54 protein-coding genes, 1 pseudogene and 2 riboswitches (2 of these 57 only partly in view) are annotated in these 57,671 nt (G+C 47.5%); of the genes and pseudogenes, 31 read left to right on the top strand and 24 right to left on the bottom strand.

All coding sequences use genetic code 11. From position 1 onward, the window contains the following. Positions 1-29 carry the 3' portion of a tRNA (guanosine(46)-N7)-methyltransferase TrmB gene (trmB, locus tag A8708_RS19490; protein ID WP_068666430.1) on the top strand. It extends 736 nt beyond the left edge of the window, so only the last 29 of its 765 coding nucleotides appear in the window; the start codon falls outside the window, past its left edge; the stop codon is at positions 27-29. A gap of 63 nt (positions 30-92) precedes the next feature. Here the strand turns inward: trmB and A8708_RS19485 are convergent, their stop codons facing one another. Together A8708_RS19485 and A8708_RS19480 are read right to left on the bottom strand one after the other, a co-directional pair. Further along, positions 93-1,220 (bottom strand): MGDG synthase family glycosyltransferase, encoded by a 1,128-nt coding sequence (locus A8708_RS19485; protein ID WP_068666428.1) that lies wholly within the window; start codon positions 1,218-1,220, stop codon positions 93-95. Positions 1,221-1,223: 3 nt separating this feature from the next. Continuing rightward, positions 1,224-1,757, bottom strand: a complete 534-nt coding sequence (locus A8708_RS19480; RefSeq protein ID WP_068666426.1) for a phosphatase PAP2 family protein — start codon at positions 1,755-1,757, stop codon at positions 1,224-1,226. Positions 1,758-2,446: 689 nt separating this feature from the next. Here A8708_RS19480 and A8708_RS19475 point away from each other — a divergent pair. The 4 genes from A8708_RS19475 to rplT all read left to right on the top strand — a co-directional run bounded on the left by A8708_RS19475 (position 2,447) and on the right by rplT (position 5,061). Then, positions 2,447-3,682 (top strand): glycosyltransferase family 2 protein, encoded by a 1,236-nt coding sequence (locus A8708_RS19475; protein ID WP_068666424.1) that lies wholly within the window; start codon positions 2,447-2,449, stop codon positions 3,680-3,682. Positions 3,683-3,909: 227 nt separating this feature from the next. Further along, positions 3,910-4,410: a translation initiation factor IF-3 gene (infC, locus tag A8708_RS19470; protein WP_056609101.1), complete on the top strand. Its 501-nt coding sequence runs from the start codon at positions 3,910-3,912 to the stop codon at positions 4,408-4,410. A gap of 31 nt (positions 4,411-4,441) precedes the next feature. Next, positions 4,442-4,645 carry a 50S ribosomal protein L35 gene (gene rpmI / locus A8708_RS19465; protein ID WP_068666422.1) on the top strand — a complete coding sequence of 68 codons (204 nt, stop codon included), beginning with the start codon at positions 4,442-4,444 and terminating at the stop codon, positions 4,643-4,645. A 56-nt stretch (positions 4,646-4,701) separates the two neighbouring features. Then, the gene (gene rplT, locus A8708_RS19460; protein WP_028553998.1) at positions 4,702-5,061 is read left to right on the top strand and encodes a 50S ribosomal protein L20; all 360 of its coding nucleotides are present in this window, start codon (positions 4,702-4,704) and stop codon (positions 5,059-5,061) included. An 84-nt stretch (positions 5,062-5,145) separates the two neighbouring features. On the opposite strand, the gene A8708_RS19455 is transcribed toward rplT, so the two are convergent. From A8708_RS19455 to A8708_RS19445, 3 genes are read right to left on the bottom strand one after another with little or no spacing between them, the layout of a single operon-like run. Continuing rightward, positions 5,146-6,249 carry a GerAB/ArcD/ProY family transporter gene (locus A8708_RS19455; protein WP_068666420.1) on the bottom strand — a complete coding sequence of 368 codons (1,104 nt, stop codon included), beginning with the start codon at positions 6,247-6,249 and terminating at the stop codon, positions 5,146-5,148. 28 nt (positions 6,250-6,277) lie between these two features. Then, entirely contained in the window at positions 6,278-7,510 is a 1,233-nt protein-coding gene (locus tag A8708_RS19450; protein WP_167355905.1) for a Ger(x)C family spore germination protein, read from the bottom strand. 24 nt (positions 7,511-7,534) lie between these two features. Next, on the bottom strand, positions 7,535-9,064 hold the full coding sequence (locus A8708_RS19445) for a spore germination protein (RefSeq protein WP_068666416.1): 1,530 nt from the start codon (positions 9,062-9,064) through the stop codon (positions 7,535-7,537). A 521-nt stretch (positions 9,065-9,585) separates the two neighbouring features. Here A8708_RS19445 and ilvB point away from each other — a divergent pair. The 5 genes from ilvB (at position 9,586) to A8708_RS19420 (ending at position 15,951) form a co-directional block, all read left to right on the top strand. Then, positions 9,586-11,331, top strand: coding sequence for a biosynthetic-type acetolactate synthase large subunit (gene ilvB, locus A8708_RS19440; RefSeq protein ID WP_068666414.1), 1,746 nt, complete (start codon positions 9,586-9,588; stop codon positions 11,329-11,331). Further along, the gene (gene ilvN / locus A8708_RS19435; RefSeq protein ID WP_056609108.1) at positions 11,328-11,816 is read left to right on the top strand and encodes an acetolactate synthase small subunit; all 489 of its coding nucleotides are present in this window, start codon (positions 11,328-11,330) and stop codon (positions 11,814-11,816) included. The genes ilvB and ilvN overlap by 4 nt, the downstream gene beginning before the upstream one ends. Positions 11,817-11,963: 147 nt before the next feature. Next, entirely contained in the window at positions 11,964-12,956 is a 993-nt protein-coding gene (gene ilvC / locus A8708_RS19430; RefSeq protein WP_068666412.1) for a ketol-acid reductoisomerase, read from the top strand. 158 nt (positions 12,957-13,114) lie between these two features. After that, entirely contained in the window at positions 13,115-14,662 is a 1,548-nt protein-coding gene (locus A8708_RS19425; RefSeq protein WP_068666722.1) for a 2-isopropylmalate synthase, read from the top strand. Between the two features lie 92 nt (positions 14,663-14,754). Further along, entirely contained in the window at positions 14,755-15,951 is a 1,197-nt protein-coding gene (locus A8708_RS19420) for an aminotransferase-like domain-containing protein (protein WP_068666410.1), read from the top strand. A gap of 1,018 nt (positions 15,952-16,969) precedes the next feature. On the opposite strand, the gene A8708_RS19415 is transcribed toward A8708_RS19420, so the two are convergent. Beyond that, a complete protein-coding gene (locus A8708_RS19415; RefSeq protein WP_239696774.1) occupies positions 16,970-17,656 on the bottom strand; it encodes a DUF559 domain-containing protein in 687 nt (228 codons plus the stop codon). Between the two features lie 232 nt (positions 17,657-17,888). Here A8708_RS19415 and A8708_RS19410 point away from each other — a divergent pair, with 232 nt between their 5' ends. Next, positions 17,889-18,716 (top strand): VanW family protein, encoded by an 828-nt coding sequence (locus tag A8708_RS19410; RefSeq protein ID WP_068666720.1) that lies wholly within the window; start codon positions 17,889-17,891, stop codon positions 18,714-18,716. Between the two features lie 168 nt (positions 18,717-18,884). After that, on the top strand, positions 18,885-19,964 hold the full coding sequence (gene leuB, locus A8708_RS19405) for a 3-isopropylmalate dehydrogenase (protein WP_068666406.1): 1,080 nt from the start codon (positions 18,885-18,887) through the stop codon (positions 19,962-19,964). Positions 19,965-20,047: 83 nt separating this feature from the next. Here the strand turns inward: leuB and A8708_RS19400 are convergent, their stop codons facing one another. Both A8708_RS19400 and A8708_RS19395 read right to left on the bottom strand, forming a co-directional pair. Beyond that, on the bottom strand, positions 20,048-20,782 hold the full coding sequence (locus tag A8708_RS19400) for an SDR family oxidoreductase (RefSeq protein WP_068666404.1): 735 nt from the start codon (positions 20,780-20,782) through the stop codon (positions 20,048-20,050). Positions 20,783-20,865: 83 nt separating this feature from the next. Beyond that, complete coding sequence (locus tag A8708_RS19395; protein WP_068666402.1) at positions 20,866-21,462, bottom strand: Crp/Fnr family transcriptional regulator; 597 nt, start codon at positions 21,460-21,462, stop codon at positions 20,866-20,868. A gap of 135 nt (positions 21,463-21,597) precedes the next feature. Here A8708_RS19395 and A8708_RS19390 point away from each other — a divergent pair, with 135 nt between their 5' ends. Continuing rightward, positions 21,598-22,146, top strand: coding sequence for a peroxiredoxin (locus tag A8708_RS19390; protein ID WP_028554012.1), 549 nt, complete (start codon positions 21,598-21,600; stop codon positions 22,144-22,146). Between the two features lie 444 nt (positions 22,147-22,590). Continuing rightward, complete coding sequence (locus A8708_RS19385) at positions 22,591-22,926, top strand: glycine cleavage system H family protein (RefSeq protein ID WP_068666400.1); 336 nt, start codon at positions 22,591-22,593, stop codon at positions 22,924-22,926. Here the strand turns inward: A8708_RS19385 and A8708_RS36195 are convergent. The 7 genes and pseudogenes from A8708_RS36195 to A8708_RS19360 form a co-directional block, all read right to left on the bottom strand. Then, a complete protein-coding gene (locus A8708_RS36195) occupies positions 22,907-23,068 on the bottom strand; it encodes a hypothetical protein (RefSeq protein ID WP_204787598.1) in 162 nt (53 codons plus the stop codon). The two genes, A8708_RS19385 and A8708_RS36195, sit on opposite strands and share 20 nt — an antisense overlap. Before the next feature lie 247 nt (positions 23,069-23,315). Next, positions 23,316-25,280: a glycoside hydrolase family 15 protein gene (locus tag A8708_RS19375; RefSeq protein ID WP_068666718.1), complete on the bottom strand. Its 1,965-nt coding sequence runs from the start codon at positions 25,278-25,280 to the stop codon at positions 23,316-23,318. Positions 25,281-25,459: 179 nt separating this feature from the next. Then, on the bottom strand, positions 25,460-27,613 hold the full coding sequence (locus A8708_RS19370) for a 1,4-alpha-glucan branching protein domain-containing protein (protein ID WP_239696773.1): 2,154 nt from the start codon (positions 27,611-27,613) through the stop codon (positions 25,460-25,462). Further along, positions 27,610-27,897: a hypothetical protein gene (locus tag A8708_RS36540; RefSeq protein WP_239696772.1), complete on the bottom strand. Its 288-nt coding sequence runs from the start codon at positions 27,895-27,897 to the stop codon at positions 27,610-27,612. Before A8708_RS36540 ends, A8708_RS19370 begins: the two co-directional genes overlap by 4 nt. 13 nt (positions 27,898-27,910) lie before the next feature. Continuing rightward, positions 27,911-28,528, bottom strand: a pseudogene (locus A8708_RS37110) (1,4-alpha-glucan branching protein domain-containing protein); the annotation flags it as partial. Between the two features lie 32 nt (positions 28,529-28,560). Beyond that, positions 28,561-29,112, bottom strand: coding sequence for a DUF4912 domain-containing protein (locus A8708_RS19365; protein ID WP_068666394.1), 552 nt, complete (start codon positions 29,110-29,112; stop codon positions 28,561-28,563). 190 nt (positions 29,113-29,302) lie between these two features. Then, positions 29,303-29,515, bottom strand: coding sequence for a KTSC domain-containing protein (locus A8708_RS19360; RefSeq protein WP_236291977.1), 213 nt, complete (start codon positions 29,513-29,515; stop codon positions 29,303-29,305). A 233-nt stretch (positions 29,516-29,748) separates the two neighbouring features. Here A8708_RS19360 and A8708_RS19355 point away from each other — a divergent pair, with 233 nt between their 5' ends. Continuing rightward, positions 29,749-30,171, top strand: a complete 423-nt coding sequence (locus tag A8708_RS19355; RefSeq protein WP_068666390.1) for a hypothetical protein — start codon at positions 29,749-29,751, stop codon at positions 30,169-30,171. A 121-nt stretch (positions 30,172-30,292) separates the two neighbouring features. Here the strand turns inward: A8708_RS19355 and A8708_RS19350 are convergent, their stop codons facing one another. Continuing rightward, complete coding sequence (locus A8708_RS19350) at positions 30,293-31,066, bottom strand: LytR/AlgR family response regulator transcription factor (protein WP_068666388.1); 774 nt, start codon at positions 31,064-31,066, stop codon at positions 30,293-30,295. A gap of 172 nt (positions 31,067-31,238) precedes the next feature. Between A8708_RS19350 and A8708_RS19345 the strand changes: the two genes are divergently transcribed. Beyond that, on the top strand, positions 31,239-31,883 hold the full coding sequence (locus tag A8708_RS19345; protein WP_204787597.1) for a hypothetical protein: 645 nt from the start codon (positions 31,239-31,241) through the stop codon (positions 31,881-31,883). Here A8708_RS19345 and A8708_RS19340 read toward each other — a convergent pair. Then, positions 31,854-32,495, bottom strand: a complete 642-nt coding sequence (locus A8708_RS19340) for a helix-turn-helix domain-containing protein (protein WP_068666717.1) — start codon at positions 32,493-32,495, stop codon at positions 31,854-31,856. The two genes, A8708_RS19345 and A8708_RS19340, sit on opposite strands and share 30 nt — an antisense overlap. A gap of 252 nt (positions 32,496-32,747) precedes the next feature. Here A8708_RS19340 and sigI point away from each other — a divergent pair, with 252 nt between their 5' ends. The 4 genes from sigI to A8708_RS19320 all read left to right on the top strand — a co-directional run bounded on the left by sigI (position 32,748) and on the right by A8708_RS19320 (position 38,220). After that, the gene (sigI, locus tag A8708_RS19335) at positions 32,748-33,536 is read left to right on the top strand and encodes an RNA polymerase sigma factor SigI (protein ID WP_068666384.1); all 789 of its coding nucleotides are present in this window, start codon (positions 32,748-32,750) and stop codon (positions 33,534-33,536) included. Between the two features lie 19 nt (positions 33,537-33,555). Further along, the gene (locus A8708_RS19330) at positions 33,556-34,995 is read left to right on the top strand and encodes an anti-sigma-I factor RsgI family protein (RefSeq protein WP_068666382.1); all 1,440 of its coding nucleotides are present in this window, start codon (positions 33,556-33,558) and stop codon (positions 34,993-34,995) included. 254 nt (positions 34,996-35,249) lie between these two features. Then, positions 35,250-36,263 carry an aldo/keto reductase gene (locus A8708_RS19325; protein WP_068666380.1) on the top strand — a complete coding sequence of 338 codons (1,014 nt, stop codon included), beginning with the start codon at positions 35,250-35,252 and terminating at the stop codon, positions 36,261-36,263. Positions 36,264-36,711: 448 nt separating this feature from the next. Continuing rightward, entirely contained in the window at positions 36,712-38,220 is a 1,509-nt protein-coding gene (locus A8708_RS19320; protein ID WP_068666378.1) for a leucyl aminopeptidase, read from the top strand. Between the two features lie 99 nt (positions 38,221-38,319). On the opposite strand, the gene A8708_RS19315 is transcribed toward A8708_RS19320, so the two are convergent. Beyond that, positions 38,320-38,874 carry a hypothetical protein gene (locus tag A8708_RS19315; protein WP_068666376.1) on the bottom strand — a complete coding sequence of 185 codons (555 nt, stop codon included), beginning with the start codon at positions 38,872-38,874 and terminating at the stop codon, positions 38,320-38,322. A 129-nt stretch (positions 38,875-39,003) separates the two neighbouring features. On the opposite strand from A8708_RS19315, the gene A8708_RS19310 reads away from it, so the two are divergent. Beyond that, positions 39,004-40,281 carry an MFS transporter gene (locus A8708_RS19310; protein WP_068666374.1) on the top strand — a complete coding sequence of 426 codons (1,278 nt, stop codon included), beginning with the start codon at positions 39,004-39,006 and terminating at the stop codon, positions 40,279-40,281. Between the two features lies 1 nt (position 40,282). Beyond that, a complete protein-coding gene (locus A8708_RS19305; RefSeq protein ID WP_068666372.1) occupies positions 40,283-41,206 on the top strand; it encodes a Gfo/Idh/MocA family protein in 924 nt (307 codons plus the stop codon). Positions 41,207-41,662: 456 nt separating this feature from the next. Here A8708_RS19305 and gcvPB read toward each other — a convergent pair whose 3' ends face one another. The 3 genes from gcvPB to gcvT are packed head-to-tail and all read right to left on the bottom strand — an operon-like array spanning position 41,663 to position 45,602. Then, positions 41,663-43,120, bottom strand: a complete 1,458-nt coding sequence (gcvPB, locus tag A8708_RS19300; RefSeq protein ID WP_068666370.1) for an aminomethyl-transferring glycine dehydrogenase subunit GcvPB — start codon at positions 43,118-43,120, stop codon at positions 41,663-41,665. Continuing rightward, positions 43,117-44,472 carry an aminomethyl-transferring glycine dehydrogenase subunit GcvPA gene (gene gcvPA / locus A8708_RS19295; protein ID WP_068666368.1) on the bottom strand — a complete coding sequence of 452 codons (1,356 nt, stop codon included), beginning with the start codon at positions 44,470-44,472 and terminating at the stop codon, positions 43,117-43,119. Before gcvPA ends, gcvPB begins: the two co-directional genes overlap by 4 nt. 35 nt (positions 44,473-44,507) lie before the next feature. After that, positions 44,508-45,602 carry a glycine cleavage system aminomethyltransferase GcvT gene (gene gcvT, locus A8708_RS19290; protein WP_157264889.1) on the bottom strand — a complete coding sequence of 365 codons (1,095 nt, stop codon included), beginning with the start codon at positions 45,600-45,602 and terminating at the stop codon, positions 44,508-44,510. 90 nt (positions 45,603-45,692) lie between these two features. Next, a riboswitch (glycine riboswitch) is annotated at positions 45,693-45,812 on the bottom strand. 1 nt (position 45,813) lies between these two features. Then, positions 45,814-45,910, bottom strand: a riboswitch (glycine riboswitch). 197 nt (positions 45,911-46,107) lie between these two features. On the opposite strand from gcvT, the gene gcvH reads away from it, so the two are divergent. Then, positions 46,108-46,497, top strand: coding sequence for a glycine cleavage system protein GcvH (gene gcvH / locus A8708_RS19285; RefSeq protein ID WP_068666366.1), 390 nt, complete (start codon positions 46,108-46,110; stop codon positions 46,495-46,497). 43 nt (positions 46,498-46,540) lie between these two features. Continuing rightward, positions 46,541-47,137: a sulfite oxidase-like oxidoreductase gene (locus A8708_RS19280; RefSeq protein ID WP_068666364.1), complete on the top strand. Its 597-nt coding sequence runs from the start codon at positions 46,541-46,543 to the stop codon at positions 47,135-47,137. A gap of 371 nt (positions 47,138-47,508) precedes the next feature. On the opposite strand, the gene A8708_RS19275 is transcribed toward A8708_RS19280, so the two are convergent. Beyond that, positions 47,509-48,348 (bottom strand): AraC family transcriptional regulator, encoded by an 840-nt coding sequence (locus A8708_RS19275; protein ID WP_082927636.1) that lies wholly within the window; start codon positions 48,346-48,348, stop codon positions 47,509-47,511. A 112-nt stretch (positions 48,349-48,460) separates the two neighbouring features. Between A8708_RS19275 and A8708_RS19270 the strand changes: the two genes are divergently transcribed. The 5 genes from A8708_RS19270 (at position 48,461) to A8708_RS19250 (ending at position 53,786) form a co-directional block, all read left to right on the top strand. Next, complete coding sequence (locus A8708_RS19270) at positions 48,461-49,384, top strand: aldo/keto reductase (protein WP_068666360.1); 924 nt, start codon at positions 48,461-48,463, stop codon at positions 49,382-49,384. After that, entirely contained in the window at positions 49,381-51,333 is a 1,953-nt protein-coding gene (locus A8708_RS19265) for a hypothetical protein (protein WP_068666358.1), read from the top strand. The genes A8708_RS19270 and A8708_RS19265 overlap by 4 nt, the downstream gene beginning before the upstream one ends. Then, entirely contained in the window at positions 51,324-52,157 is an 834-nt protein-coding gene (locus A8708_RS19260) for an amidohydrolase family protein (RefSeq protein WP_068666356.1), read from the top strand. The genes A8708_RS19265 and A8708_RS19260 overlap by 10 nt, the downstream gene beginning before the upstream one ends. 8 nt (positions 52,158-52,165) lie before the next feature. After that, positions 52,166-52,795, top strand: coding sequence for a hypothetical protein (locus A8708_RS19255; RefSeq protein WP_157264887.1), 630 nt, complete (start codon positions 52,166-52,168; stop codon positions 52,793-52,795). A 328-nt stretch (positions 52,796-53,123) separates the two neighbouring features. Beyond that, entirely contained in the window at positions 53,124-53,786 is a 663-nt protein-coding gene (locus A8708_RS19250) for a FusB/FusC family EF-G-binding protein (protein ID WP_068666352.1), read from the top strand. A 103-nt stretch (positions 53,787-53,889) separates the two neighbouring features. On the opposite strand, the gene A8708_RS19245 is transcribed toward A8708_RS19250, so the two are convergent. Continuing rightward, the gene (locus A8708_RS19245) at positions 53,890-54,540 is read right to left on the bottom strand and encodes a hypothetical protein (protein WP_068666350.1); all 651 of its coding nucleotides are present in this window, start codon (positions 54,538-54,540) and stop codon (positions 53,890-53,892) included. 418 nt (positions 54,541-54,958) lie between these two features. Here A8708_RS19245 and A8708_RS19240 point away from each other — a divergent pair, with 418 nt between their 5' ends. Then, a complete protein-coding gene (locus A8708_RS19240) occupies positions 54,959-55,573 on the top strand; it encodes an undecaprenyl-diphosphatase (protein ID WP_068666348.1) in 615 nt (204 codons plus the stop codon). 485 nt (positions 55,574-56,058) lie between these two features. Here A8708_RS19240 and A8708_RS19235 read toward each other — a convergent pair whose 3' ends face one another. Continuing rightward, positions 56,059-57,000 (bottom strand): alpha/beta hydrolase, encoded by a 942-nt coding sequence (locus tag A8708_RS19235; RefSeq protein WP_204787596.1) that lies wholly within the window; start codon positions 56,998-57,000, stop codon positions 56,059-56,061. A 314-nt stretch (positions 57,001-57,314) separates the two neighbouring features. Between A8708_RS19235 and A8708_RS19230 the strand changes: the two genes are divergently transcribed. Then, positions 57,315-57,671, top strand: the 5' portion of a protein-coding gene (locus A8708_RS19230; RefSeq protein ID WP_068666713.1) for a TetR/AcrR family transcriptional regulator. Its footprint extends 189 nt past the window's final position; the window shows 357 of its 546 coding nt (coding positions 1-357); it begins with the start codon at positions 57,315-57,317; its stop codon lies off the right edge, out of view.

Below are 57,671 nucleotides of genomic sequence, written 5' to 3'. Positions count from 1 at the left end.
CTGCTGAAGCCAAAGAATCAGCCGAATAAGCATGAATAAAAACAGACGAATCGCTGTTGCTCAGGAGCAGCAAGGATTCGTCTGTTTTTATTTTAACCTAATAGTTGGAGAATGACTTCCGATCCATCACCCGCAGGCAAGTGACTCTTCCTTTGCTGATTGGAAAGGCGCTTGGCCTGCACATCCCCATAACGACTAGCCAGCATGGTCAGCCAGTGAGAGATGGTATCCGCGGATCGAATCGATTCTCCGAACCCATGTTTAGTGAAATAATCCACGTTCTCTTCCTCTTGGCCTGGGATAGGATCATAAAATAACATGGGAATCGATTTGGCTAGACCTTCTGAACATGTCATCCCGCCTGGTTTCGTTACGAGCAGGTCGGAGACTTCCATCAACTTGCCAATCTCTTGTGTAAATCCAAGGAGATGAATATGAGGATGTTGATACCGCGGGTCTGCAGCGAGTTTGGAGATGGCTTTGTGGTTATGTCCTAAACAGAAAATAAACTGAATTCGTTCTCTCCAAGCCAATAAATGTTCACTCAATGAATCTCCGCCGATGAGTCCCCAACCTCCACCCATTACCAATACAGTAGGCTTCGATGAAAGATTGAATTGCTGTCGAATTAAAGCTCGATCATGGACTTCTCTGAAGCTAGGATGCACTGGAATCCCCGTAATTTCGACATGCGCGGCCGCGATGCCATGGACAATAAGTTTATGTTTCACATCTTCGGAAGATACCATGTATTTATTCACCTCAGGGCTGACCCAAGTCCCGTGAACATCGTAGTCGGTGATTACGGTGCAGAGAGGGATATGCAAGCCAGCTCTTTTCAATCGCGAAACAACGACGCTGGGAAAAGGATGCGTACAGACGATGGCTTGCGGTGCCCAATGTGTAATCATAGCTGCTGTTTGCGCATAGAAAATGCGATGAAGGGCGAGCTGCGTCAAGGGATTCAATGATTTCTGATATTGAGCTCGGTACAGGCGACCATACCATTTGGGCTGTGCAGCAATAGTTTTCTTATAAGCGCCGAGAATCCAAGGTGCCAGCGTAGGATGGAGGAAAGAGCCGAGTTCCACAACACGGGTTTCAATGGTAGAGCAGCGCTGTTCTAAGCTGCTGGCCAGTGCGAAAGCAGCTTGCGTATGGCCGGCACCGAAGCCCTCAGATAAGATAAGCACTCTTCTTTTGCGCGATACATGTTCCATGTTTTACCCCCAGAATGCGACTGTCACTATGGATACCGTTGTTCCAATCATGCAACCTACGATACAATCCGATGGATAATGAAGTCCCAAGTATATCCGCGATACCCCGACAACGAGGGCAATAGGGATTAGTGCGAGTCCAAGCAGAGGGAGAGCATATACACAAGGTATAATAACGGAGAAAATAGCGGTGGTATGCCCAGAAGGGAAAGAATGATCGGTTAGTGGGTTTTTATGTGTAATGGTTTGAGGATGGACAAGATAAGGGCGAAGTCTAGGATATCTCTTTTTCATAATGGCAACAGGGATATGGCTAATGGTTAAAGCCAGCAGTGCTTGTAGTCCAGCTATACGCAGCGATCCTTGCCCGAAACAGGCTAAGCATGAAGCGATCATAATGGATGCTGTGGCACCGCCCAAATGGGTGATTCTTGTAAAGAATTGATCAAGTAATTGATGTTGGATACGTTGATTGACGAAGTGGAATAGACGTGTTTCATGATCTTGAAGCCAATGGACAACTTTGCTGTTGCTCATGAGGAACCGCCTCCTTCAAACTTAGAAATACTCGCTAACTATATTGTACGAAGGGTTTATTAGTGGAGGATTAACTGGATGATAAATATACATAAAAGTATTTTAATGTGGCACTAATCTGGCGTTAACATTTGTATGCTAGGATGGCATTTATCTGCGATCAGGCTCAGGTAAGTTCCTACTATATGTCTTCTAGTGTTTCCGAAATTTGGGGTGAATATCCCGTATCGACTGGGGGGGGGTTATGTCCTATTTGCGAACGACGGACTATTAGAGACTGTGTAATGCGAATGTTGTTATGGTGGTTAGAGCTATCCATTTACAGGGGATTTGAGCAAAAGTTGTCAGCGAATAGCGGAGTAATTTATAATAAAGACGTCACCACACAGAAAAGGCAGTGTTCGTCTAAATGGTGAACTTTTGGTACACAATATATGAAAAACGATGAAAACAAGACATTTTCGACCCGATTTCAAGCTCATGCTCTATTCGGTGTGTGCGAACCTCCCAAATTTCAAAGAACTGACGCTTTTTCGAAGTTTGCAGACTTTGACAAACTGGAGGAAAGAGAGGAGAATCAGAAACGATTGTTTCACCGTTAGTCTGTTAACATGAATGACTTGTACATAAAAGCGCCAGGCATACAAAAAGATAGCTGACGTGCACAAAAAAAAGGGGGACTTTGCTTCATGCTAGACAAGATTATGCTTACCGTTCAGGTTTTCTTGGCATTGATCGGTGCGTATCAGTTGTTTTTAACGTTTTTTGGTTGGTATCGTCCCAAGAACAAAAAGATGTTTGCTCCACAGAAATCGTTTGCTGTATTGGTTGCTGCTCATAATGAGGAACAGGTTGTCGGGGCTTTGATTGAGAATCTGAAGACGTTGGATTATCCGAGAGAGATGTATGACATCTTCGTGATTTGCGATAACTGTACGGATAACACGGCTGACATTGCTAGGCACCACGGGGTGTATGCGATGGAACGGCATAACCCGAACCTGAGAGGTAAAGGGTATGCGATTGAATGGATGCTCAAAGAGTTATGGAAGCGTGAGCGTCAGTACGATGGAATCGTGATGTTTGATGCGGATAACCTCGTTAGTCCAGATTATTTGATTCACATGAACAATGATCTGTGTTCAGGTTCACGCGTGATTCAAGCTTATCTAGATACCAAAAATCCGAATGATTCATGGATCACAGGTTCGTTTGCGATCTCGTTCTTCTATGCGAACCGTTTTGTCCAAACGCCGCGTTCCAATCTAGGGCTTGCCAATTACCTTGGCGGGACGGGCATGTGCTTTGACTCCGCGCTGTTAAAGCAAGTTGGCTGGCGGGCTACAAGCTTGGTTGAGGATCTTGAATTCTCCATGATGTGTGTGCAAATGGGGATTAAACCTACGTATAACTACGATACGCGTGTCTATGATGAAAAACCGTTAACGTTCAGTGCTTCTGCTAAGCAGCGTCTGCGTTGGATGCAAGGTCACTTTGAAGTGGCGAAGCGTTTCTTCTTCCCATTGCTGTGGCAAGGCATTAAGACGGGCAGCTGGGTGAAAATTGACGCGGCGATCTATTCGGCGAATGTATACAACTTCTTCTTCGGTGCCATCCTAACGGTTATGCTGTGGATTCAATCCATGACTGATCACGGCACAGCTAATTCAGCACTGGTTCATGTCAACCCTGTGCTGATCAATTCAATCAGCTTGGCGATCTATGTGCTGCTTCCGATGGCGATGTTAGTTGAAAAGGCAAACAAAAAGACTTATAAGTACTTGCTGCTTTACCCGATTTTCATGCTGTCTTGGTGGCCAATTACGTTCTATGCGTTCTTCACGCAAAACAACAAGCAATGGAGCCACACAGAACATACACGTGTTATTCGATTGGATGAAATGAAAAGTAAACAAGTGAGTTGACTTTTCTAGAATGAGATGATATTATATTTCGAGTAAAGCAGAAGCGCCCGCTTCTCACCTGACTAACGTTGGCGTTGGCTGGTTTGAATGAATCATCATGTACATTCAATAGGTTTGTCTTAAACCTGTTATTGATGAAGATGTGGGCCCACTGTGCCCGCATCTTTTTTATATTTGGAAGAGAGTTACATACTTTATGGAGGTGGAACACGATTAGCAAAGACCATATGATTAATGACGAGATTCGTGTGAAGGAAGTACGCCTTATCGGGGCGGATGGAGAACAACTTGGTATTACACCAATTCGCGAAGCTCTTCAAATTGCACTTGACGCGAACCTTGATTTAGTAAACGTTGCACCGACGGCGAAGCCGCCTGTCTGCCGCATTATGGATTACGGCAAGTTCCGTTATGAAACACAGAAGAAAGAAAAAGAAGCTCGTAAGAATCAGAAGATTGTGGATATCAAGGAAATTCGCCTGAGTGCGACGATTGATGAACATGACTTCCAAACGAAGCTTCGCAACGCAGTTAAGTTTCTTGGTGAAGGCGATAAAGTCAAAGCTAGCGTTCGTTTCCGTGGTCGTGAGATTGCGCATTCGGAGATTGGTCGCAAAGTGCTTGAGCGCCTTGCTACAGAGACTGCTGAAATCTCCTCACAGGAGCGTGCTCCTAAGCTTGAGGGAAGAAGCATGATCATGATCTTAACGCCAAAAGCGACAACTTAGGCGAGTATACTAAATTAGGAGGAACAACAACATGCCGAAAATGAAAACACACAGCAGCCTGAAAGGCCGTTTCAAAATCACTGGCACAGGCAAAGTGATGAGATACAAACAAGGTAAGAACCACTTGCTTTCTGGTAAATCATCCAAGCAAAAACGCGTATTGTCCACGAACCCAGTCATGGCTCCTGGCGATGTACGTCGTCTGCAACAACAATTGTCCCTTATCAAAGGTTAATCGTTATTCAGCTTAAACACGGAACATCATTTATATATCCCAGGAGGTAGTTCACAATGGCAAGAGTCAAGGGCGGATTTATTCGCGCTCACCGTCGTAAGAAAATTTTGAAATTAGCAAAAGGTTATTTCGGTTCCAAACACCGTTTATTTAAAACAGCTAAAGAGCAAGTAATGAAGTCATTGGTATATGCATACCGTGACCGTCGTCAAACAAAACGTAACTTCCGTAGACTTTGGATTACTCGTATCAATGCAGGCGCTCGTCAAAACGGCTTGAGCTACAGCAAATTGATGCACGGCCTTAAATTGGCTGGTATCGAAGTTAACCGTAAAATCTTGGCTGACCTAGCTGTGAATGATTCCAAAGCGTTCAACGATTTGGCAACAGCTGCAAAAGCGAAAGTAAACGCGTAAGCGATACGATACGTTTAAGAGCTTGTCCCCATTAGGGGGCAGGCTCTTTTTGTTGTATCATGCGGAATTGCCGTAGGAACGAGCTCAGATGTCTGATGAAGCTTGAGGAGACGGGAGTTTCCGAAATCGTATCACGATGAACATGAAGAGGGGGATGACCACTTGAAAAAGTGGGTATAGCTTCACACTAAACTTAAGCCCTAGCCAAACGTGTACCGAGTAGTTAGGTTCAAGAAATGAAGAGGCAAAGATCAAGCTGCCCACGATAACGAGCCAGGTGGCTTTTCGCAAGGAAGGGAAAATATGAGCGAAAGCATAAACAGCTCCCCAGAAAAAGGTTGTCATTTTGACGAATAAGCCTAGAAAGAGCAGTAACGTGACGAGAACATCTAGCCGCTCGAAGATATCGCCAACCTCAATAAGCTGGACAGTTTGCAGGAAGGGTAGCGTGCTGTTATCAGCTAGTGTAGTACCGAGTACGGTAATGTTGATGCTATTCATGATGATTAAGAAGAGAGAGACGATGGTGTATGCCGTAAGACTCAGTTTTTTTACCTTTTTTTGCTCAGGCAGCATATGCCAAATCATGAAGAAAATAATGGTTTGTCCGAAAGGGAAAGAGACCATATCTGGAAAAGCTGCACGAAGGACGGGTTTAAAGCCATTCTCTAGGATGGGCAACAAATTATCGAAGTGGATTAAATCAGCGATACATATGAGGAAAATAAGCAAACCATAACTGATCGCGATGACTGGCAGCAGCGCTTCTGTTACCCGAAATAAGGTATCGACTCCCATCAAGATGGCATAGGAAGCTAATAATAGGATGATGAACATGGTAATGTATTTTGGCGTGGTGTTCAGTAGGGTTAAGTTCGTGATTTCTCCGAAATCACGGACGTTTCTCATGGACTCATAGGCAAAATAAATTGCAAAGAGAACCCCGAGGATGCTGCCGGCAATTTTGCCAAAACAGATCCGAAGGAGCCCGATCAAGTCCTGCTCTGGAACACGTCGTTGTAGGGTTACGCACATGAGCAATAAGAAGAATCCAGCTAAAGCTGCTGCCAACATGGCAAGCCAAGAATCCTGCTTCGCACCGCCCCCTAGTGCGAACAGGGGGGTGCTCCCGATTTCGAAAAGGATGATCATAACAACGAGTTGATAGTTCGTAATGCGATCTTCCATGTCCCTCGGTTCCTCCTCATATAACGGATTACTCAGCTGAATCTTTGGTCATTTCCGTGAAGGATTTGCCGCTCATGCCGATTCTTGCGATTTTTACCTTTACGTGTGATTCGAATTGCAGTTGTGCGAAGTGCTCGTCCCAATTCGGTTTTATCTGTTTCCAATAGGTAGGATCATGCTTATGAATGGTGTCTGCGAAATGAAACACATCAAGATTTTTTTTCACAGCTGCCTGAAAGGATTCCGTCATAAGACGTGTAATTTCCGCACCTGCTACTTGCTCAAAAGCATGCAGGTCTTTCGGTTGTGTAAGGTCATTCGAGCAGGCATTCTCATTAATGGTACCGACAGTATTTACGTCGACATGCATAATCAAGCGCCCGTCGGTAGTACGAATAGGTTTCATTTTGGTTGTGCTGCGATCGACTCTCAGGGCTGCTTTGACGTCCATACTGCCTGGCGTACAGCCAAAATACAAAGTTGTCCGTTTGATTGTATTTCGAATCCAACTCATGCCATATTCTTCATGGGGAGTGAACCATCCCGCTAGTTTATCCTTTTTGAATACAGCACTCCTGCCTAGTCTAAGCTTATTGCTAAAGAACGTTTTTTTGAGCGTAGCAATCGTATTGTTCTCGCCTTCACCTGAAATGACAATTTCCGGTACTATTGTGTAGGGAGCATCACTAGCAATCCCCATCATCAGTTGATATATGGAAACTTGTTTGAAATTCGAGCCGTTCATATCCTCGTTATGGATCATGTTCTTAATGGCGGCGCCTGGTACTTTCTCTAGAGGAACAATTTGCTCAAGAATCTTTCTTCCTTCACCGCTCGTAATCAATAAACCAACAGTTTCCCGTGAATCTGAATTGCGCAAATAAACATCTAAGAGCTGGGATATGCCTTCTTTAGCGGCATTTTCTCCGATCACGATCACACGATTGTGCGCAAAAAAAAGCGATCTTGGCATCTCTAAGCTCGATTGCTGGACAGCCCCTCGGATCGAACTGCCGCTTGTAGAGAAGACCATGACGGGCGCTTGCTGCCCAGGGCTCCCTCCCGTGTTCGGGTTAGCGATGGATTGTGGGATAACAACCTGATAAGACACGGTCCACACCTTCCCGTCCCAATCGATGGCGGTCGCTGAGGTAATAGCCAGTTGATTCAGTTCTTTTCGATCCCAGCAGCCTGTTAGCAGCAGACAGCATAAACTGAGGATCATCAGACATGGTACGTGGCGATTGAACTTCTGATTCAAGTTGATATCCTCCGAGAGCATGTCTTAGAAGCGATCTTTATTAGGCGGAGAGGGTTTGTCATAGGGCTTTGTTCTCGTTGTGTTCGAGCGAGTAAACGGACGTAAGCCTATTAACCAACGCGGAACCCGTAACAAGGTATCTTTGAATGAGCTTACTGCGAGTGGTGCCAGAGGTGTCAAATAAGGAACACCAAAGGAACGCAGCGAAGCCAAGTGAATTAAAATGGCCATACAACCAGTCAAGATGCCGAATAATCCAAAGGAGCCCGCCAACAACATTAACCCGAAACGAATTAATCGTGCGGCAACAGCCATATTCAGTGCTGGTGTGACGAAGTTGGATATCGCTGTAAAGGATACGATGATAACCATGGCGGCAGACACTAACCCGGCTTGCACAGAAGCTTGTCCAAGTACAAGTGCTCCTACAATTGAAATGGCGGATCCGATTACCCTGGGCATACGTACGCCTGCTTCACGTAGCACTTCGAAGGTGACTTCCATGAGCAGCGCTTCTAGCAAGGCTGGGAAAGGAACACCTTCACGCTGTGCGGCCAAGGAGATGAGCAACGTCGTTGGCAGCATTTCTTGATGAAACGTCGTGATTGCGATATAGAGCGACGGAAGCAGCATCGAGACGACAAAGGAAATATAGCGAATAGCCCGAATGAACGTTGCGATATCAAAGCGTTGATAGTAATCCTCACTCGATTTTAAAAAGCTAAAGAAAGTAACGGGCGCTTGTAAAACGAAAGGCGTGCCATCGACAAGGATCGCAATCTGACCTTCGAGGATACCTGCGGCCACCGCATCAGGACGTTCTGAATTCATGATCGTAGGAAACGGGGAGTAGGTCACATCCTCGATATATTCCTCAATAAATCCGCTTTCTAGAATACTGTCCGTATCAATTCGTTCTAATCGCGATGTTGCTTCAAGAAGGACCCTTTCATCGGCAATGCCTTCCAAATAACAAATGATAACTTCTGTTTGGGTATATCGGCCAATGAACAAGGAGATGAATCGAAGATCAGGAGATCTAATTTTTCTCCGAATTAAAGAGGTATTCGTGCGAATATCCTCCGTGAAGCTTTCCTTGGGACCGCGTACGACGGTTTGGGTTTGTGGTTCTTCAATGGCTCTCTTATCCCACCCTGAAGTGCCGGCGATGATAACCTCGTCATAGCCATCCGCAATCAGGATGGTATTGCCCCCTAGAAGGGCAGTGAGGACAGCGGTTCCTTCCTTGCTCAAGGTTAGTTCACTGATGGTAATCGCCTGGCACAACAAATCATGGAAGCAGATATCCTGCTGCCAATAGGAGGCATTCTCATGAGCGCTAAGGAGCGGTTTTGAAACGTGTTCATTCAGAATATCATTTTGGACAAGTCCATCGATGTAAAATAAACCAACGCTATTCGTATCAGGATATACGCCAATTTCTAGTTGTCGATAGTACACATCTGAACTTTTGCCTAATCGATCTTGAAGCCATTTGACGTTATCTTGCAGCGATGTTGTCATGGGGAAAGGGACTTGCAGAGACGTCTTCATTGTTGGCCTCCTCAGAACTTTCCATAGAATTGGTATTATCTTCTCTCACTTTCCATTGTTTTATTCGATCTACCTATTGACTATTGGCTTTGGGATGCATATAATAATCTTTAATCATATTTGATATGGTGAAGCATACGAATGAATCGCTATGAAGAGGAAGAAGTAATAAGGGCACTTATGCGCAGAGAGCGTTGGACTTGCTGAAACCATCGCCTTAATCCCTTACGTACGAAGTCACCTCGGAGCTGTTTTCCTGAAACATGCGGATTGCCTGCACGCAGTAGGGAGAACCGGAAGAGCACACGTTATCGTGCTGAGGGCAATGTTCGTTCATGAACGTTCCTGCTAAGGTTATGTGCTGTGAAGCATATAGCAAATTTGGGTGGTACCACGGAAGCTTAAACCCCTTTCGTCCCGTTGAACACGTGTAATGCGTGTCCGGGATGAACGGGGTTTTTCTTATTTTCATGGCATGGTAAGACTTAGACACGAATTGACTTTTCGAGAGGAGGATCACAATGAATGTTCAAACTGAACCAAAACGCTCTAAAGAAGAACTAATTGAGAAGCTAACGCAGCCAGACCTGATTACAGGCTCCGAGATTTTGCTAAGAAGCTTATTGCTGGAGGGTGTGGACTGCGTCTTTGGATATCCAGGCGGCGCTGTATTGTACATCTATGATGCAATGCATGGTTTTGATGATTTCAATCACTTATTGACTAGACATGAGCAAGGCGCTATTCATGCAGCTGATGGCTACGCTCGTTCAACTGGCAAAGTTGGCGTATGTATCGCAACTTCCGGACCGGGGGCTACGAATTTAGTCACAGGTATTGCTACAGCATATATGGATTCTGTTCCTCTAGTTGTTATTACAGGTAACGTGGCAACGAACTTCATCGGTACGGATGCTTTCCAAGAGGCTGATATTACAGGTATTACAATGCCGATCACGAAGCACAGCTATTTGGTAAGAGACGTTAATGACCTGCCGCGTATCATTCACGAAGCATTCCATATTGCGAACTCAGGACGTAAGGGCCCGGTTCTCATTGACATACCAAAGGATGTCTCCGCTCATAAAACGATATTTAAACCTGCAAAGGATGTAAGCATTCGTGGTTACAACCCTACGGTACAACCGAATAAGCTGCAAGTTGATAAGCTGATCAAAGCCATCGAAGAGGCTGAACGTCCAGTCATCATTGCAGGGGGCGGCGTTGTTTATGCGGATGCTTCCAAAGAATTAATTGAATTTGTTAATAAAACACAGATCCCTGTGGCAACAACGTTGCTCGGTTTAAGCGGCTTCCCAAGTGCACACGAGCTTTGGCTCGGTATGCCAGGGATGCACGGAACGTATACCGCAAATACAGCGATCCAGAATGCAGATCTATTGATTTCGATCGGTTCCCGTTTCGATGATCGGGTGACGATGAATTTGAATGGTTTTGCTCCAAAAGTAAAAGTGATCGCTCATATCGACGTAGATCCGGCTGAAATCGGCAAGAACGTGAAGACGGATATTCCATGTGTTGGTGATGTGAAAGCCGTTCTAGAGTATGCCAATACGAAAGCGAAACCTGCGAACAACGCAGCATGGATCGCTGAGCTGCAAGAGAATAAAGTGAAATTCCCGCTTAAATACGGCGAAACCGAAACAGAACTTAAGCCGCAATTCGTTGTTGAAATGATCAGCGAAACAACCAATGGTGAAGCGATCATTACGACAGACGTTGGTCAGCATCAAATGTGGGCCGCGCAATTCTATAAATTCAAAAACCCACGCTCTCTAGTAACATCAGGCGGACTAGGGACAATGGGCTTCGGATTCCCATCCGCGATCGGTGCACAAATGGGGAACCCAGATAAACTAGTTGTTTCCATCAATGGAGACGGCGGCGTTCAGATGTGTGCGCAAGAGCTTGCGATCTGTGCGATCAATAACATTCCGGTTAAAGTTGTTATTATCAACAACCAAGTGCTTGGAATGGTTCGTCAATGGCAAGAGATTATTTATGAGAATCGCTATAGTCACATTGACTTGGCAGGAAGCCCTGACTTCGTTAAGCTTGCAGAAGCTTACGGCGTAAAAGGTTTGCGTGCAACGACGAAAGAAGAAGCGAGAAGAGCATGGCAGGAAGCACTCGATACACCGGGGCCTGTCGTTATTGATTTCGTCGTACCGAAGGGCGAGAACGTGTTCCCAATGGTTAAGGCCGGCGATACAATCAGTGACATGTTAATGGGGGATTCGGAATGACAACAAAACATACAGTTTCCGTACTCGTAAACAATCAGCCTGGTGTCCTGCAACGTGTTTCTGGTTTGTTTGGGCGCCGCGGCTTTAACATTGAAAGCATCACCGTAGGAGAGTCCGAGGAAAACGGACTTTCCCGGATGGTTATCGTAACCACGGGTGATGACAATACATTGGAGCAAATCTCCAAACAATTGTACAAGTTGATTGATGTAATCAAGGTAGTAGATCTGAGCTCCAACCCAATGGTAGCCAGAGAACTCGCACTTATTAAAGTTAATGCTGAACCAATTATGCGTCCAGAAATTCTTGGCATCGTTGAAACGTTCCGCGCAGCGGTCGTTGATATTGGCCCAGCTTCATTAATCGTGCAAGTTGTCGGAGATTCAGATAAAATAGATGCTATGGTCGAATTACTTCGTCCTTATGGCATTCGTGAGCTTTCCCGTACGGGTGTTACCGCGATGATTCGCGGTTCGGTTAAATAATTTTTTACTAACAAAAAACCAAGTGTTCTACCAGCAATAACTTCTCCTTGAGTGGGGGTTTCAGCGATGTACCACGGTAAATCGTTGAAACACCCACTCAAGGGGTAGACAAAACGGATTCATCATATCAAAGGAGGATTTATTCGAATGGCAGTTACTACTTACTATGAAAAAGATGCAGACTTAGCGGTACTTAAAGGTAAAACGATTGCGGTTGTTGGTTATGGTTCCCAAGGGCACGCACAAGCACAAAACTTGCGTGACAGCGGGTTGAACGTTATTATCGGACTTCGTGAAGGCCGTTCATGGAACTCAGCTAAAAACGATGGTTTCGAAGTTGTATCCGTAGAAGAAGCAGCACGTCGTGCTGATGTTATCCAAATTCTAATGCCGGATGAAACACAAGCTCGCGTATACAAAGAGTCGATTCTTCCTAACATGAAACAAGGCGCAGCTATTATGTTCTCCCACGGATTTAACATCCATTTCGGACAAATCATTGCTCCTGAAGGTACAGATGTATTCTTGGTAGCTCCTAAATCCCCTGGTCACATGGTACGTCGTACGTACGTTGAAGGCTTTGGTGTACCTGGTCTAATCGCAATCGAGAAAGATGCGACTGGCAATGCAAAAGCAATCGGTCTTGCTTATGCAAAAGGTATCGGTTGTACGCGTGCAGGCGTTATCGAAACTACGTTCAAAGAAGAAACAGAAACAGACTTGTTCGGTGAGCAAGCAGTTCTTTGTGGCGGTGCTTCTGAACTGGTTAAAGCTGGTTTCGAAACATTGGTTGAAGCGGGCTATGCACCAGAAATGGCTTATTTCGAGTGCTTGCACGAATTGAAATTGATTGTTGATATGATGTATGAAGGTGGACTTGCTTCCATGCGTAGTTCCATCTCCAACACAGCTGAGTACGGTGACTATGTAACGGGTCCTCGCATTATCACAGCTGAAACGAAAAAAGCGATGAAAGATGTTCTTTCCGACATCCAACAAGGTAAATTCGCTCGCGACTTCATCTTGGAAAACCAATCCAACTTTGCTTTCATGAACGCAACGCGTCGTAACGAAGCTCAACACCCAATCGAGGTTGTTGGCGGACAATTGCGTGAAATGATGCACTGGATCAAAAAATAATTTTAGGCATTATTGAATCTTATAGGCTGTACATTCCACAGGGAGTGATTGAGGAGAATTTCCCAATTGCTCCCTGTGAATACTATAACGACTTGGAAAAAATGCAGAGCAAAGCTTACGAAGTAAGTTTTCTATGAAAACTTTTAGGAGGTGACATGGTGCGTAAAATTTACATTTTTGATACAACCCTTCGTGATGGTGAGCAGTCACCAGGTGTGAACCTGAATACACAGGAGAAGGTTGAGATCGCCTTGCAGCTAGAGAAGCTTGGTGTGGATCGTATGGAGGCAGGTTTTCCTGCGGCATCTCCAGGGGACTTGGCTGGTGTGAATGCGGTCGCTAGAGCGATTAAGAACGCTTCAGTTATCGGCTTGTCTCGTTCTCGCGAGCAGGACATCGAGGCTGTGCGTGAAGCCCTTCAAGGTGCACAGGATCCATGCATCCATTTATTCCTTGCGACTTCACCTATTCACCGTCAGCACAAACTGCGGATGGAGAAGCACCAAGTGTTAGAAACAGCTGAAGCGGCAATTAAATATGCGAAGAAGTATTTCAGCAAAATCGAGTTCTCGCTCGAGGATGCAGGACGTACGGAGCTGGATTTCATCGCTGAAGTGACAAGCATGGCGATTCGTGCTGGCGCTTCTGTCGTAAATATTCCAGATACAGTCGGTTATATGACACCGTATGATTACGGTAATATCTTCAGAATGCTGAAGGAAACAGTTCCCGGCATAGAGAAAATTCAATTGAGTGCGCATTGCCATGACGACTTAGGCATGGCGACAGCGAACGCGCTCGCTGCAGTTCTGAACGGTGCCGATCAAATAGAAGGCACGATCAATGGGATTGGCGAGCGAGCAGGGAACACCTCGATCGAGGAAGTCGTTATGGCGCTGGAAACACGCCAAGACTTCTACCAAGCGAAGAGTTCGCTTGTGTTGAACGAGATCTACCGCACCAGCCGTCTAGTCAGCAAGCTTACAGGCATGGTGGTTCCAGGCAATAAGGCGATTGTTGGCGCTAACGCCTTCGCGCATGAGTCCGGCATTCATCAGGATGGTATGCTCAAAGAGAAAACGACCTACGAGATTATGTCTCCCGAAACGATCGGCGTGAAGGAAAGTAAGCTCGTGATGGGCAAACACTCCGGACGCCATGCGTTCCGTGAGAAACTCATTGATCTTGGATACGAGCTCGGTGACGAGCAAGTGAACGTGGCTTTCGGCAAGTTCAAGGATTTGGCGGATCGCAAGAAGCAAGTAGAAGACGAGGATATTCGTGCCCTAATCGAAGAGAAATTGATTGAGACACCGGAAATTTTCGCGCTTGGCACACTTCAAGTCGCCTACGGCAATCAAATGACACCAACGGCAACAGTTCATGTTCGCTTCCAAGATGGCAGCGAAGTGGCTGAAAGCGCGGTAGGTAACGGTTCTGTTGACGCGATTTACAACGCGATTGATAAAGCGACGAAGGAAAACGTCGAGCTTGACGACTACTCCATCAAATCCGTTTCACACGGGAAAGATGCGCTTGGCGAAGTTCACGTTGTCCTGAAACAAGATACCCTTTCTGTACAAGGTCGTGGTATTTCGACGGATATTCTGGAAGCTAGCGCGAAGGCTTACCTAGACGCTGTGAACAGACTGATCGATAAGCGCAAAAACCCAACAAGCAACAGAAGCAACGTTACGTTAATATAAGCTCTTAGCCTTCATGGCAATTCGGATAAGCACCTCACCTCCACGATTCGAGGAGGGGTGCTTTCTACAAATGCGAAAGGATGCGTCCCTGTATGAAATATCGATTTTCTAAATCGTTGGAAGGCTTCTCATCGTCAGCAGTAAGAGAAATTCTTAAGCTGACACAAGGAAGCTCGATTATTTCTTTTGCTGGCGGACTGCCTGCTGAAGAGTTTTTTCCATTAGATGCAGTTAGTGAAGCGTTCACAAGAGTTGTTGGCGGCGGCAAGTCTGCGTTGCAATATGGGCTAACAGAAGGTTATAAGCCTTTGCGCGAATCCTTATGTAAGCGGATGGCAGCGAAGAACATGATCGTTACGCCAGATGAGATGTTGCTCACGACAGGTTCGCAGCAAGCGATCGATCTTTTGACACGTGTATACATTGATGAAGGCGATGTTATTCTCGTCGAACGTCCAACCTATTTGGCAGCAATCCAAGTGTATCAAGCCAAAGGGGCAAAAATCGTTTCCGTCGATAGCGACAACGACGGCATGATTCTTTCGGATTTGGCAGCCAAAATCGCGCAGTATAATCCGAAAATGGTCTATGTTATTCCGACATTCTCGAACCCTGCGGGTCGTGCATGGAGTTTGGAACGCCGTCAAGGCTTGCTGGATATTTGCCGCGGCGCTGATGTGCTCATTCTGGAAGATGACCCCTATGGGGAAATCCAGTTTAACGAAAGCGAAAGCTATCCGACGATCTACTCGCTTGGCGGTAAAGCTGAGGGTGGCAATGTCGTGTATACGAGCACTTTCTCCAAAACCGTTGCGCCTGCTTTCCGTACAGGTTGGATTATGGGCGACGAGTCGGTTATTCGTCAGGTTGCACGTTTCAAGCAATCCGCAGATCTGCACTCGAGCACCATCGATCAGCAAACGTTGTATCATCTGCTTGAGCACTTTGATCTGGACGCTCATATTTCCTTAATCCGTGAACAGTATATGGATCGGATGAAGTTCATGTCAGGACTGCTCGCAGAGCTGAACTGGCCGGGTCTGAAATGGGAAGAGCCAAAAGGCGGCATGTTCATATGGGTCGAGCTTCCTGAGCAAATTAACGCAGCGGATTTGTTGAAAATCGCTGTCCAAGAAGGCGTTGCCTTTGTTCCAGGTGCTACGTTCTACGCGGAGAATCCGCAGTACAACACGATGCGTTTGAACTATACGCACACGGATAAAGAAACTACCGTGCTGGGTATGAAGAAGCTTGCGAAAGCCATGGAATCGTATTTGCAAAACGCTTAAAAAAGAAGGAGCACCCAGGGCCGTTGGCTTTGGGTGCTTTTTGGTAGCGGCGGCTGTGGCGGGCGCCGAAAGGGCGGGGGAGTTAACGGCCCGAATGGGCGTTAACTGGGCGGACCTGGCGCCGTGGGCGCAGTTAAGGCCCGAAAGGGGCCTTAACGTGTCGCGCTGCGCCGCCGCCGATCAAGAGCACTGAGTTAACGGCCCAAATGGGCGTTAACTGGGCTAGCCTGGCGCCGTGGGCGCAGTTAAGGCCCGAAAAGGGCCTTAACGTGTCGCGCCGCGACGCCGCCGATCAAGAGCACTGAGTTAACGGCCCAAATGGGCGTTAACTGGGCGGACCTGGTGCCGTGAGAGCAGTTAAGGCCCGAAAAGGGCCTTAACGTGTCGCGCCGCGACGCCGCCGATCAAGAGCACTGAGTTAACGGCCCAAATGGGCGTTAACTGGGCGGACCTGGTGCCGTGAGAGCAGTTAAGGCCCGAAAAGGGCCTTAACGTGTCGCGCCGCGACGCCGCCGATCAAGAGCACTGAGTTAACGGCCCAAATGGGCGTTAACTGGGCGGACCTGGCGCCGTGAGAGCAGTTAAGGCCCGAAAAGGGCCTTAACGCGTCGCGTCGCGACGTCGCCGATCAAGAGCACTGAGTTAACGGCCCAAATGGGCGTTAACTGGGTGGACCTGGCGCCGAGAGAGCAGTTAAGGCCCGAAAAGGGCCTTAACGTGTCGCGCCGCGACGCCGCCGATCAAGAGCACTGAGTTAACGGCCCAAATGGGCGTTAACTGGGCGGACCTGGCGCCGTGCGCGCAGTTAAGGCCCGAAAAGGGCCTTAACGTGTCGCGCCGCGACGCCGCCGATCAAGAGCACTGAGTTAACGGCCCAAATGGGCGTTAACTGGGCGGACCTGGCGCCGTGGGCGCAGTTAAGGCCCGAAAGGGGCCTTAACGTGTCGCGCCGCGACGCCGCCGATCAAGAGCACTGAGTTAACGGCCCAAATGGGCGTTAACTGGGCGGACCTGGCGCTCACCGTACCATCCGCGCCGCAACAGCCGGATGCAGCCGATAGTATCGTATTCGCTGCTGCCCCACGCCTGCAGAAAGAAGTAGTTCTTTCTCCATCATCTCATGGAGAATGTTCCTCGATTTCTTAATCCCGAATTGGAAATATTCAGATACATATCGAGGAGAGATCGCTTTTTCATATGAGAGTGCTAGTCGGCAAATTGTTTGTTCAATGATACTTAGCTCTCCAATTTGTTCCTGCCCCCCGTGCTGGTCGCTGAAATATTTCCCAATAAATTGCAGAATTATCTGCTCGCACATACGAGGGTGGTTTTTTATATCATCATAGGAAAAACGCAAGACTTTCCATCCATCGATTATCAGATGATTTTGACGGGTAAGTGAATCTGAGAATTGTGTACGGCTAATTTGGCTAGCGTGTGTGCTGTACCCATCAATTTCGATAGCGAGCTTCAGCCCTTGTCGAATGTAGGCAAAATCGATAAAACGAGTGCCGTCACGGAAATCTTTGACTTCAAACTCGGGATGCAAGTATAAAAAGTCGCCTAACGCTCTCCACCATACTTGTTTCAAAAATAAACGTTCGGCATGCCCATGCCCTTCAAGTAATCTCCGCAATCGTTCACCTTTACGTTTCTTCGTGTGCTCCTGCATGAATGCCTCATACGATTTATCGAATACTGACAAACGCCATCTCGCCCCTTTTTCTGGAAATAAAAAAGCCGCTCTCTAGCGTCAGCAAAAGCTGAACGAAAGAAGCGGCGTGTACTTCACTACCATTTTTTAGTATTTTATCATAGGTGTATGGAAATGATCAAGTAGTCGACAAATTGGAATGCAAGGCAGGTATGAGCAATTGACTTGGGATTATTTTGAAATTAAGATGGGAAGAGGATGTGAGAAAGGGGACGTTCAAAAGATGAGTAAACCCTTAAAACCGATCCACCGCAGTCGCGCTAGAATATTTCTAGGGATCAAAGCGTATCGGTTGAAACGATATGTAGCTTGGTTTTTTGATGGCAGGAAGTATGCGTCCCATAAACAGACTGAGATACTTCCTCACCTCGCGTCTACGCACCGAACTCCTCTGTTAAGACAATTGAAAGACGTAGATATGTGGCTTCAGCATAACAAGATCATTAACTTGAGGCTCGCTACCAAGCAGTTGAATGGCGTGATGATCCAGCCTGGCGAGACGTTTTCCTATTGGCGATTAATTGGAAAAACAACCCGTAGAAAAGGGTATATCGATGGTATGGTGCTTTTTCACGGAAAAGTGAAGACGGGTGTTGGCGGTGGTTTATGCCAACTTTCTAATTTAATTTATTGGATGACGCTGCATACGCCGCTTACGGTAACGGAAAGGTATCGCCACAGCTACGATGTATTTCCCGATGCGGGGAGATCTCAACCTTTTGGAAGCGGAGCAACGTGTTATTATAATTACTTGGATTTGCAAATTGGGAACGAGACACAAGATGCATATCAGTTGGTGATCTATGTTTCGGATACCCATTTGATAGGGGAATGGCGTGCACTTACGCCCACCCTTCATAGCTACGAAATGTACGAGAAGAACCACAGAATTACACGAGAGTACTGGGGTGGATATGTACGGCATAATGAGATTCACCGCAGGGTGAGGAATCGAGAAGGGCAGCTTGTACGGGATGAATGGGTGACCGATAACCATGCAATTATGATGTATGAACCTTTACTGAGGGCTGGAGATAGCGATAATAGCTAATGAAATGGACAATGGAAAATTTTCTATGCATGGTTATAGGAATAAACTATCAAAGCAATAGCTTTTATATCTAAAGTAGCGTGCTATCTTATGGTACAATGGGGTCAGGATATAACGATAGGAATGCTAACAAACTAGGTTTGCTACAATAAGGAGTGAATGATTGTCATGGCTGATGTAAAAAAAATCGCGGTAATCGCTGGGGACGGTATTGGTCCAGAAGTTGTTGCTGAAGCAGAAAAAGTATTGAAACGTACCGAAGAATTATTCGGATATCAATTTGAAACAGAACACGCGCTTTTCGGTGGTATCGCGATCGATGAGAAAGGTACACCACTTCCGGAAGAAACATTGAAAGTTTGTCAATCCGCTGATGCTGTCCTTCTTGGAGCAGTTGGTGGTCCGAAATGGGACAACAATTCCAAAGAGCTTCGCCCAGAAACAGGTCTTCTAGGTATTCGTAAAGCGCTTGGTTTGTTCTCCAACATCCGTCCTGCGTTCATCTTTGATTGCTTGAAAGAAGCTTCCACGTTGAAGCCTGAAGTTCTTGAAGGCACAGATTTGATCGTTGTTCGTGAGTTGACTGGCGGTATTTACTTCGGTGAGAAATTCCGTCGCGAAACAGCTAACGGTCAAGAAGCGGTTGATACATGTGCTTACTCCGAGCATGAAATCGAGCGTATCGCGCGTCAAGCGTTTGACATCGCACGCACACGTCGCAAGAAGCTTGCTTCTGTTGATAAAGCGAACGTTCTTGAAACATCCCGCCTATGGCGTGAAGTCGTCATCCGTGTATCGGCTGACTACCCAGATGTTGAGCTTGAGCACGTATTGGTTGATAACTGTGCGATGCAATTGCTTCGCCGTCCGTCTTCCTTCGACGTTATCGTAACAGAGAACATGTTCGGCGACATCTTGAGTGACGAAGCAGCGATGCTGACAGGCTCCATCGGGATGCTAGCATCCGCTTCTCTTGGCGAAGGTGCATTCGGCTTGTACGAGCCGGTACACGGTTCTGCGCCTGATATCGCAGGTCAAGGTATCTCCAACCCAATCGCTACGATCCTTTCCGTTGCATTGATGTTCCGTTTGACTTTCGGTTACCACGAAGCTGCGGATTCCATCGAGCGCGCAGTGAAAGAAGTCTTGGATGCTGGTCACCGTACAGGCGACATCGCAGTGGATAAGAGCACAGCGATCGGTACGCTTGCTATGGGTCAATTGATTGTTGACGCAATGCGCAAATAATGATACCAATAAGCTCGCATTTTCGAAGCCGTTTAGCTTCGGGATTGCGAGCTTTTTTCATAGCAGGATGACTTGGAAAGCGTTTAACCATTCTTTAGAATCTTATCTGCTAATGAGGGGGAGATCCGCTGGAGAAGGCTAAGCAGCTTGGTTTTGCCAATCAGCATTTCATAACGATCTCTCTCAAAGCCCTGTATGAATTCGGAAGCAAGCTGATCAGGTGAAATCTTCCCTTTGCCCCGATGGGCAGTCATTTCAGTATCTACAAGTGGCGGTATGATTTCGAATACCTTCACATTCGTTGCTTCCAATTGATAGCGCAAGCTCTTGGTGAAGAGATGTACGGCCGCTTTGGTCGCACAATACACGGGAGCTGATTTCTTGGGAACGAGCCCGAGTCCAGAGGACACATTGACGATAGCTGCATTAGGCTTCGTGGTCAGATGTGCCAAAAAGTTGCTGCATAACTGAATCGTAGACGTCAGATTGATCTGGATTTCACGGTAGATTTGGTTCCGTACATCCGTTTCTTGGAGGAAATCATAGTTGAATTGGATTCCGGCGTTGTTAATGAGGATATCTAGATCTGGGTGTGCCTGAACCATTGTTCGAGCGAATTCATCAATGCCATCAGGATTATGCAAATCACACGGATACGCAATGAGCGCGGGACAAGCCTGTACGGCTTGATGCAGGCGATGGATGTTACTGCTGGCAATGATTACTGTATTGCCTTTCTCTACAAGCCGCTTGGCGAGCGAGAGGCCGATACCGGCAGAACCTCCTGTAATGAGTATACAATGGCCAGTTAGTTTCATCTGAACGACATCCTTTCGAAGGAGATATCATCAGCATAAATGGAATGGCTACGAATTTCATTAACCTAGGTTAATTGTAAAAATTAGGGGTATACTTGCGTATTTCGCCATTTTGCGCGAATTCGGCTTAGAGCAACAGGCGTAATGCCTAAATAAGAGGCGATATAATATTGGGGAATCTCATTCTCCAAGGTGCCGAACTCCTCCAAAAAGCAGCGATATCGATCCTCTGCAGAAAGGGTTAGCAGTTGCATTTCGCGTCGTTCCTTTTTCAAATACAAGCCTTCTGACATCCGCCTTGCGAGACGCTCCCAGATGGGGTCTTCAGCTGTTAAAGCCATGAAGTCAGGGTAATAAATACGAAGCAGTGTTGCAGGCTGCAGCGCTTGTATAGAAAATTGGGAAGGACTGCTCGTCAGCAGTGAGCTATAGGATGTGATGAATTCATGAGTCGCACAGAAGGATTTGATGCGCTCTTTACCTTCATAAGTACTGTAATACATGCGAAAGCAGCCGGATAAGCTGAAATATAAATAGGACATCTGCTCGCCCGAGCGCAGTAAGTGTTCACCTTTGTCCAATGATGTGGGTGTAAGTAGGCTTGTGAAACGGCTTGTCTGATCTTCAGTGAGGGGGAGCGTCCTATCTAAAAACGTAAGCAGAGGCGTGAACAAGTGCATCAGTAGTTACCTCCATGGATTAAAATAATTATTATCTAGTATACGATCTAATTATTGACTTTCAGGTAGGGGAATGATACCATTTTATACGGATAATATAGAAATTTAGATAGATTTTGAGGAGGAATTATACCCATGGCAGAGCGTTTAGTTGGTAAACAAGCTCCTGATTTTACAATGGAGACAGCTACAGGTGACGGTACAGCATTTGGTAAAGCATCTTTGTCCGATTACAAAGGAAAATGGTTAGTTCTTTTCTTCTACCCATTGGACTTCACATTCGTATGTCCGACTGAAATCACAGCACTTAGCTATGCTGCTGATCAATTCAAAGCTTTGGACACTGAAATTCTTGGTGTTTCCATCGACAGCATCCACACGCACAAAGCGTGGATCAACACACCGGTTAACGATAATGGTCTTGGCAAATTGGCATTCCCACTTGCTGCTGACATTACGAAATCCGTTGCACGTGACTACGGCGTTCTAATCGAAGAAGAAGGTATCGCACTTCGCGGTCTATTCATCATCGATCCAGAAGGCGAATTGAAATACGAAGTTGTTAATCACAACGACGTAGGCCGCAGCGTAGAAGAAACACTTCGTGTGCTTCAAGCGCTTCAATCCGGCGGATTGTGCCCAATGAACTGGAAACCAGGCGACAAAAACTTGGTTGTTAAATAAGGTATACTTACATAGAAAGGCCCCTCGGTTAGCATGCGAATGCGGGCGGAGGGGCCTTTCTTTCATTAAAGGTGATTATGTTGGCATCCTAGCAAGCAAATGAACCGAACCAATACCCAGTAACCAGTAAGCGAATAACTGGATTTTATGCAGCTAATTCAAGCGAAATCACAGCATTTTGCATATTAACTGGATTTCCTCCCGTTATTTCAGCCTAATTTCGTCAAACTGAAGCTATTAAGTAAAATTAGATGTAGGAAATCCAGTTAAACTCTCGAAAGGCTAGTTTTATTCGGAAATAGATGTAGGAAATCCAGTTAATCCCCAAAGATACCCTGCATGGGTACGCCAATAGAAATCCAATGCTTAGCAAGTAGAACAGTCCAAGAAGGATAGCCTAGACGTTATTCTTATGGTGATGCACAGTAGAAAGGTGGATAAGGATTGAAAGATCATGAAGAAACAATAGAAGAATCAGTAGAACTAGAAAGTGACGCTATGTACTGGATTCGCGATGAAGGTACGCACGCTGTCATTGGATTGACAGAAGCGGCGCTAGAACGATGGGGGATGATCCTGTTCATCGAACTCCCCGAAGTTGGTGTGATATTAACAGAAGGCGAGTATATGGGACTTGTCGAGACGGCTGAAAGGGAAATTGATGTATTCGCCCCTATGTCCGGCAAGGTATCATCGGTGAATCTACTGCTAGAGCGCTCGACTGAGCTCTTATACATGTCCCCAACTGGGAAGGGCTGGCTCATTCGAGTAGAAAAATAAAAGGACTAGTCCGAGTCTCCGCCAGAATCCCCTCCGGAATCTCCGGAATCGCTAGAGTCGCCGCAATCGTCATCTCCGTTGTCACCGTGGTGATGACCATGGTGGCTGCTTCTGCTCCCGGAAGTACTCGGACTATAATCATAACTATCTGTGTTATGCCGATTATGTGAAGCGCTTGCAATAGCTCCTTTTCTACTAGACTTTCCAAGCTGCGGAATGTCTGATTTCTTCGTTTTCATTCTCTTCCGGGTACGAGAGACCATAAGATAAAGCAAATACAGAATGATGATACATAAGATATAGAAATTCAAATTCCCCAAAACCAGATCCCCCTATGGTCGAATATGAAAGGAGGACAAGATTTACTCCTGTCCTCCGTGTACGATCGTTTACTTCCCTAGAAGCTGTTTGTATTTGTTGAGGTATTTGACAACAGTTAGTACATAAGTCGCATGGGACCAAGTAAGAGGAGCAACAGACACCGGCTCGCCGGAGAATGGATCCAACTGCTCGGATAAGACGCCACTTTCCATGGCATGCTTGACGACCCACTCGAGAGTTCGGCGCGGAGCCTCCAGCTCTTCAACTGTTTTGGCGTATTCAATTTCCCATTCTGCGATCCAGAGGGTACAGATAATCCAAGGATTGCCCGGTACTTTCTCAATATCGGTGGAGCGTTGGAAGTAATAATCATGATGATAACGGGCGGAACCACCGACTTCGGTTTTGATCATAAGACCTTCTTTGTTTGCTAGCATCGTGCTGACCACACGTGGATCGTCAGCAGGCAGTACGCCAAATTCAAAAATACCGTATACGGAGCTTTCCAACGTCATGTCTTTCACCCATTGGCCATCTTCCATATACAAACCGCGAACGAATCGTTGTTCACCTTCGTCCCACAAATGTTTGAGGATACCGGATTTGATTTTCTCCGCGGTATGCTTGTAACGATTGCTGCGCTCCTCGTCGCCAAACAAGTTGCTGAAGTTCGAAGCAGCAATTAATCCCCCATACACAGCAGATGCCGTGAAGGTATAGATCCCATAGCGTTCTTCCCATAGATCGTAGCTCGGCTTCGGTAGATTCAGTTCTTGATCAATGTAAGTGGACATGAATCTTGCCGCTCTGCGAATGAGATTGCGATAGAGAGACTGAGCAAATTCAAGGCTTCCATTTTTCTGGAAATCTTGCCAGAGAGCAAACAAGACAAGAGCCGTTTCATCTTCCTGAATCGGAAGCTGTACGCGTCCCGAATGGATGTAGGGATGCCAACTGGAGCCTACGGTACCATCCGGATTGTACTTGTGATGCAAGTAACCCTCTGGTGAGAGCACATTCGCACAGAAGTTAAAGAAGGGAATAATCATGCCTTGGTAGCCCGCCATAGACATGGAATAAGCGATTAACGCGCCATCACGCGGCCACATGTAGCTGTAATGATCTCGGTTGCTCTGCATAATGTCAGAGTCATTCGCCGCAATAATTGCCCCGTTCACATCGGTTTGCGTGCGGACAAGGAGCAAGCTTTGCTTGAATAGACGCTGCACTTCAGGTGTGAGGTCGAAGTAGTCACGATCGATTTTGTTCGCCCAACGCTGCCAATATACCGTTACACGGTCAAGCAGCTTGCCTGGGTGGCTGTCTTTGACGTAGGAATCGAGTTTCTTCACTTCTTCCAAATTCTTGCCTGCGCCCATCCAATAGTAGAGCGTTTGGTTGCCGTTCGGAGGGACGAATAGTCGGAAAGAGATCGTACTATCGACGGATCCTTGGGCAATGGCATTGCCCATCAGATGACCATCTTCCGCATCGCGCCATGTGCCTTCGGCGTTATAGAACCTTTTGACACCGGTAGAATATTGAAAAATCCCCTCCGTGCCAGTACTTCCGTTAAACATAAAGTAACGATCTTTCTTATAATGAAAAACGGTATTCGTAGAAGGGTAGTAAGCGGCTGTATCACCAACCTCAGTCTCATTAATGAGCAAGTCTTGGTTGAAGAACATACGCACTTCACGAACCGTATTCGTGTGATTGGTGATATGAATTCGTTTCAGATAAATATCCTCACGCTGGTGAACACCGTCATTCATAAGCAGAGTAACACCGAGGCCGGGATGCGTAGCTGTCACTTCTGTGACGAGAGAATCCTCCACATACGCAAGCTTGAATTGCCACTCAGGGGCATTCAGCCAAGCGAAGTCGCCATCTACCCATACACCAACACGGCACTGATAACCGCCAATATGGTTAAGCTGGCCTACGAAAGGATAGTACAGATCTCGCATGTAGGAATGCTGATCGAGGTTAATAAGGAATTTTCCATTTCCGATGACCAGATGTCTTGGCAATACAATCACTTCCCCACTCTTTTGTTTGATCGCGCATTCAGATCCCACCACGAGGACTGAACGATGGAGCACAAGTCTTGCAACTAGGTTACCTAATTCTGACATAGGAATCAATGTTTCTTTGAAAAAATTCTGAAAATTCTTACTGGTCACGCTTTCATTTGGTGTGAATTACCAAATTATTTGATAATTTCCTTTTGAATCGGAGAGTGACGGGTAGACGATTTCAGATTGGAAGTTACCGCATCGTAAACTTGGGTTGTCATAGAACCGATTTTCTTCCAGTTATATTCGCTGTGAACGGTACGTAAGGCGTTAGCAGCAAGTTGAGAAGCATACTCCGGTTGTTCCAATAGCTGAATAATTTGTGCGGCTAACGCGTCTGCATCGCCTGGAGGACATGTACATCCGTTCACCCCATGGCTGACAATCTCGGCAAGGCCTCCTGTATCTGAAACAATAAGCGGCGTCCCGTTGGCCATTGCTTCCAATGCGACTAATCCGAAAGGTTCGTAGAGGCTTGGGAAAATACAAATCTCTGCCGATTGTAAAAGCAAGTTTTTGTCAGCTTCACCTAGAAAGCCAGCGAAGCTTACCTGATCTCCAAGGCTAAGCGCGAGTTCTTCTAACCGATCCTGTTCAGGGCCGACTCCAGCGATGACGAGTTTGGCATCCGGGTATTGCGCGAGTACTTGCGGCATCGCGGCAAGAAGAATGTGCACGCCTTTTTCATACACAAGACGGCCTAGAAAAGCAAGAACGCGCTGCGGCTTTCCGCCATGGGAAACAGCGTCAGCAAGCAATGAATTCAAGGTGAATAGGGTTGAATCAGGCTTGAGCAAGGGAGAAACACTGTTTGGAATTACCGTTATTTGGTGAATAGGAATATGAAAGAGCGCCTTGATTTCTTGGCCCATGGCATGACTGCAAACGATGAGATGGTCGGCTGCTTCTGTTAATTTACCTTCTAGGGTATGAATCCGCTTCTGCAGCGGTGACTCGAGCTTTCCAAGATTGCGTCCTGTTTCCGTCGCGTGAATCGTGGCTAGAAGCGGGAGATGCGCTTGTTGCTTGGCAACGTGTGCGGTGTAGTACACAAGCCAATCATGCGCATGCACGAGATCGAACGCAATGCCCTGACGTATGAGGCTCAACATGAGATCTGCGAACGCCAAATTCATTTGAAAGACGCGATCTAGGAAGTGTAGGGAATCTGTTGTTGGGAGTACTTCTGCGCGATGAATATGAACTCCCTCGGAAACTTCATAGGGAAGACAACCTGGGGACTGACAGGTGATGACATGAACGGAATGTCCGTCAGCAGCAAGTCCTTTGGAAAGATCGCAAACGGCTCTAGCCAGACCGCCAATTACATGCGGTGGGTATTCCCAAGCGAGCATGAGAATACGCAGTTTAGAGGGCTGGATCTGTTGATTAGCCCCTTGGTTCGAAGCAGCAACTTCGTTTATAGGTAAGGCGGTATCTACAAAGGTTGATGAGCGTAGCAAGGCATATGTAGAGGCAGATGGTTGAAAAAGTCGATAATGAAGCTCCGGTAAGAAAGGGCTCTTCCGCTCGAGTGCATGAACCAGTGCAGCTAACTCTTTGTCAGATCCGCTCTTGTCTAATGTATTCATCAGGTTATGAAAATGGGATAAATGCGTTTCGATGCGCTTCGTCGCGTAGGACGTGACCGTATCCGCGTCCAGAATAAACGTCCAATCGCTGCTCTGCGCGAGCATCAGCTCCCGCGCCGCTTGATTCAGCGCCCGCAACTGCAAGCTGCTAAGCGCTGCGGGATCCTGGTGCTGCTGCGCAGCCAGCACCATACGGTCCTCCGCCGCGTGCAGCCGCGGCGTAACCCACTGGCTGCGCGGCTGCAGCCAGACCTCGGCATAGCCGCCGCGGCCCCAACTCGACACCGGTAGCTCAGCTACCGTGGTCGGCGCATGGGCGGCGGCGTAGCCGCCAAGCGTAGTCGTCTGCACGACTACGCTGTCATCGCTGCGCGCGGCAAGGCCGCGCAGCACGGCTTCGAGCCACTGGTGGCCTTCATACCACCAGTGCCCAAGCAGTTCGGCATCGTACGGGCATACGATGACGTAGGGCTCTTGCGGCGCAGATGCAGCGCCTGCGCCTGATGCGAGGCGCCGCTCTGCGAGGCGGCGCACCTGCGCCACCCGGCTAGCGATGAAATGCTCAGCGTGGAGCTGAGCTTTCTGAGCGGCCCGCGCCGGGTCGTAGGGCACTTTGGCGTCACCAGGGCCGGTGACGCTGTAGTACTTGAAGCCCGTATTGATGCGTGCGCCGTCAGGCAGCACGTAGGGCTTCAAGTACGCCCACTCGGCGCCGCCTTCGCGGCCGAGGTCATGCCCGATATCGCGATAATATTCGCGATAGTCGGAGTCGCCGGGGTATCCCGCCTCGGCGCTCCAGACATGGGCGCCGGCTTCGGGATCCCTGGCGAAAGCACAGGCGCCGCCTGGCGTGCGCAGCGGCAGACCTGCGATGCTGGTGTCCTTGTCGTTGACCTTGTCGTTGACCTTGTCGTTGACCTTGTTGTTGTCTCTGTCGTTGACCATGTCGCCGGTAATGTCGGTATCGTCAGAACTACCATCGCGACGGGCTAAGGTGTGGGCATGCGTGTCTACGATGAAGTAGCGCAGACCCAACGCTTGCAAGTGTGGCTCAAGCGCAGGCGTATAACCGCACTCTGGCAGCCAGATGCCCGCGGGAGCTACCCCGAAGTGCCGGCGGAATTCCTGCACCGCCGCCTCGAGCTGCGCACGCAGCGTGCTATCGTTCTTAACCAAAGGGAGGAACGCATGTGTCGCGGCGCAAGTAATTAATTCTAAGCAGCCTGTGGAGCTAAGGCTGCGGAACTTGGCTATGAGATCGCCGTGGAGGCGATCGTATAAGAGGCTGAGCCGGTGGTACCGATCCGCGTACAGCTTAGCCAAGGGGCCGAACGCTTCATCGCCCCATAGGCGAATGACTTCACGCTGCCCCAACTCGCAAAGCGAGGAGAGGTGCTTGCGAAGGCGTAGATGCATGCGAGAATCCTCCAGCATAGCAAGCAGGGGTGGAGACAAAGACAATGTAAAACGGAAGGGTACCCTATCTTCCATGAGCTTTTCCATCATGTCGATGAGAGGCAGATACGTATCAACAACCGCTTCTAAAAACCATCGTTCTTCTAACGTGATTTCGGATTCGTTGTGGCGAACATAGGGGATATGGGCATGCAAGAGCAGGGCAACAAAGCCTTGTACGTTAGTGCTCAATCAGTATCGCCTCCAGATTCCATATCAACAAGGTAAGTGTTCTTCGGGACATACACCGAATAGGCCGAGAAATACGCATGTTCATCAGGCGTTACTTGCGGTAAAAGAACAGATGTTAGCTGGTAAATGAACGGATGCTCAGGTTCGGCTGGGTGATGATCGCTAGACAGGCTTATCGCTGGGATTTGAATGATATTGGAATGTAGAAGTGGAAGGAAAGACCCTTGCTCATTCCGGATACCTAGTGTTGCCAAATACGATTGGCCGGAGGCTAGCCCGCTGAGAAAGCAGGAATCTCCAGGGGGGAGCAGAAGCTCTGAGACCCCGTTCGCGGAGGACTGCAGCCTGCTGTAAGACGTGCTAGGAGGTGAATCGACGACTTCGTGAAACCGTAGTGTTGGAGATAATGAGCGCCAGTCCTTCTCGTAATGCTCCTTAAGGAGCATTTGCTTACTGGAGGAAAGCTGCCAATAAATAAACTGCACGGTAGGAGATTGCGCCAGTAAGTAAAGCGAATCACGATCAAGGGCAAAGTGGCGTGCTTGCATAGCGATCAGACTCACCTTTTCTGCTTGCTTATGTTATAAGAAGAAGTAATTGCACTAATCCTATGTTTTATTGTAGCATATGCGCCATATAAACCAAAAATCTCCACCCCTTACGAAAGGGCGGAGATTGCTTGTGTACCTCTTGCGGTTGCTCATCCTGTTTGACCGAGGGGAAAGGTGATTCTGTGAATTACTTGGTAGAAATGTTTTCTTCCATGTACCTACTCTCCGTAAGTCTCATGAGAGAATCATATCGATTCGCCGACGTGAATAGCAAGAGATACTCATCTTGTTTTACATTGGTGTAGGAAGCTCTGAATCCGGTATGATACTGGACTGTCATGCTGGAGGATTGATCGTCGTACTGCACAAAAGCTATCTGCCTGGAAACACTCGGAATCATGTTCACGCCGCTCTCCCCTTCATCTTAAGAATTCGGAAAACACGTATTGGATCAGTCAATACTATAATTATGCTTATTCAAACACATTTAGAATGATTTGACATCCCGGAGTTCTCTTATGAAAAAGGAATTTCACACATTTGTAACGAATATATTAAAGAAATCCGGGTTTGACGAAGCGTATGCTTACGAGGAGAGTTTTGCTAAGGCAAAACTTTAAGGAGGGAATTCCCATGAGTTTTTGCTGTGGAGCCAGTATGATTGGAACAAAAGGTACTTTAAAGCACATACGTACACAAATTCACAATGTGCCCATCCTCTTCTGCCCGGTATGTCACCATATTGAGGTTCACTACTTGGTGGAGAATGAATATGAAATCCTCGCCGAATACGCCCATGGAGATGGCGCTGCTGAAGTCGATTTCATTGAATACGTCGATGGCAAAGATCATCTGTTGCACGATAATTGTGTGAATCACGAAGGTGAGGAACCGCTTGATATCGTTCGCTGCCAAATTGATATGGCGTTAGATCTGCTAGGATTCGCCAAAACGATTGAGGACCAGGAATGGGAAGAACAACTCATGAAGCGACTAAAGATGCTTAGCGCTCGCCGCGACAAGCTGAAAAATAAAAAGACCTCTAAGAATTCTTAGAGGTAGTTACGGAAAGAAAACCTCCCGTTACTTTTCTGGTTTTTGCTAATTGCAGCAAAGACAGAGGGTAGCTGGAGGTTTTCCTGTTATGAAATGAGCCGCGTTGTACATGCAATGGGCTTTATTTGACTTCCTGCAGCAACTTTGCGAATTCCTTTTGCAAATCACGGCTAAGGGGAATCTTGACGGAGGTATGTCGCAAGTGAATGACAAACCTCCGAGAAGTGGGGAACCCGCTCTCTTTGACGAATGAAACGACATGCCGCAGATTCACAAGATAACCCTTGAAGGGACTAAACATATGGGGTGTGCTTTGCGCTAGAATGTCCGATAAATTCGAACTGGATTCCATTTGGGCACCGTTCACCAAGTGAATTCTGGAGAGCCGCTTGTCTTCCTTTTCCACAAAGAGAATGGCATCTTCGGAAATAGGGAGCTGTGATTTCTGATTTTTAACGGTAATCCACTTCGCTGAACCAGGCTGAGGTTCTTCCGAAGTACGACTTCGCTCTAATTGAATTTCTGCAATCGTTTTACGAATGGCCGCTTGGAATTTGGGCAGCATGACAGGTTTGGAAAGAAAGTAGACAGAATCAAGTTCATGAAAGGCAGTCAAGATATGCTCGGTATTCGTAGTTCCACTAACCATAATGACCTTCATTTGGTATCCGGAGAGGCGTAATGCTTGAACAACGGAGATGCCGTCTAATTTACCCTCAAGGCCAATATCCATGAGAAGAATATCAGGTTGCAGCTGATCGTAATCCCGTAGAAATTGTTCCCCGTCCGATACAATCGAAATGACCTGTAATCCACACTGCTGACAATAGTTTTCTAATAATTGACCTACCCAGTAATTATCTTCTACGATGGCGACTGTAAAGCCATGCTTCATGTACGGATCTCACTCCAATCCTTTCTAGACAATCGCAGAATTTTTGTCATCTTATACGCTATAACAGCCAACTTAGTCCACTTCGAATGCAAAAGTACGAATATCTTGTATACTTTTATATGTAAAGATAAAAATTGTCAAGTTGCTTATCGTATGATTTCTTCGCTTAGAAATGGGGAAAGCGCAATTGTTCACATGGGTAAAATTTATACTAGCCATTATTCATTTTGTTCCCATGGTCTTATTCTCCTTGTTGCTATTTCGCATTCGAATAAAGCCATATTGGAAACAAATATCGGTTGCCGTGCTGGTTGGCGCACTGCTCTCAGTAATTAATAATTCCCCTTTAATATCGGTTTGCATCATAAGTATTCTACTTATGTGTGTATGGAAATATCGGTTTGTACCTGCTTTACTTATAGCACTTTCGGGCTACATTATGCCAGTTCTCATATCAACGACAGTCATCGTTTGCATCAGTTTAACACAAGACGAAGTTTATAACGTGATGAAAAATGATAGTGCCATTTTTTATGTAACGCGACTCTTTATTTTGCTGGGGGTAGTCACATTCCTGATGACGTTATATAAGCGGAGATTAGGATTTACTTTTCTTTCGCATTATACGAGAATTCCGTTCAATCGAGAAAATGTCGGGGCCTATTTATACATGATCGTTGTTATTATCGGCATGGTTTACCGTCATGCTTTTAGTGATAATGTATTCAGTGTCGTGATGCCCATTCAGTTATTGAGTATGGCAACAATTCTATTCTTCTACGTCATGTTAAGTAAAGAACTTGGCATTCAAAGATGAGGGACATGAATGACCCATTGATTCCAAGGCGTGTCCATTATTAAATGCGACATAATCAAGAATAGTCTGATGATACTTCTTCTGTGGGATTGCTGCTGCAATGATGAAGGGTGCATTTTCATATGTATCAAAATAAAGTTTGCCTTCTGCTGAGGCATACTTTTTTATTTTGTTCAAATTTACGAAAAGATGCATATCCATTTTCACAAAATGGTGCTCTGTTAATGTTTCAATAAAGTGTGTGAATGCCACGAGAGATTCGACCTGTTCTTCGCGCATGCCTTCTTCTGAATAGTAGATAATAGATTGAATTCCAAATTCAACATACCAGATCGTATCTAAATCAGCTTGCCCTGGCTTCGACCACGTGGAAGTTTCTTCTAAATATCCTGCCTTTTTAAGTAAATCCGTATACGGGTATTGATAAGCTTGTGCCAACTTTCTCAAGGTCTCTGGAGATGGTTTAATAACATCATTGGTCGTACGATTACGACCCAATTCCAAATCTCTAATATATGCATGAGATAGGCCGCTTTTGTTAGCTGCTTTACGCAAAGAAGCTTTGCCCCTTAATGTTTCAAGAAACTTTCCAAAGTTATTGCTTGCTTCCAAATAAAACACCTCCCTGTCGTACCTCCTCTATTCAACATGGCTCATCTGAGACGGCACCCTGATAGAGGTTTTCTTAATATTATAAAGGATTGATAAAGCAATTGAAACCGTAAACAAGGGTTTATTTGCCAGTAGGTGCTCATTTAAAGATCTATGTTATAATGAATCAGCAAATTATTTATAAATTTCATCATACGTACCCCCCGAATTGATATATACAAGGACGAAACTACTATACTGTGAGGTGGAAAGGTGCTACTGGTACTATTCAAAAAGTTTCTGGGAAAGAATGAGTCCCATGGAAAAAATGAACCGCAAGCCTCTTCACTTGAGGTAACTATACATCAGATACAAAAAGGAGACCTACGACTAAGGAATCAATTTATTGCAGATTATCAGCCCTATGTAGCGAAAGTAACGAGTAGGTTCTGCAAAAGATTCATTGATCCCGCAAGGGATGATGAGTTTAGCATCGCCTTAGCAGCTTTTAATGAAGCTATTAATCAATATTCTTCGGTGATGGGAAGATCATTTCTTGGTTTTGCAGAAACGGTTATCCGGCGAAGGCTCATTGACTTTATTCGTAAGGAGCAACGATTTAAAGGACAAATCCCTTATAGCTCGTTTGATCAAGAAGATGATGAAGACAACTTAATGAATCCAATTGAGGTTCATCAAGCCATTGAAGCCTATGAGAAGCAGAAGGGTTTAGAAGAAAGGCGAAGTGAGATTATTGATTTTAATCGCTGCTTAAGTGATTTTGACATTAATTTCTCAGAATTAACAGATGCCTCCCCCAAGCATGACGACTCAAGGCAGATGCTATTCGGTATCGGCCGCACGCTTGCACTGGATTCAGAGCTTATGCGCACTCTGTTGACGAAACGACAGCTGCCAATTAAAGAGCTGCTCGAGCAAGTTCAAGTATCTAGAAAAACTTTGGAACGAAATCGTAAGTACATCATTGCCATTGCACTTATTTTTAACGGACCATACCCGTATTTACGGGATTACTTACATATTCGTGATGAAGAAAGTTGAATGAAAGGAAGAACAGCGCATGAACAAGGGGATCGTAATGGAATTAAGCGAAAGCTCCATTATTGTGATGAATTCAAAGGGGCATTTTGATAAGTTACCAAGGGGTACGCGCAGCTGCGAGTTAGGTGAAGAGATTCTCTACTCACCTCTGAAGCGTCGGTTACAAGTACCGCAAATGGCTATCGTTTCCGCATTGGCTGCTGCCATAGTTGTATGCTTCGTTCTGGTTACAACTTTGTCAGGCGGCATGCCCGGCAACAGCGTAGTTGCGTATGTAAGTATCGATATTAATCCAAGTGTTGAAATTGGCATTGATAATCAGGAGATTGTTCGTGACCTGCGTGGATTGAATACTGACGGAGAGGATCTGATTCAAGCCCTAGTGTTTGAAGGTAAATCCTTAGCGGATGTGACGTCTGATATTCTCGATAAGGCCGAGCAAGGGGCATTGGCGAAAGGTGAAGGAGATATTATTATTTCCTCCACAGTTGTAGGCGCCAAAACCACAGTCGACGACGAAGCTATTGCGACGAAACTGAAAGCTCAGGTTAATAAACACATCGAAGAGAGTCATCCGGATCAAGTTAAGAATTATGAAGTGCAAGCCTTCGCTGCGCCACAAGAAGTCAGACAGGAAGCCAAAGCTAGTGGTATATCCGCAGGGAAATACGCGATCTACCTCAATGCCATTGATAATGGTGCGAAAGTATCGCTGGATGACATCAAAACAACTTCCATTCATCAACTTGCGAAGGACAACGGTGGTATTCAAACGTTTGTTAAACCTGACAAGCCGATTGATAAGTCTTCTTTGCAAAGGTTACTTGCTGACGAAAAGTCCGGTAAACTGAGTGAACGGGCTGCTCAAACTTCCGTTGCCAAATCTGGGTCTAATTCATCTTCGAAAGATGATGATAAGAACAGCAAAAATAACAACGGTAAAGGTAACAGCACAGGAAACAATACTCCAGGCAAAGTGACGAAGAAACCGACACCGACACCGACACCAACATCGAAGAACGATAGAGACCAGAATGACAATAACGGAAGAAATAATAACAACAATAGCAATAACAATAATAATAGTAACACTGGTAAGAACAACGGAAATGATAAAAATAACGGCAACGATAAGAATGATAACGACAAGAATGATGATCGCAAACCGACCCCAAAGCCGGATCATAGAGATGATGACGATGATGGGAAGAAACCTACGGTAACGAAGAAACCAACTGTGACACCGAAGGCTACACCTACACCAAAGGTTACGACAACGCCTAAAGCGACAGCGACGCCCAAGGCAACAGCGAAGCCTACAGTGAAACCAACCAGTTCAAGTAAACCTACGGTAAACCCATTCTCTAAGGATGACAACGGGAAATTCCCAGGAATCAACTGGGGCTGGGGAAACAATGATCGGGATGACAATGAGAATCAAAATGACGGAAGAAGATAAAGGAAGAGCACCTGAGGCAATTGTCTCAGGTGTTTTTGCATGTAAGGGACCTCGTGGAGCATGGAAAGTAGAAGTGACTTGTATTACAATATTGAAGTGAAGAAGGAAAGCTCTTGCGGGAGAGCGTGAGGAAGAAATAGTAGAAGTAGAAGAGCAACAAGCGTAACAAGAGCGAAGAAGTAAGTATGAAGAAAAGAACGAGGATGAGTAAGTTAATCTGGTTATGGACCAGCAAACCTGAGGGGGAATAGGGCTTGAGATATTCAACATTTGGGAAGTCAGGTTATAAAGTGTCGTCATTAGGGTTTGGCGCCATGAATTTGCCTAGCGTTCCTTTGGAACAAGCGAGAGAAGCGCTTAATTATGCTTTGGACCATGGCATTAATTACATAGATACTGCGGCAGCATATAGGAATAGTGAAGAAATTATAGGGGAGTGCATCTCACATCGAAGACAGGAATTTTTCTTGGCAACGAAAACGGGAGCACGCGATTATGCTACAGCGAAAGCGGAAATCGAGCGAAGCCTAGTACGCATGAAGACCGATTATGTTGATTTACTACAAATTCACTATGTGAATAACGTAACTGAATATAAGAAAGCGATGGAAGTCGGCGGCGCCTATGAGGCGGCATTAGAGGCTCAACGCGAGGGCAAAGTCCGCTTTATCGGCATTTCCGGACATCGTCCCGATTTACTAGTCAAATGGATTGCTAACGAGCAGTTCTCGCAAATTCTATTTCATCTGAACTTGGCACAGCCCTTCGCCTTAGATGAGCTAATTCCCAAAGCTGCTGAGATGGGTTTGATGCGCGTCGCGATGAAGCCGTTGTCAGGTGGATTCATTCAACCAGTGGAACAGGCGATCCGCTATCCGTATAGCCAAGATGTGCATGTAACCATTTCAGGAATGGTCAGCGTTAAGGAAGTTCAAGAAAATTTGGATGCGCAACAGAAAGAAGTTGGCCCAGAGGAGCGCCGTGAACTAGAGCAGCTTGCAATTGAACTAGGCGAGCACGATTGCAGACGGTGCAATTATTGCTCGTGTCCACTGGAAATCCCGATCCCTGATGTGATGATCGCGAGCAAGTTCAGGGAGAAATTCGGTTTGCTGCCGAAGGGCAATGGATTTTTCCAGCGGCATCAGGAGAAAATAACTAGCTGTGCAGACCACGATCCTTGCAAGGTAGTTCCACTGTGTGAAGCGAAGTGTCCGTACCAATTGCCGATGTCCTCGGTTGTACAGAAGGCAGCTTCGTTTTATTAGGGGAACGAGGGAGTAGTCGAGCAAGTAGGTAGGCGATAGTGGAGCAGGGTTCGACTTCGACACCTCAAGCAAATAAATGGAAAAAGTACAGCTAATTTGGACTAATCCGATGAATTTAGAGGAATAGATGGATTTTATGTAGTTAATTTGCCTAGATCGGTTTGAAAACGGCAATTAGGTAGAAAATAACTGTAGTTTTTCCAGTTAAATGGATGATTTGGCTAGAAAGTAAGGAATTAACGGGAGTTTTTCCAGTTAATTGGCGGGGAGTTCGGCTAGGGAAGCAAGTTAGGGCAACGTGGTTAGGAAGAATGGTTGATTAGGATGATAGGGTGCAAGGTAAAGAATAAATTAGGGTAGCAGGTTGAGTGTCAGGTAGAGTAGCTTGACTAGATAGCAAAATAAGAAGCAAGTATTGAAATTTGGATGAGAGTAGGGATCATTTCCTATGTTTGCGAAAATAACTGACATCACAACGCGTGTGTACACCTCGTTGTTGGATAATACAGAAGGGGCAGACGCGATTCTCGTCTGCCTCACGGAATCGGAGCTGCGCCAGGACGGTGTCCTCGGCCAGCCGCAGCTCGACCAGGCCCTTGAGCGCATGCGCGCGAAGGGCCTATTCACGGGCGTCTCAGGCGAGCTCGAGGCGCTGCCGACCCACGGGCTGCTGCCGTACGCGTACGTGCTGGTAGCGGGGCTCGGCCCCGCTGCCACGCGCGATACGCTGCGCGCAGCCGCTGTCTTCGCAGCGCGCAAGATGCTCGCGCTGCAGTTCGAACGCTTGGCGCTGAAGCTGCCAAGCGGCTTCGACACCCGGTCAGGCGCCTCGGCGCTGACCGAAGGGCTGCTCCTCGGTACGTACCGCATCGCGGCGTACCGCAAGAACGAGCCTGTGCGCGCGGAGCTGCGCCAGGCGGTGTTGCTCACAGAAGCGGCTGCGGATGCAGCGCTTCTGGCAAGTGCAGTCGCAGCCGCCGAGGCGGTTGCGGAAGGCACGAACTATGCCCGGGATCTCACGAACCTCCCGGGCAACAAGCTTGTGCCGGCTTCCCTCGCAGAGGAAGCCATCAAACTAGCCCAGCACTATGGCTTCGCCATAGAAGTGCTGGATGAGCACGAAATCGCCGCCCGCGGGATGGGCGGCCTCATAGCGGTGGGCGGGGGCAGCGTCCACCCGCCCCGTATGATCACCCTGCGTTACACGGGTGATCCGGATAGCGCCAACGTGCTGGGCCTCGTCGGCAAGGGCGTGACCTTCGATACCGGGGGTATCTCGATGAAAAAGCCCGACGGCATGGAAGAAATGATCAGTGACATGGGCGGAGCCGCCACACTGCTAGGAGCTCTTCACGTCGTCGGTCAATTGAAACCGAAGGTGAATATGGTTGTGGTCATTCCCGCCGCTGAGAATATGACGTCGGGTACGGCATACCGTCCTGGGGATATCGTCACGATGCTCAGCGGGCATTCCGTGGAGGTCTTGAATACCGATGCGGAGGGCCGCATTATTCTGGCAGAGGGAATCACTTACGCGAAAGCGCAAGGGGCGAACCGCCTCATCGACGTAGCGACATTAACGGGCGCGATTTTGGTCTCATTGGCAGACATCGCAACAGGGGCCGTTACGAATGATGATGAATTCATAAAACCTTTACTACAAGCAGCAGCAAATGCTGGTGAGAAAGTGTGGCAGCTTCCCAACTATCCTGAATATCGTGCGATGCTAAAAAGCGATGTAGCGGATATCAAAAACGCGACCTCCTCCGACCGCTGGGCAGGGGCGATTACGGCAGGTCTATTCATTGGATACTTTGCCGAAGAAACCCCATGGATCCATTTGGATACCGGTGGTACAGCTTGGTTATGGTCGGCCAAAGGCATCGAACCCAAAGGGGCAACAGGTGTAATGGTTCGTACGTTAGCGGCGTATTTGTGCGACGAGCTCCTTACTTAATCTTTTTAAAATAAAAATCACCCGCGATTGAGATTCCTCAAACCTAGTTGTTACTTAGGCTGAGATCTCAAGCGTTGGGTGATTTTTGTTTGGTGCCCCTTAAGCGCCAACTTGTTGGCCTACCGAGGCAGGTTGTTTAAAGTTGGTTTGCAGCAATTCTTCAATATCCGAAGTACGTATAATAAGTCGGTTAACTTCATTGGTTGTATAAGAGAGCTGTTCGGTGCGCTGCTGAAGTTGGGATAAGGAAATGCCAATCCAATGTTTCTTACGGCGATGCTTGAACAGATCATATTTGAGTACAGTAAGCGTTGCCGCAAATGGATCTGGCTTTACATACACATCTTTCATATTATCGGAGAGATTGAAGAAAAGTTTGCCGCCATTCCATTTGACATAACCCGGTTCAAAAAGAATGACGAGAAAATCAGTATCGCCGCCATCTTTGTTTTCCATTGAAATGAGGCGTACAGCGCCGTTTCCTTTGGGCTTAATATATTGATTTGAGCGAATATCAGGTAAAAAGGGCACCACAAGAATCGGGCAAACACTAGCGACATACAAATAAGTAGTTGACTCAAATTTCAGAGAGAGTACAATGAAAATCAAAAAGAGCAACAAAGTTGCCAGCAAACCCCAATATTTAGGTTTCATAAGGTTTCGATGATCCCGCCTGACATGATAGATTAGGTAGTCTTTCCTATTTTAACATAAGCAACCCATAGGTTGTAAACTATTAGATCCTGCTAACCTTGCTAGACCGACAAAAGGAGTTTAATACCTATGAAACTATTCGATCCGAATGCGCGTAAGCCGAAGAGAAAAATGTCCACCTACCGTAAAAGTCTACTCGTCGCAACATTTGAGGGCTTTCCTGCTGTTATTATTTTTCAACTGCTTGGGGGGCCATTCCTAACCGGTTACTTGATTTACTTAGGGGCAAGCTCGACGGAAATTGGACTTATACTAGCGATCACGACGGTCGTGAACATTGTGCAAATCGGGATGGCTGTTGTTATGCAGAAATTCCAAAATCGGAAGCGCATGCTGATTATTTTCGGATCTACCCATCGTGTATTATGGGCTTGTGTAGGTTTAATTCCTTTTGTCTTACCGCAAGAGTATTGGGTAATCACGTATATGATTCTGTACACGGCTGCCCATCTGGGGAATGCGGCGGGGGGCATTGTGTGGACATCACTGATCAGTGATGCGGTACCTGGACCGATTCGTGGTCGATATTTTGGACTGCGTAATACCATTCTAGGTGGTGTGAGCTCGCTGGCGCTATTCGTAGGCGGTCAGATTCTCGATAAGTACCCCGGTGAACAGGGTTTCAATTACCTTTTTATGATCGTAAGTGTATGTGTGGTTCTTAACGTAATTGCTTACTTTTTGTATCCGAATCCGCCATTCGAGCCTTCAACAGCCTCCAATCCAGTCGGGATGATCCGGAAGCCACTGATGGACCGCGCGTTTCTCAAAGCGATTATTTTCCTGGCCGCCTTCCTCTTCGTGCAAGGATTAACGGTGCCACTTTTCTCCTACGTCATGCTGAAGTTAATGAACGTATCCTATGGAACGGTTTCCTATATTACCGTGGTACATACGTTAGTCATGATGGCTAGCTATTATGTATGGGGAAATTTGAATGCGCGATTCTCAGCTCAAACTTTGCTGCTATGGTCGCTTCCGATCATTGCATTGGCTTGTTTATTATGGGGAGCTATCGCCTTCATTCCAGCTGTGGTTGTACTGTTCTTAGTTCATATCGTGCTAGGAATTGGCTTGGGCGGCTTCAATCAGATGGTTTTTGCTTTTACGATTGGCGATACGCCGAAGAGCGAACGTCCGATGTATATTGCTACGTACTCAGCCATTACTGGCTTTGCGGCATTTTTGGGGCCAGTTGCAGGAGGGAAGATTTACGCCTTGATCACGGATCAACCGATGTGGGTGCAAATATATGGCGTATCTACGTTGGTTGGTGCTATTTTGCTCATACTAGGGTTATGGGTAGGACGTTATGTGTTGCGAACAGAGATAAGGAGTGGCGTTTAACATGTCAAAAAAAAGAATTGGCCTTATTGGCTTAGGCGATATTGCGCAAAAAGTATACTTACCGCTGCTCTCCGTCAATGAACGGGTGGATCTCGTAGGGATTATGAGCTCCACGCCAGCGACCGTTGAACGGATGAAAGTGAAGTACAGAGTCCCGTTCGGGACGACACATTTGGATGAATTATTAGCGCTTGGGTTGGATGCTGTTTTCGTGCATAGCCCGACGTCCACGCATTATGATATTGCGATGAAGTGCATGACGCATGGTGTGGCCGTTTATGTAGATAAGCCGCTTTCGTATGCATGGGGGGAGTCCGTGGAAATGGCTTCCTATGCTGAGAGCAAAGGCGTGCTGCTTGCAGCGGGCTTCAATCGTCGCTATGCGCCGCTGTATATGGAAGCGAAGAACTGGTTGCAGGAAGCGGGCGGATTCGATGTGGCATCTGCTGTCAAACATCGTACGAAGCTGCAAGGGCATAGCGCGAAGGAAACGCTCTATGACGACTTGATTCACATGTTGGATACGCTGCTTTGGTTGGGTGAGGGCTCATATGAGGTGAGAGCCTCGCACCAACAAGTAGATAAGAGTGGCAAGCTGCTGCATGCTTCGGGCACGCTGGGTTTTGGTTCTGCGATAGGCAACTATAGTATGGTCAGACTCGCTGGCGTTGATTTGGAAAAGGTAGAGCTGCACGGCAGCGGAAGATCTGTCGAGGTGACGAATTTGGAGTCAGCGGTCTTCTATGATAGGAATGCCGCTCCGCGCCTGCGTACTTTCGGCAGCTGGGACACGGTGCTGGAGCGCAGAGGCTTCGCCGGAGTCGTCCAGCATTTCTTGGACTCGCTGGAGGATCCGAATGCATGCGGCATTCGGGCGGATCGAGTGCTGGCTTCTCACCAGCTGGTGGAAAAGTTGTCGGTGTGAAGGAGCGCTCTGCGGAGGGGTGAAGCCAGGAATAGCGGCCGAAAAGGGCGATGCAGTGCCGCGAGGCGCGGAGTGGCCGGATTAAGGCCCATTTCGGGCCTTAGAGCCCTGCTAGCCCGCGCAGCGGAGGGGTGAAGCGAGCAATAGCGGCCGAAAAGGGCGCTATAGTAGTGCCGCGAGGCGCGGAGTGGCCGGATAAGGCCCATTTCGGGCCTTAAAGCCCTGCTAGCTCGCGCAGCTGAGGGGCAAAGCTAGCGATAGCGGCCGAAAAGGGCGCTATAGCATCGCAGCGAGGCGAGGAGTGGCCGGATAAGGCCCATTTCGGGCCTTAAAGCCCTGCTAGCCCGCGCAGCCGCCTGTTTGCGCACCAACCACCCGCCACAAACACAAAAGGCTGATCCCCAAAGTAGCACTCAGCCTTTTCACGTATAGTCGCGTTAATCACAGGTGCACATTTTACCCGCACGTACAGTTCAGAACCGGCTTACGCGCGGCCAATGCTTCATCCATTCGACTGACGACGGTGGTGTATGGGGCATTTTTAACCAACTCGGGAGTCTCTTCTGCTTCTTTGGCGATGGCGATCATCGTATCGATGAAGCTATCCAAGGTTTGTTTGCTTTCTGTTTCCGTTGGCTCGATCATGATGCACTCTTCCACGCTAAGCGGGAAGTAGATCGTTGGCGGGTGGTAGCCGAAGTCGAGTAATCTTTTGGCAATATCGAGTGTACGGACGCCCAGTTTCTTCTGACGATTCCCAGACAGCACGAATTCGTGCTTGCAGAAACGGGGATGCGGAACATCGAAATAAGGTGTTAACCGGGCTAGCATGTAGTTCGCGTTCAGCACGGCATACTCAGATACTTTGCGCAAGCCTTCCGGACCAAGTGTACGAATGTAGGTGTAAGCACGAACTAGGATACCGAAGTTGCCGTAGTAGCCTTTGACGCGGCCGATGGACTGTGGATAGTTGTAGTCAAAATAGAAATGATTATCCTCGCGCTTGGCGACAAGCGGTGTCGGAAGAAAAGGGATCAGCCGCTCTTTGACGCCGACCGGTCCTGCCCCTGGTCCGCCTCCGCCGTGTGGGGTGCTCATAGTTTTGTGCAGGTTGAGATGGACGACATCGAAGCCCATGTCTCCTGGGCGTGTAATGCCCATAATGGCATTCGCGTTGGCGCCATCATAGTAGAGCAAGCCGCCTGCCCCATGCACGATTTCGGCGATTTCGACGATTTGTTCTTCGAACAAACCGAGCGTGTTCGGGTTCGTGAGCATGAGCGCAGCGGTATCGGAGCCGACGGCGCGGCGCAGCTCGTCGAGGTTCACGAGGCCGCGTTCATCGGATGGGATGGTCACAGTTTGGAAGCCAGCAACGGTGGCACTGGCTGGATTGGTGCCATGTGCGGAATCGGGGCAAATGACCTTGGTGCGGTGCTCGCCGCGACTTTCGTGATAAGCACGAATCATCATGAGCCCCGTCCATTCGCCATGGGCACCAGCCGCAGGCTGCAAGGTTACGCGATCCATGCCTGTGATGGCTTCGAGATCATGCTGGAGATTGTACAGCAGCTCCAGGGCCCCTTGTATCGACTCCTCCGGCTGATACGGGTGGATATGAGCAAAACCGGGGAAACGGGCGACATCTTCGTTGATTTTGGGATTATATTTCATCGTACACGAGCCGAGCGGATAGAAGCCATTATCTACGCCGAAGTTGCGCCTGGAAAGCGCAGTGTAATGGCGAATGACATCGACTTCATACACTTCGGGTAGGTCTGGTTCTTGCTTCCGGCGAAACTTGGCAGGCAGAAGTTCGTCGATACTCACGTCTGGGACATCCGAGTCGGGTAAGGAATAGGCGACGCGTCCAGGATGACTCATTTCGAAAATAAGCGCTTTTTCGTTGTTCATACGAGTTCCTCCAATGCGGCTGCGAAGGCATCTATATCTTCGCGAGTTCGTTGCTCGGTGACGGCGATTAACAGATGGCCGGCTAGCTCGGGGTAATCGCGGCCGAGATCGTAGCCGCCGATGAAGCCCTTGTGAAGGAGCTGACGATTCAGCTCCTCGATGTTCGTGCCGTCCGGCAGCTTGACGGCAAATTCATTGAAGTAGCTGCCTGTGAACGGCAGCTCCAGCCCTGACGCGGTGAGTCGATTCGCCGCGTAGTGAGCTTTGCGGACGTTCAGCGTGCCAACGTCTTGGATGCCCTGCTTGCCCATCGTGGACAAGTACACGGATGCGCAAAGCGCGAGAAGCGCCTGATTGGAGCAAATATTCGACGTGGCTTTCTCACGTCTGATATGCTGCTCCCGCGCTTGCAGTGTAAGCACGAAACCGCGCTTGCCATCGCGGTCCACGGTTTGTCCCACGATGCGCCCCGGCATGCGGCGCATCCAGCTCTCCGCGACGGCGAAGTAGCCGCAGCTCGGCCCTCCCAGCGCAGCTGGGATGCCGAGCGGCTGGCAATCGCCGACGACGATGTCAGCGCCGAGCTTGCCCGGCGCTTCGAGCAGCCCGAGCGTGAGCGGATTCGCGCTCACGACGAGCAGTGCGCCCGCGCCGTGCGCGAGCGGTTCCGCAGCCGCGATATCCTCCAAGCAGCCGAAGAAATTCGGCGATTGGAGGATGACAGCGGCTGTGTCGTCGCTTGCGACCTTGGACGCGAGGTCGTCTAGATCGGTGACTCCTTCGGATGTCACCCTAATCTCGACGACGTCCAAGTTCAGACCGCGGGCGGTCGTGCGCAACACAGCACGCGCCTCCGGGTGCACCGCGCGCGACACGAGCAGACGGCTGCGCTTCGTCGCGCCGCTGGCTAGGGCGCCGGCTTCGGCCAGCGCCGTTGCGCCATCGTACATCGAAGCGTTCGCCACGGCCATGCCGGTGAGCTCACAGATGTACGACTGAAATTCAAAAATCGCCTGCAATTCTCCCTGGCTAATCTCCGGTTGATAAGGCGTATACGCGGTGTAGAATTCAGACCGCGAGATCACATGATTGATCACCACCGGAAGGTGATGATCGTAAATGCCAGCGCCGAGGAAGCTGGCGTAGCGCTGGAAATCCGCATTGCGCCCCGCTAACTCGCGCATATATCGGAGTAGTCCCTGTTCACTGAGCGCATTCCCCACTTGCAGTTCACCCTGAAACCGTACCCCCTGCGGGATATCGCTAAACATCTCTTCCATCGAAGAGATGCCGATCGTTTCCAGCATTTCCTTTTGATCCTGCTCCGTGATAGGTAAATAACGATGTTTCATAACCGAAGATGCTCCTTCCGACCCGGATTCGGGGATTATTTCTTCTTGTGAAAAGGGGTAGAGACGACCGTTGCTTTCACTTGGGCGCCTCTAATTTCAACAAAGACTTCCGTGCCTAGAGTGCTATATGCGGAATCGATCAGGGCTAACCCTACATTCGTTTTGTACGTTGGCGACTGCGTCCCCGTTGTTACTTCACCTATCTGTTTACCTTCGGCGTATACCGCATAATGAGGCCGCGGAATGCCGCGTTCTTGCATTTCAATGCCGACGAGTTTACGGGGCACACCGTTTGTTTTTTGCTCGAGGAGGGCATCGCGCCCTATGAATTCACCTTTATCCAACTTTACAAAAAAGGAAAGTCCCGCCTCCAGCGGCGAAATCTCCGAGGATAGTTCTTGTCCGTATAGGGGAAGCCGTGCTTCGAAGCGCAGCGTATCCCGAGCCCCTAAACCTGTCGGAATGAGCCCATGCTCCTCACCAGCCTCAAGCAGTTTCCGCCACAAAGTAACGGCATCCTTTTGATCCACATATAACTCGAACCCATCTTCACCTGTATACCCTGTGCGGGATACCAACGTGGTTACACCGCCTACTGTCACATCTGCAAGGAAATGGAACGGCTTCAAGGCTTGAATCGGAGGGTCAGTCAATTTGGCTACAATGGCTACGGCCCTTGGCCCTTGCAGCGCCAGCAGGGCAGTTTCTTCAGAAACATTAGCCAGTTCGACTTCACCTGTCAGGTGCTGCTGCAGCCAAGCGATATCTTTCTCAATATTGGAGGCGTTGATAACTAGCATATAGTCGTCATCTTTCAGCTTGTAAACGAGTAGATCATCGACCACACCACCGTCAGGGTAGCAGAGGAGGCTGTACTGGCACTGCCCTGCCACCAGCTTAGACACATCATTCGTCGTAACGTGCTGTAAAAATGCCAAAGCATCCACGCCATGTATGCGTACTTCCCCCATATGCGACACATCAAAAAGCCCTGCTTGCCCCCTGACAGCGTCATGCTCCTTTTGAATGCCAGTGAACTGAACGGGCAGTTCCCAGCCGCCAAAATCGATGATTCTCGCGCCATGCTCCGCATATATCGGGAAAAGCGGTGTTCGTTTCAACATGCGTATAACCTCACCTTCAATCGACTATTATCCGATGGTAGTATTGCCGGAAATGCCAAAAAAGAGCAAAAAGTATGCAACACAAACATACCTTTTGCCCCTGTCCTTTATACCTGAGAGTTGCCTAGAACGGATGAGCTTATAGGCTCAATCGTTAAGTTTCCCCTTGGGTGTTCGATTCCTCGTGATTAACGAGTTTCGAAGCTCTCCAGAGTCGCGTCCGATACAGGTCCTTTTGCCTGAGAGATTCACCACAACGGGCTTACTCCTTCGGCGCCGCCATCATGCTCGGCAGTCTCTCCCTATATCCTCATTCGCCAATATTTAATTGTCTTATCTTATTCATTATGTGCCTAAATTGGTGTAGATTGTCAACAGTAACTTTTGTGCATGTGAGTCAGTTGTGGGGCTGCATGCTCGTTTCACTGCATCTTAGAGGTCCATCTTGACTTTGATGTTCCCAGTAGATTAAGCTAAAAGCAAAATTTGTAAGTAAGTGAGGCGTGGACTGATGAGCAACGTACAAGCCAATTTGTTATACACCAAAGAGCACGAATGGGTAGAGAAACTATCGGATACGGTGGTTCGCATAGGAATTACCGATTTTGCACAAGATCAATTGGGTGATATTGTATTCGTCGAGCTTCCGAAAGTTGGCACTTCTGTTACAGCGAATGAAAGCATTGGGAGCGTGGAATCGGTCAAAACGGTTTCAGATATTTTCTGCCCAGTATCAGGCAAAGTAACAGCTGTGAACAGCACATTAGAAGGCTCGCCAGAGCTTGTTAACACTGCGTCCTTCGGTGAAGGTTGGATGGTTGAGGTAGAAATTTCAGGACCGGAAGCATTAGAAGGTCTATTGAGCGCTGCGGAATACAGCTCCTATATCGGTAACGACTAGTTGTTCCGATTCCTAGGGAAGTAGAACAGATGGAGGTTTTTCCATGCAATTTGGGCAAAAGCTGCCGCAGGATCCGAATGATCGTGTTCCTCCTGGGCAAACGCTGACACAAGGCTGGCCTGTGCTGCACTATGGGTCCGTGCCCTACTACAACGATATGAGCAAATGGGACTTGCGTTTGTTCGGTTTGGTGGAGGATGAGTTCACCATCTCTTACAAGGATTTTATGGCACTTCCGCGCAAGGAATTTGCAAACGATATTCACTGTGTGACCACATGGTCCAAGCTGGACAATGTGTGGGAAGGCATCGCTGTGTCGGAGCTGATGAGCAAAGTAAAGCTGAAGCCGGAAGCAACCCATGTTATGCTGCATGCGGAGCATGGTTGGACGACGAATCTTCCATTGGAAGATTTCCTCTTGGAGACATCTTTTCTGGGCATCCGACATAATGGCGTGCTGCTAACACCTGACCACGGAGCACCTGTTCGAATGGTCGTACCGCATCTGTATTTTTGGAAAAGCGCCAAATGGCTGCGCGGTATCGAGTTCATGGCGAAGGATAAGCCGGGATTCTGGGAGCGGAATGGGTATCATATGCATGGAGATCCCTGGAAAGAGGAACGTTACGATTTTGAATAATGGTTCAAAAACGTATGTGGCTATTAATAATTATTTGCGGGTATGAATAGAGTATGTTAGAGTAAATATAACAAAGAGACGGATTCGCGGTCCGTCTCCTGCACAACACTTGGATGGAGACAGTCCGAGTGACATACCGGAAATGAATAACCCCTACCCTATGGCGCTAACCTGAGTGGGGTTATTTTCTTTTTACATAGGTTAAAAGTGCGAGAATAAACATCCCGAACAGCATTAACTCATGAAATGAAAATGACATAGGCATTACCTCCTTTCCGGAGGATGCCGACCACCCAAGTTCAGTTGTACGAGAGTTATTATACCAATTAAAGCCTATCCTCGATAGGCCTATTTTTCATTTTTGGAAATAATCAGGAAGTTTCATAGGATGTAGTTCCGCTCTCCAATCTGGCCTTCTCCCTGTATGCCGATGGGGATACACCAATTGTCCGTTTGAACATGCGCGAAAACATGAGAGGGTCTTGGTAACCCACGGACTGGGCTATTTCGGCGATCCCGAGAAGCTGCCTGCGGAGAAGGCGGCAAGCTTTTCTCATCCGAACATCGGTTAGATATCGGTAAGGGGACATGGACAGGCGCTGCTGAAAGAGACGGCACAAGTACTTGGTGTCCAGCCCCACATGCTCAGCGATTTCGTGGAGACCAATGCGATCGGCATAGTGGGCGTTCATATAGGAAACGGCATTGCGGACGTGATGTCCAACATCCGCCCTAAGTGGCGGTGCATCGTCCGGTATGGCCAGTGTTCCGAATATTTGGTACAGCAGAGCGGTCAGAAGGAGCTCTTTGGCCGGTTCATTTCGCAGGCGCATTAAATTGCTAAATAGAGATTCAACGGGGAGTGACGATTCAGTCCCACGAACGGGTGACAGGACTGTAAATCCAGCCAGTTCGACTAGTCTGGCGGCTAGCGTCCCCACAAAGCCGAACCAGGAGTAGCTCCAGGGATCTTCCGAACCGGCACAATACGTGTGGACGGTGTCCGGCGTCACAAGGAACAATTCCCCAGGACCGATGAGTTCTGTTCGCCCCCCCGTCGAGTAAGTGCCATACCCGCTGTGAATGTAATGAAGAATGTACATATCTCTTACGCTGGGCCCGAATGACATGTCAGGCAGGCAACTTTGCGTACCAACTTCAAGCACGGCTAGATCGGTTAAACCGATCGGTTCTGTATAAATAAATTCCACGTGTGCCTTCACCTCTTCCTCAAATAGAGAAGATATGCCATAAGATGGGGAACTCTAGCTATTTTGATTATAAAGGATGAACACTACAATTTACAGTAGGAGGGATACAGAAATGGAGTATACAACATTCGGCCGCACGGGACTTCGTGTATCGAAACTCGGGCTTGGCGGTGCACCCCTTGGCGGGGTTTTTGGACCTACAGATGAACGCGACATCGAGAAGATGATCCATGAGGCGTTGGAAAGCGGCATTAATTTCATTGATACAGCACCGAGCTACGGTAGAGGCGAGTCAGAACGTCGAATCGGCAGTGCGCTGAAAGGCGGCAGAAGAAACGAAGCTGTGTTGGCATCGAAGGCAGTAGGACCGGGACAATCGTTCGATTATGCGACGACGATTCGGTCCGTTGAAGATAGTTTGGAACGGCTTCAAACCGATTGGATTGATCTACTGCAAATTCATGATGTTGAGCAAGTGCCCTATGAAACGATTGTGAACGAGACACTTCCTGCCCTCGAGAAATTGCGGGAAGACGGAAAGATTCGCTATATCGGCGTATCAACAAGAATTCTGTCACTTCTGGAGAGGTATATGGGGCTAAATCGGTTTGACAGCATCCAGTTTTATGCGAGATATATGCTGATTGATCATACCGCAAAGGATATAGTGCTCCCGCTCGCAGCAGAGAAGGAGATCGGGGTTATCAACGGAAGTGTGCTCGGACTTGGCCTGCTTGCTGATACACCAGCGCCGTTTCTGCGACCGAATCTCATCGACGAAGCGACGAAGCGGATGGAGCAGCTGGAGTTCCTGCGCAAAACAGCACCACACGGTCTCGTTGAGCCAGCTATGCGTTTCAGTCTGTCGCAACCAGCCATACATGTGACCTTAACGGGAGCTGCGACGACGGATGTGCTGCGTAAGAACTTGGCATTTTGCGAGGGGCAGGGTCTGGATCCTGAGGAGCTGCAACGGGTATATGGGTTATTTCAGGGCAGAAGTTTATTTCCAGCTGAAAAGGAGGAAGACAAGTGAACATACAAGGGGGCATATTGCCGAGGATTGTAGCGGATGAGCGAATGGTTCCTCCAGAGTGGGCGCTTCAGGAGCAGTGGTTGTTTACGACATTGAACCAGGCGGCGAAAGAGTTTGTGGCCCGTTACACACAACCGGATGGAAGCTTGATCTGGCAGAAGGAATGGCCGGGTATGGATGGTTCGGATGATCCTTATGAAGGTTTCATGAATCTAGCGCTGCTTTATGTGCTAGGTGGCAGTCGTGAGCTCCATGACATATCGCGTAAGATTTGGGAAGGGATTACTTGGCAATGGACGGAATATGGGCAAATTCACCGTGAGTTTGATGCGTACTATGATTGGATGCATCATGGTGAAGGTTATTTATTTCTCTACTTCCTCGGACTAGCTGGCCCTGTTACCAACAAGGACAAGCAGAGAGCAGTGCGTTTTGCCAAGATGTATACGGGGGACGATCCCGATGCTCCCAATTATGATAAGGCGCAGAAGCTGATAAGGTCCCCATTGAACGGAAGCAAAGGGCCGCGTTTCACGGTATCAGAAGAGGATTGGGTTACGCATCGCAGCATTCTCGATCACTATCCTGCACCGTATGAGGATATTCCTGGTGTCGATTTTGCAAGCGGTAAATGTCCTTGGTCCAACGATGAAGTCTATCAGAAGATGATTGCGATGATGAATGAGCGAATGAATCGGGGAGACGTCCCGCTGAATTTGAATGCAACCGGAATGATCACGCACGCCTTTATGCACACTGGAGATGCTGCCCTTCACGATTGGGTAATCGATTATCTCGCAGCGTGGGAAGAACGTACCCGTACTAACGGAGGGGTTATTCCCGACAATGTCGGACTATCAGGCGTTATCGGCGAATACAACGACGGCAAATGGTGGGGAGGTTATTATGGATGGAGATGGCCGCACGGCTTTATGACCATTATTGAGCCTTTGACGAATGCCTGTATGAATGCTGTTTTACTTACAGGAGATATGAGTCAGCTTACGCTAGCTCGTTCCCAATTAGATGCCAACTGGGCACTGCGGAGGGAAGAGAACGGTCAGGTTCTCGTGCCGAACAAGTATGGAGATAATGGCTGGTACGATTGGCGGAAGGCGTTGCCGAAATATCCGGTCTATCTGTGGACGATGTCCATGGCTGACGAGGATTTAGAGCGGTTAGAACGGATTCCCAAAGATCATGATTGGAATGAAATTACGGTACCTGTCGTATCGGGAAGAGATAGCCGGACAGGAAGGGAAACGAAGCATTATATCGGCAATACAGAGCCTTGGTTCCAGTACATGCGTGGGCTCAACCCAGACTATCCGAAACGGATACTGGCTGCCAATATGGAGCTGATTGGTCGGCAGCTGGAGAAAATGCGTTCGGATCAGGGCGACCCGCATGGATGGAAAAGTGACTTTGCTGACGGTGATTTCTCTAATATTCATATTTGGCAGGAAATGTGCCCGATCTATTTCGAGTCACTTGTACAACTGACACTAGGAGGGCCGATGCACATCTCGCATGGCGGCTTGCAGCATGCTCGGGTGCGCTATTTTGATTCACAGGAGAAGCGACCAGGCCTTCCGCAAGGCGTGTCGGCACTAGTGGAGGCGCTTACAACGGATAGTGTGACTCTGCAGCTATGTAACACTAGTTTATTTGAAGAGCGCGAGGTTGTCATTCAGGCAGGAGGATTCGGCGAGCACGAATTCACCAGTGCCCAGCGAATTGACGCAGATGGCTGCCCTGTACCGGGATCGCTGATGGAGATCAAAGGCAAATGGCTGGCCGTTCAGCTAGCCCAAGGCTCAGGTATTAAGCTGCAGCTTGGCATGAAGCGTTACGTGAATTCGCCAAGCTATGAAATGCCGTGGCCGAACCCTTTCGCCGCCGATTTACTGGAAGGGCGCAAGGGAGATGGGGTTACGTCATGTACGTAGACAGTCACGTTCATTTTTGGCAGCCATCGCGGATGGATTACGGCTGGTTGAAGCCTGAGAATGAGCTGCTCTACAAGGATTACTTGCCAGAGCAGTTGCTGCCAGAACTGGGTGCTTTCGGTGTGAAAGGACTTATAGCTGTTCAGGCCGCAGTTAGGATGGAGGAAGCAGCATTCCTTTTGGAGCTGGCGAAGTCCTGGCCAATTATATCCGGCGTGAGCGGAGGACTTGATCCGTTTGCGGATTATTTTCATGATCAGCTCATGTCTTTGAAGGTCAACCCGCGCTTTACCGGCATTAGACTTAACGGCAGTGCATTTCGGTCTGTACGGACTCAGGCTGAGCAAGCCAAACTGCGATCGGCTCTTACTGCACTGATGCAAGCGGGGCTTACGCTGGATCTGCTCATACAGCCTGATGACCTTGTAGAAGCAGCAATGTATCTAGAGGAGCTGCCGCTGCTCAAGGCGGTCGTTAACCATCTCGGCTGTCCGAATTTGCGGGAACAGGGGATGGAACCGTGGCGAACCGGTATGGAGCGGCTATCTCGGATTCCCGGCGTAGCAGTTAAATTATCTGGTATGATTACGATGGCAGGTGGTTCCCATCCTGAGAGGATTCGGCCCTACATCGAACAGCTGGTGCAGTTGTTCGGTTGCGATCGGCTGTTGTTCGGCAGCGATTGGCCGGTAGCCTTACAGGCAGGAGGCTATGGGGATGTTATCAACTTGTTCGAGGCGGTGCTTCCTGATGAACTTGCAGAGAAGGAGAAGGGAATGATTCGCGCAGGCAACGCCAGCCGATTCTACCCGATACGGACATGATAAGAAAGATGTACAGGTCACAAGTGCAGGCAGGGTGCGAAGCCAGCTTCGCACTCGCGTTAGCCGAAGCAGCCGCTAGCTGGGAACGCGAACTTCGCGACCAGGGTATCTTGAGCTGCTCGATATTCACGAAGGGGAGCGGCGTATTCGTTTATTTGGAAGCGGCGAGTGAAAGTTGTGAATGGGCATGGACTAAGGCGTGTAGGGATCTGTTGGAGACATGGCCGGGTTGGGGAAGCGATAAGCGGTACGCTGTTCCGATGCTTGATATTTATCACGATGGGCAGGCGGAAATCAGGGAAGCTCGATATGATAGCGGCAGCGAACGACTCGGTATGCTTGCGCGTCTGAAGCCGCCAATGTACAGCAGCTACATCTTCTATCATTACGCCATGCAGGAGGAGAAACCGAACTGCTTTAATCCGACTTATGTCATCGGAACGCACGAGGAATTCATCTTCTCTTATTACGAACATCCGTCTCCCGCGTTTGAGAACGGAGCGACGCGAAGGACATGGCCAGCAGCGATTACGCCAGAGAATTGGCATGAAGTGATGCAGCCACATTTTATACCCTGGTCGGAGAGTGAACAGGGAATGGTCTTGTGGGAAAAAATGGATACCCTCTTGTCATTTTAAATAACTGATCCAATAGCGCATAAACATTCCTTCTAGAAGGAATGTTTATGCGCTATTGTGCTTTTTTCAGTTAGGTATTTGGAATTTATTCCATTAGCCCAGCACTTGCGGGTAGCGTATGACCTCCCTTATAATTTATATTTATAAGGGAGGCGGTAAATATGGCAAATCATTTTGCCGGAATAAGAAGCGACTCATGCAGAGCCTTTCATTAGGGCGATCTTTGCATGGGGTGATTCGTTTATAGTAATCGCCCGAGGAAAATCGTTTCTAATTATGGGGCTTTGCAGCTTATTTTATTGGTATCAAAAATAAGGAGCTGGAAACTATGAGTCAACCATTCATTAGAAACCATCAATATAACGAGATTAAGAAACTAATCGGTCAGTTGCAAAATGCTTGTAACTCCGTTTCAAATTTGAAAGTAGTCGAAGTAGTTCGCAATGAGACAGAAGCCAAGATAAGCGGATTGTTTCCGAATCTAACCGACCTGCAGAAAGAATTGCTGGTGAACCTGAAACAGCTACAAACGAGTACTGACTTTCTGCGATATCTACATGCCCTGGAGCCTTATTTGGTAGAGGAATATGCGCATGTGATGGACAATCAAGTAAAGAAACTTTTCCCTAAGAACAAGAAACTGAAAATACCCGATCTTCAAGGTATCACTTATAGATTCGCGACATACCTGGGCTGGACCGATATTGCAACGAATAAATTATTTATTGTTTATTATCTGAACGGAAAGCTAATCGGTATTGAGGGGAAATATACACCGACGAATAAGAAAGGCGTTTGCTTTGTGTGCAATCGGCATACGGAGATCGCGCTTTTCACAGCTGTGACCAAGTGGAAACCGGCAGGTGCATCGCCAGATTATTACAGGGCCATTGGTAATTATTTGTGCGTCAATAGCGAGGTTTGCAACAAGAACATAACGGATATCGAAGTATTGGAAAATTTTATTCATGGTGTGTTGGTCGGTCCGTAACGGCCGCAAAGCATAGGAACTATAGTAGATAAAAGCAAAGCCACTCCTGCCAAGGGAGTGGCTTTGTTGAATTGTAGATGAGTCATAGCAGTATAGTCAATTGCTATGTCGGCAAACAGCTAATCAGACAGACAGTCTGTGCGCTCAAACATATTGGCGTACATAAGACAGCGAATATGCCGCAGGCAGACCGGCAAGCGTTCCCAATTCGATAACATTTTGCATTGCATTCAGGATCAGCTGTCGCGCTTTTGCCTCTCTTCGGAGTCAGATTTTTTATGACACGCTCAAGTTTAGTAAATAGGCGTTTAAGGGCAAGTTGGAGCGATTTATCGATGCTGATCTTGAATGTTGTGCCGTCTTTGAATCTTATTTTTTGAGTACGCGTGCAAGAACAGCCGCATTGACAACCGCTTTCAAGTCTTACGGGAACAATTGCTTTCTTATTAATGAATCCTCTAGCTATGATATTGTTCTTCTTATCTTGGAGAATAATGTTGGCACTGGAGACACCGTTCACTCCTTTACCGAATGAAGCAGTAAGTCTGCTGCTTGTACGATTCAGAGACTGAATTTTGAAGGTTACTAAGTTACATGCATTCTGCGTGACGTTTAGGATAATGTCGGAGACACCTTTACTGGCGTTTAAAACCAACTCAATATTCGCGCTCAAGATGCCTTCTTGCTTGGATTTTATGCTGGCTGTTGCAAAAAGGGTAGTCGTTCCGTTGATTGTCCGTAGCATTCCGGGCATAGCTATCCACTCCCTCCATTCGATTGGTCTGTTCTCACAATATATGTGAAACCAAAAGACTCGGTGTGGGTGAATAGCTAGAAGGCATAGCCATTCATAGCAATAAAATTACCGGTAAACTATAGTTTAGATCTGCTTCGCGGTAGGTCTTATTTGTTTATTGAAGTAATGGGAGATTAACGCAACAACTCCTTTCCCATGAAAGATTGTTGCGTTATGTACTCGATTGAAGTCTTCTTCCAGATAATCAATGAAGTTGTAGGGAAAAGAATACCCCTTATCATCCATATTAGCAGTTGGTTAAATGATACCAATGTTACAAAAATGTAATAGCAATCTAAATAATGTTATTTGATTCGATGGTAGAGCATCTAATTTTCTTTTACTATGTTCTAAAAAGAGATTGGATGGTGCTGAGTTGGACATTTCAGAAATTAATTTATCATTGTTTAGGTTAGTTAATGACTTAGGAAAAGAATATCCCTTTTTGAATCCCACATTTATTTTTATTGCTGAATATATGGTTTTTATCCTTGCAATAAGTGTTCTTATTATTTGGTTTACAAGAGATGAGGATAATAGACTTATGATTCTTTGTGCATCAATCGCTTTCATATGTGCCTATACGGTAGGAAAGGTTTCAGGGGTATTTCACTCGAATTATCAACCTTTCGTTGAATTGAATGACGTTAATCAACTGATACATAAAGAAGAAGACAATTCTTTTCCAAGTGACCATACAATTTTATTCTTCTCATATTGTTTTTCCTTCTGGCTCTCTAAGAGAGGGTGGTCAATTTTATGGGTATTGTTAGCTGTTCTAGTGGGAGTCTCCCGTATATGGGTTGGGGTTCATTATCCTTTAGATGTTTTAACAGGAATATTAATTAGCCTAACTGCTGCAACTTCTATATATTTAATATTCCCTAAACTTAATGTTACTCAGGCCACTTTAAAAATTTATGGAAAATATGAAAACAAACTTCTTCTTCTGTTCAAAAGAACAATGAGAAATAAGTCAAAAAACTTTTAGATGTATTCAAAAATCATTTGTTTCGTTTAGTAGTCGGGTCAAAAAGGGTCAGACATAAGGAGGACTTGATGCACTATTGATTCCTGCTGGCTTGCTGACTTATGTATTTATTGGAAACAGAATTCTAAAACCACTATAAACACCTTTGTCCGTTAAAGTAACAAGAAACGATAGTTCAACACATAACTAAGACGCGGCTGTCGGCATTGATCGGCAGCCGCGTTATGCTATATCTAGTGACGTCATAAAACAAGGGTAGATTGCCGACAACGAACGAGAGGCTCTCCTTCAACTACGGATTGATAGAATTACTCGGTCTTTCTCCACCGGTGAGTCTCTCGCGCTAGCTATGCTAGAGAGTAGGACATGCGTTCCGCTATGCCCGTTAGCGTCATGATTCTCCTGTTCAATCCATTCCTAACTTTATGATCGTAACACCTTCTGTATTAAAAACACTTCAGCTCACCGTTCCGAGGTAAATCTGTCTAAACCAAGCCGGATGGGGAGAGATTTGTACAAAAAAACTCCGTGAGCTTCGAAGCCGCAGTCGTTACGTACTCGTCTTTGTCGTAAGTATCGACATGGGTGGCGCCATCTATCCAAAACAGTTCCTTCGGCTCTTTTGCGTTCGCAATGGCTTCGGTCGTCATCCACGACGTGACCGCTTGATTTCCGGCGATCATGAGGAGCGGGCGAGGAGAGATCTGGTCAATGAACCGGAATGCTTCAAAATAGGCGATTCGGTCAATACTGTTCCAGGTAAAGAACTTAGCCGAGCGTGGGTGCTGCGCGCGGTCGGTGCAGTAGTATTCCCATCCCTCGAAGGCATGCAAATCACCTATTGCACGAGCTTGGTCTTCGGTCTCAGGGAAGATCGGAAACACGCTGATTCCTTCTCCGCGAGCTTCCGAAGTACGAGCCTGCGCCGCAGCATCGAGCATGCTCCTGAAAACGGCAGGGTCCTGTTTGCCGTCACTTCCGTTACGGAATTGAAGATGGATGTCGGCCGCGCTAACAGTGGCAACAGCCTTAATGCGGTAATCGGTAACCGTAGCCGGAATAACGTAACCGCCCGAAGCGCAGCTGCCAAGCGCGCCGATGCGTTCCGGGTCGACTTCGTTGCGTGTGCTAAGGAACGAGATAGCGGCTTTGAAGTCCTCCACTCTATGGGCGGGGTCCTCCATTCCCCTTGGCTCGCCTTCGCTTTCTCCCTGATAGGCTGCATCAAAGGTAAGTGTTATGAGGCCTTGCTCGGCAAGCCGTTTCGCGTAGAGTCCAGCGCTCTGCTCCTTTACACCGGTCCCGGGATGGCCGACGACGATCGCAGGGCGCGGACCGCCAACCTCTCCTTTTGGAGTGTATAGATGTCCGGCGATCTTCACTCCAGCACTCTCGAAGGTGACGTCCATTTTCATATAATTTTGCATATTTTAATTCCTCCATTTTTTTGTTTTGGTCTTTTCAAAACATCTTTGCACATAGGTAGGTACGGCAAATTATCCTTCAAATTAAACTCCATAATGATGTGCGCCACCAGATGGCAACCTTCTTTTTATCTCAGCGTCAACCTCCTATTCATAAATCAACTTTTGTTCATTAATATACATTGATTCATTTATGAACATGTATATAATTATATTCAGGTACAGAAGAACCACAATTGTTAGATCAGCGCGAATTGTTAATTAGTGAACAAAGGTTAGAACATTGTCTATTATTTCTTGAAAGTCTGGTGAATTTGATGTCTAAAGTGGATCGAAGAATAGGTAAAACGCAAGAAGCAATCAAGAACGCGGTTATAGATTTGATGTCTGAAAAGAATTTCGACGACATTACGATTCGAGACATATCCGATAGGGCCAATGTGAGTAGGGGGACCATTTACCTTCATTACTTAGACAAATATGATTTACTCGATAAGCTTGTTGAGTCGCATATTAATGAGCTCCGGGAAATTTGCATAATGGGAGCAGATCTAGACTATTTTAGCGGCTCACCGCTATGGACTGAATATTTCGAAAGGAACTATTCTTTATTTTCGTTAATGCTAGCAAGTAAAGGAGCTCCTTTTTTTCGGAATCGGTTCCTTGACTTTCTT

Origin of the sequence: Paenibacillus oryzisoli (assembly GCF_001653565.1) — a bacterium.
Taxonomy (GTDB): domain Bacteria; phylum Bacillota; class Bacilli; order Paenibacillales; family NBRC-103111; genus Paenibacillus_E; species Paenibacillus_E oryzisoli.
This window is presented reverse-complemented; position numbering and strand designations above follow the sequence as displayed.

Excerpts from the sequence above, each read along its gene's own strand:
- A8708_RS19235 (WP_204787596.1), bottom strand. The coding sequence starts at position 57,000 with ATGCAAAATTATATGAAAATGGACGTCACCTTCGAGAGTGCTGGAGTG.
- A8708_RS19475 (WP_068666424.1), top strand. The coding sequence starts at position 2,447 with ATGCTAGACAAGATTATGCTTACCGTTCAGGTTTTCTTGGCATTGATC.
- A8708_RS19485 (WP_068666428.1), bottom strand. The coding sequence starts at position 1,220 with ATGGAACATGTATCGCGCAAAAGAAGAGTGCTTATCTTATCTGAGGGC.
- gcvPB (WP_068666370.1), bottom strand. The coding sequence starts at position 43,120 with ATGAACAACGAAAAAGCGCTTATTTTCGAAATGAGTCATCCTGGACGC.
- A8708_RS19395 (WP_068666402.1), bottom strand. The coding sequence starts at position 21,462 with ATGCACTTGTTCACGCCTCTGCTTACGTTTTTAGATAGGACGCTCCCC.
- A8708_RS19455 (WP_068666420.1), bottom strand. The coding sequence starts at position 6,249 with ATGGAAGATCGCATTACGAACTATCAACTCGTTGTTATGATCATCCTT.
- rpmI (WP_068666422.1), top strand. The coding sequence starts at position 4,442 with ATGCCGAAAATGAAAACACACAGCAGCCTGAAAGGCCGTTTCAAAATC.
- A8708_RS19420 (WP_068666410.1), top strand. The coding sequence starts at position 14,755 with ATGAAATATCGATTTTCTAAATCGTTGGAAGGCTTCTCATCGTCAGCA.
- A8708_RS19365 (WP_068666394.1), bottom strand. The coding sequence starts at position 29,112 with ATGCAAGCACGCCACTTTGCCCTTGATCGTGATTCGCTTTACTTACTG.
- A8708_RS19410 (WP_068666720.1), top strand. The coding sequence starts at position 17,889 with ATGAGTAAACCCTTAAAACCGATCCACCGCAGTCGCGCTAGAATATTT.
- ilvC (WP_068666412.1), top strand. The coding sequence starts at position 11,964 with ATGGCAGTTACTACTTACTATGAAAAAGATGCAGACTTAGCGGTACTT.
- gcvH (WP_068666366.1), top strand. The coding sequence starts at position 46,108 with ATGAGCAACGTACAAGCCAATTTGTTATACACCAAAGAGCACGAATGG.
- A8708_RS19305 (WP_068666372.1), top strand. The coding sequence starts at position 40,283 with ATGTCAAAAAAAAGAATTGGCCTTATTGGCTTAGGCGATATTGCGCAA.
- A8708_RS19260 (WP_068666356.1), top strand. The coding sequence starts at position 51,324 with ATGTACGTAGACAGTCACGTTCATTTTTGGCAGCCATCGCGGATGGAT.
- A8708_RS36195 (WP_204787598.1), bottom strand. The coding sequence starts at position 23,068 with ATGATTATAGTCCGAGTACTTCCGGGAGCAGAAGCAGCCACCATGGTC.
- rplT (WP_028553998.1), top strand. The coding sequence starts at position 4,702 with ATGGCAAGAGTCAAGGGCGGATTTATTCGCGCTCACCGTCGTAAGAAA.
- A8708_RS19390 (WP_028554012.1), top strand. The coding sequence starts at position 21,598 with ATGGCAGAGCGTTTAGTTGGTAAACAAGCTCCTGATTTTACAATGGAG.
- ilvB (WP_068666414.1), top strand. The coding sequence starts at position 9,586 with ATGAATGTTCAAACTGAACCAAAACGCTCTAAAGAAGAACTAATTGAG.
- A8708_RS19400 (WP_068666404.1), bottom strand. The coding sequence starts at position 20,782 with ATGAAACTAACTGGCCATTGTATACTCATTACAGGAGGTTCTGCCGGT.
- A8708_RS19345 (WP_204787597.1), top strand. The coding sequence starts at position 31,239 with ATGGGGAAAGCGCAATTGTTCACATGGGTAAAATTTATACTAGCCATT.
- A8708_RS19355 (WP_068666390.1), top strand. The coding sequence starts at position 29,749 with ATGAGTTTTTGCTGTGGAGCCAGTATGATTGGAACAAAAGGTACTTTA.
- A8708_RS19350 (WP_068666388.1), bottom strand. The coding sequence starts at position 31,066 with ATGAAGCATGGCTTTACAGTCGCCATCGTAGAAGATAATTACTGGGTA.
- A8708_RS19245 (WP_068666350.1), bottom strand. The coding sequence starts at position 54,540 with ATGCCCGGAATGCTACGGACAATCAACGGAACGACTACCCTTTTTGCA.
- A8708_RS19270 (WP_068666360.1), top strand. The coding sequence starts at position 48,461 with ATGGAGTATACAACATTCGGCCGCACGGGACTTCGTGTATCGAAACTC.
- gcvPA (WP_068666368.1), bottom strand. The coding sequence starts at position 44,472 with ATGAAACATCGTTATTTACCTATCACGGAGCAGGATCAAAAGGAAATG.
- leuB (WP_068666406.1), top strand. The coding sequence starts at position 18,885 with ATGGCTGATGTAAAAAAAATCGCGGTAATCGCTGGGGACGGTATTGGT.
- A8708_RS19330 (WP_068666382.1), top strand. The coding sequence starts at position 33,556 with ATGAACAAGGGGATCGTAATGGAATTAAGCGAAAGCTCCATTATTGTG.
- ilvN (WP_056609108.1), top strand. The coding sequence starts at position 11,328 with ATGACAACAAAACATACAGTTTCCGTACTCGTAAACAATCAGCCTGGT.
- A8708_RS36540 (WP_239696772.1), bottom strand. The coding sequence starts at position 27,897 with ATGGTAGTTCTGACGATACCGACATTACCGGCGACATGGTCAACGACA.
- A8708_RS19255 (WP_157264887.1), top strand. The coding sequence starts at position 52,166 with ATGTACAGGTCACAAGTGCAGGCAGGGTGCGAAGCCAGCTTCGCACTC.
- A8708_RS19320 (WP_068666378.1), top strand. The coding sequence starts at position 36,712 with ATGTTTGCGAAAATAACTGACATCACAACGCGTGTGTACACCTCGTTG.
- A8708_RS19250 (WP_068666352.1), top strand. The coding sequence starts at position 53,124 with ATGAGTCAACCATTCATTAGAAACCATCAATATAACGAGATTAAGAAA.
- A8708_RS19445 (WP_068666416.1), bottom strand. The coding sequence starts at position 9,064 with ATGAAGACGTCTCTGCAAGTCCCTTTCCCCATGACAACATCGCTGCAA.
- A8708_RS19315 (WP_068666376.1), bottom strand. The coding sequence starts at position 38,874 with ATGAAACCTAAATATTGGGGTTTGCTGGCAACTTTGTTGCTCTTTTTG.
- infC (WP_056609101.1), top strand. The coding sequence starts at position 3,910 with ATGATTAATGACGAGATTCGTGTGAAGGAAGTACGCCTTATCGGGGCG.
- A8708_RS19310 (WP_068666374.1), top strand. The coding sequence starts at position 39,004 with ATGAAACTATTCGATCCGAATGCGCGTAAGCCGAAGAGAAAAATGTCC.
- A8708_RS19480 (WP_068666426.1), bottom strand. The coding sequence starts at position 1,757 with ATGAGCAACAGCAAAGTTGTCCATTGGCTTCAAGATCATGAAACACGT.
- A8708_RS19360 (WP_236291977.1), bottom strand. The coding sequence starts at position 29,515 with ATGATTCCGAGTGTTTCCAGGCAGATAGCTTTTGTGCAGTACGACGAT.
- A8708_RS19280 (WP_068666364.1), top strand. The coding sequence starts at position 46,541 with ATGCAATTTGGGCAAAAGCTGCCGCAGGATCCGAATGATCGTGTTCCT.